Source organism: Polaribacter sp. SA4-12 (assembly GCF_002163675.1).
GTDB lineage: Bacteria > Bacteroidota > Bacteroidia > Flavobacteriales > Flavobacteriaceae > Polaribacter.
This window is the reverse complement of the sequence record NZ_CP019334.1, coordinates 3,469,283-3,526,953: the sequence shown is the minus strand read 5'-3', so window position 1 is coordinate 3,526,953 and position 57,671 is coordinate 3,469,283. Positions and strand designations below refer to the sequence as shown.

Annotated in this window: 53 protein-coding genes (1 of these 53 cut by a window edge); 31 read left to right on the top strand and 22 right to left on the bottom strand. The window is 29.8% G+C overall.

The genetic code is table 11. The annotated features are described in order from the left end of the window. Window positions 1–54 precede the first annotated feature (54 nt). The 8 genes from arsM (at window position 55) to BTO07_RS15315 (ending at window position 10,544) form a co-directional block, all read left to right on the top strand. Window positions 55–1,023, top strand: coding sequence for an arsenosugar biosynthesis arsenite methyltransferase ArsM (gene arsM / locus BTO07_RS15350; protein WP_087522058.1), 969 nt, complete (start codon window positions 55–57; stop codon window positions 1,021–1,023). A 102-nt stretch (window positions 1,024–1,125) separates the two neighbouring features. After that, window positions 1,126–1,611: a rhodanese-like domain-containing protein gene (locus BTO07_RS15345; RefSeq protein ID WP_087522057.1), complete on the top strand. Its 486-nt coding sequence runs from the start codon at window positions 1,126–1,128 to the stop codon at window positions 1,609–1,611. Between the two features lie 101 nt (window positions 1,612–1,712). After that, a complete protein-coding gene (locus BTO07_RS15340) occupies window positions 1,713–2,324 on the top strand; it encodes a TIGR04282 family arsenosugar biosynthesis glycosyltransferase (protein WP_087522056.1) in 612 nt (203 codons plus the stop codon). A 6-nt stretch (window positions 2,325–2,330) separates the two neighbouring features. Continuing rightward, the gene (locus tag BTO07_RS15335; RefSeq protein WP_087522055.1) at window positions 2,331–3,032 is read left to right on the top strand and encodes a T9SS type A sorting domain-containing protein; all 702 of its coding nucleotides are present in this window, start codon (window positions 2,331–2,333) and stop codon (window positions 3,030–3,032) included. A gap of 90 nt (window positions 3,033–3,122) precedes the next feature. Beyond that, window positions 3,123–3,938: a purine-nucleoside phosphorylase gene (locus tag BTO07_RS15330; RefSeq protein ID WP_087522678.1), complete on the top strand. Its 816-nt coding sequence runs from the start codon at window positions 3,123–3,125 to the stop codon at window positions 3,936–3,938. An 83-nt stretch (window positions 3,939–4,021) separates the two neighbouring features. After that, on the top strand, window positions 4,022–4,561 hold the full coding sequence (locus BTO07_RS15325; protein ID WP_157663360.1) for a hypothetical protein: 540 nt from the start codon (window positions 4,022–4,024) through the stop codon (window positions 4,559–4,561). Window positions 4,562–4,805: 244 nt separating this feature from the next. Next, a complete protein-coding gene (locus BTO07_RS15320; RefSeq protein ID WP_087522053.1) occupies window positions 4,806–6,896 on the top strand; it encodes a S46 family peptidase in 2,091 nt (696 codons plus the stop codon). Between the two features lie 195 nt (window positions 6,897–7,091). Next, the gene (locus BTO07_RS15315; RefSeq protein WP_087522052.1) at window positions 7,092–10,544 is read left to right on the top strand and encodes a pyruvate carboxylase; all 3,453 of its coding nucleotides are present in this window, start codon (window positions 7,092–7,094) and stop codon (window positions 10,542–10,544) included. 100 nt (window positions 10,545–10,644) lie between these two features. Here BTO07_RS15315 and BTO07_RS15310 read toward each other — a convergent pair whose 3' ends face one another. From BTO07_RS15310 to BTO07_RS15285, 6 genes are all read right to left on the bottom strand, one after another. Next, window positions 10,645–11,370, bottom strand: coding sequence for a metallophosphoesterase family protein (locus BTO07_RS15310; protein ID WP_087522051.1), 726 nt, complete (start codon window positions 11,368–11,370; stop codon window positions 10,645–10,647). Between the two features lie 68 nt (window positions 11,371–11,438). Continuing rightward, window positions 11,439–12,635 carry an outer membrane protein assembly factor gene (locus tag BTO07_RS15305; protein WP_335682122.1) on the bottom strand — a complete coding sequence of 399 codons (1,197 nt, stop codon included), beginning with the start codon at window positions 12,633–12,635 and terminating at the stop codon, window positions 11,439–11,441. Between the two features lie 80 nt (window positions 12,636–12,715). Beyond that, the gene (locus BTO07_RS15300; RefSeq protein ID WP_087522050.1) at window positions 12,716–14,128 is read right to left on the bottom strand and encodes a hypothetical protein; all 1,413 of its coding nucleotides are present in this window, start codon (window positions 14,126–14,128) and stop codon (window positions 12,716–12,718) included. A gap of 8 nt (window positions 14,129–14,136) precedes the next feature. Then, on the bottom strand, window positions 14,137–14,970 hold the full coding sequence (locus tag BTO07_RS15295; protein ID WP_087522676.1) for a universal stress protein: 834 nt from the start codon (window positions 14,968–14,970) through the stop codon (window positions 14,137–14,139). Window positions 14,971–15,050: 80 nt separating this feature from the next. Continuing rightward, entirely contained in the window at window positions 15,051–16,055 is a 1,005-nt protein-coding gene (locus tag BTO07_RS15290) for a glycoside hydrolase family 113 (RefSeq protein WP_198342474.1), read from the bottom strand. Window positions 16,056–16,079: 24 nt separating this feature from the next. Beyond that, window positions 16,080–16,997 (bottom strand): hypothetical protein, encoded by a 918-nt coding sequence (locus BTO07_RS15285; RefSeq protein ID WP_087522048.1) that lies wholly within the window; start codon window positions 16,995–16,997, stop codon window positions 16,080–16,082. Between the two features lie 160 nt (window positions 16,998–17,157). Here BTO07_RS15285 and BTO07_RS15280 point away from each other — a divergent pair, with 160 nt between their 5' ends. The 8 genes from BTO07_RS15280 to BTO07_RS15245 are packed head-to-tail and all read left to right on the top strand — an operon-like array spanning window position 17,158 to window position 26,135. After that, on the top strand, window positions 17,158–18,507 hold the full coding sequence (locus tag BTO07_RS15280) for an NAD(P)/FAD-dependent oxidoreductase (protein ID WP_087522047.1): 1,350 nt from the start codon (window positions 17,158–17,160) through the stop codon (window positions 18,505–18,507). 3 nt (window positions 18,508–18,510) lie between these two features. Beyond that, window positions 18,511–20,133 (top strand): 4Fe-4S binding protein, encoded by a 1,623-nt coding sequence (locus BTO07_RS15275; RefSeq protein ID WP_087522046.1) that lies wholly within the window; start codon window positions 18,511–18,513, stop codon window positions 20,131–20,133. 46 nt (window positions 20,134–20,179) lie between these two features. After that, on the top strand, window positions 20,180–20,665 hold the full coding sequence (locus BTO07_RS15270; RefSeq protein ID WP_087522045.1) for a toxin-antitoxin system YwqK family antitoxin: 486 nt from the start codon (window positions 20,180–20,182) through the stop codon (window positions 20,663–20,665). After that, window positions 20,662–21,357: a glycosyltransferase family 2 protein gene (locus BTO07_RS15265; protein ID WP_087522044.1), complete on the top strand. Its 696-nt coding sequence runs from the start codon at window positions 20,662–20,664 to the stop codon at window positions 21,355–21,357. Before BTO07_RS15270 ends, BTO07_RS15265 begins: the two co-directional genes overlap by 4 nt. A gap of 2 nt (window positions 21,358–21,359) precedes the next feature. Then, window positions 21,360–22,850, top strand: a complete 1,491-nt coding sequence (locus tag BTO07_RS15260) for a cellulose synthase family protein (protein ID WP_087522675.1) — start codon at window positions 21,360–21,362, stop codon at window positions 22,848–22,850. Then, a complete protein-coding gene (locus BTO07_RS15255) occupies window positions 22,850–24,208 on the top strand; it encodes a mannosyltransferase (protein WP_087522043.1) in 1,359 nt (452 codons plus the stop codon). The genes BTO07_RS15260 and BTO07_RS15255 overlap by 1 nt, the downstream gene beginning before the upstream one ends. 59 nt (window positions 24,209–24,267) lie before the next feature. Continuing rightward, a complete protein-coding gene (locus tag BTO07_RS15250; protein WP_087522042.1) occupies window positions 24,268–25,296 on the top strand; it encodes a LacI family DNA-binding transcriptional regulator in 1,029 nt (342 codons plus the stop codon). Between the two features lie 26 nt (window positions 25,297–25,322). Continuing rightward, complete coding sequence (locus BTO07_RS15245) at window positions 25,323–26,135, top strand: Cof-type HAD-IIB family hydrolase (protein WP_087522041.1); 813 nt, start codon at window positions 25,323–25,325, stop codon at window positions 26,133–26,135. A gap of 7 nt (window positions 26,136–26,142) precedes the next feature. Here the strand turns inward: BTO07_RS15245 and BTO07_RS15240 are convergent, their stop codons facing one another. From BTO07_RS15240 to BTO07_RS15230, 3 genes are all read right to left on the bottom strand, one after another. Then, on the bottom strand, window positions 26,143–27,000 hold the full coding sequence (locus BTO07_RS15240; RefSeq protein WP_087522040.1) for a glucosaminidase domain-containing protein: 858 nt from the start codon (window positions 26,998–27,000) through the stop codon (window positions 26,143–26,145). Next, a complete protein-coding gene (locus BTO07_RS15235) occupies window positions 26,997–27,956 on the bottom strand; it encodes a 1-aminocyclopropane-1-carboxylate deaminase/D-cysteine desulfhydrase (RefSeq protein ID WP_087522039.1) in 960 nt (319 codons plus the stop codon). The genes BTO07_RS15240 and BTO07_RS15235 overlap by 4 nt, the downstream gene beginning before the upstream one ends. A gap of 240 nt (window positions 27,957–28,196) precedes the next feature. Next, entirely contained in the window at window positions 28,197–30,113 is a 1,917-nt protein-coding gene (locus tag BTO07_RS15230) for an ABC-F family ATP-binding cassette domain-containing protein (protein WP_087522038.1), read from the bottom strand. 75 nt (window positions 30,114–30,188) lie between these two features. Here BTO07_RS15230 and BTO07_RS15225 point away from each other — a divergent pair, with 75 nt between their 5' ends. Further along, window positions 30,189–30,581 carry a DUF983 domain-containing protein gene (locus BTO07_RS15225; RefSeq protein ID WP_087522037.1) on the top strand — a complete coding sequence of 131 codons (393 nt, stop codon included), beginning with the start codon at window positions 30,189–30,191 and terminating at the stop codon, window positions 30,579–30,581. A gap of 113 nt (window positions 30,582–30,694) precedes the next feature. On the opposite strand, the gene BTO07_RS15220 is transcribed toward BTO07_RS15225, so the two are convergent. The 7 genes from BTO07_RS15220 to topA form a co-directional block, all read right to left on the bottom strand. Continuing rightward, window positions 30,695–31,756, bottom strand: a complete 1,062-nt coding sequence (locus BTO07_RS15220) for an NAD(P)/FAD-dependent oxidoreductase (protein WP_087522036.1) — start codon at window positions 31,754–31,756, stop codon at window positions 30,695–30,697. A gap of 195 nt (window positions 31,757–31,951) precedes the next feature. Next, window positions 31,952–32,806, bottom strand: coding sequence for a type IX secretion system ring protein PorN/GldN (gldN, locus tag BTO07_RS15215; RefSeq protein WP_087522035.1), 855 nt, complete (start codon window positions 32,804–32,806; stop codon window positions 31,952–31,954). Window positions 32,807–32,823: 17 nt separating this feature from the next. Beyond that, window positions 32,824–34,353 (bottom strand): type IX secretion system motor protein PorM/GldM, encoded by a 1,530-nt coding sequence (gene gldM / locus BTO07_RS15210; protein WP_087522034.1) that lies wholly within the window; start codon window positions 34,351–34,353, stop codon window positions 32,824–32,826. Window positions 34,354–34,399: 46 nt separating this feature from the next. Then, window positions 34,400–35,035: a type IX secretion system motor protein PorL/GldL gene (gldL, locus tag BTO07_RS15205; protein WP_087522033.1), complete on the bottom strand. Its 636-nt coding sequence runs from the start codon at window positions 35,033–35,035 to the stop codon at window positions 34,400–34,402. 26 nt (window positions 35,036–35,061) lie between these two features. Next, complete coding sequence (gldK, locus tag BTO07_RS15200; protein WP_087522032.1) at window positions 35,062–36,435, bottom strand: type IX secretion system lipoprotein PorK/GldK; 1,374 nt, start codon at window positions 36,433–36,435, stop codon at window positions 35,062–35,064. A gap of 106 nt (window positions 36,436–36,541) precedes the next feature. Further along, on the bottom strand, window positions 36,542–37,702 hold the full coding sequence (locus BTO07_RS15195) for a formimidoylglutamase (RefSeq protein WP_087522031.1): 1,161 nt from the start codon (window positions 37,700–37,702) through the stop codon (window positions 36,542–36,544). 36 nt (window positions 37,703–37,738) lie between these two features. Then, complete coding sequence (topA, locus tag BTO07_RS15190) at window positions 37,739–40,252, bottom strand: type I DNA topoisomerase (protein ID WP_087522030.1); 2,514 nt, start codon at window positions 40,250–40,252, stop codon at window positions 37,739–37,741. Window positions 40,253–40,454: 202 nt separating this feature from the next. Between topA and miaB the strand changes: the two genes are divergently transcribed. The 7 genes from miaB to groL all read left to right on the top strand — a co-directional run bounded on the left by miaB (window position 40,455) and on the right by groL (window position 47,213). Then, window positions 40,455–41,909, top strand: coding sequence for a tRNA (N6-isopentenyl adenosine(37)-C2)-methylthiotransferase MiaB (gene miaB, locus BTO07_RS15185; RefSeq protein ID WP_087522029.1), 1,455 nt, complete (start codon window positions 40,455–40,457; stop codon window positions 41,907–41,909). Between the two features lie 193 nt (window positions 41,910–42,102). After that, complete coding sequence (locus BTO07_RS15180) at window positions 42,103–43,326, top strand: sigma 54-interacting transcriptional regulator (RefSeq protein WP_087522028.1); 1,224 nt, start codon at window positions 42,103–42,105, stop codon at window positions 43,324–43,326. A 105-nt stretch (window positions 43,327–43,431) separates the two neighbouring features. Further along, a complete protein-coding gene (locus BTO07_RS15175; protein ID WP_087522027.1) occupies window positions 43,432–43,944 on the top strand; it encodes an LptE family protein in 513 nt (170 codons plus the stop codon). Further along, a complete protein-coding gene (locus BTO07_RS15170; RefSeq protein ID WP_087522026.1) occupies window positions 43,938–44,726 on the top strand; it encodes a hypothetical protein in 789 nt (262 codons plus the stop codon). The genes BTO07_RS15175 and BTO07_RS15170 overlap by 7 nt, the downstream gene beginning before the upstream one ends. Continuing rightward, complete coding sequence (gene secG, locus BTO07_RS15165) at window positions 44,723–45,055, top strand: preprotein translocase subunit SecG (protein ID WP_087522025.1); 333 nt, start codon at window positions 44,723–44,725, stop codon at window positions 45,053–45,055. The genes BTO07_RS15170 and secG overlap by 4 nt, the downstream gene beginning before the upstream one ends. 168 nt (window positions 45,056–45,223) lie before the next feature. Next, window positions 45,224–45,499, top strand: coding sequence for a co-chaperone GroES (locus BTO07_RS15160; RefSeq protein ID WP_087522024.1), 276 nt, complete (start codon window positions 45,224–45,226; stop codon window positions 45,497–45,499). Window positions 45,500–45,581: 82 nt separating this feature from the next. Then, entirely contained in the window at window positions 45,582–47,213 is a 1,632-nt protein-coding gene (gene groL, locus BTO07_RS15155; protein ID WP_087522023.1) for a chaperonin GroEL, read from the top strand. Between the two features lie 130 nt (window positions 47,214–47,343). Here the strand turns inward: groL and BTO07_RS15150 are convergent, their stop codons facing one another. The 6 genes from BTO07_RS15150 to xrtF all read right to left on the bottom strand — a co-directional run bounded on the left by BTO07_RS15150 (window position 47,344) and on the right by xrtF (window position 51,821). After that, window positions 47,344–47,598, bottom strand: coding sequence for a heavy metal-binding domain-containing protein (locus BTO07_RS15150; RefSeq protein ID WP_087522022.1), 255 nt, complete (start codon window positions 47,596–47,598; stop codon window positions 47,344–47,346). Between the two features lie 4 nt (window positions 47,599–47,602). Further along, window positions 47,603–48,010 carry a heavy-metal-associated domain-containing protein gene (locus BTO07_RS15145; RefSeq protein WP_087522021.1) on the bottom strand — a complete coding sequence of 136 codons (408 nt, stop codon included), beginning with the start codon at window positions 48,008–48,010 and terminating at the stop codon, window positions 47,603–47,605. 82 nt (window positions 48,011–48,092) lie between these two features. After that, window positions 48,093–50,336: a TonB-dependent receptor gene (locus BTO07_RS15140; protein WP_087522020.1), complete on the bottom strand. Its 2,244-nt coding sequence runs from the start codon at window positions 50,334–50,336 to the stop codon at window positions 48,093–48,095. 74 nt (window positions 50,337–50,410) lie between these two features. Next, window positions 50,411–50,812: an HYC_CC_PP family protein gene (locus tag BTO07_RS15135; protein WP_087522019.1), complete on the bottom strand. Its 402-nt coding sequence runs from the start codon at window positions 50,810–50,812 to the stop codon at window positions 50,411–50,413. 44 nt (window positions 50,813–50,856) lie between these two features. Next, window positions 50,857–51,288, bottom strand: coding sequence for an exosortase F system-associated membrane protein (locus BTO07_RS15130; RefSeq protein WP_087522018.1), 432 nt, complete (start codon window positions 51,286–51,288; stop codon window positions 50,857–50,859). Then, the gene (xrtF, locus tag BTO07_RS15125) at window positions 51,285–51,821 is read right to left on the bottom strand and encodes an exosortase family protein XrtF (RefSeq protein WP_087522674.1); all 537 of its coding nucleotides are present in this window, start codon (window positions 51,819–51,821) and stop codon (window positions 51,285–51,287) included. Before xrtF ends, BTO07_RS15130 begins: the two co-directional genes overlap by 4 nt. A gap of 46 nt (window positions 51,822–51,867) precedes the next feature. Here xrtF and BTO07_RS15120 point away from each other — a divergent pair, with 46 nt between their 5' ends. The 7 genes from BTO07_RS15120 to mrdA form a co-directional block, all read left to right on the top strand. Further along, entirely contained in the window at window positions 51,868–52,323 is a 456-nt protein-coding gene (locus tag BTO07_RS15120) for a GAF domain-containing protein (protein WP_087522017.1), read from the top strand. Between the two features lie 87 nt (window positions 52,324–52,410). Next, window positions 52,411–52,539 (top strand): hypothetical protein, encoded by a 129-nt coding sequence (locus BTO07_RS17655; RefSeq protein ID WP_257789753.1) that lies wholly within the window; start codon window positions 52,411–52,413, stop codon window positions 52,537–52,539. A gap of 237 nt (window positions 52,540–52,776) precedes the next feature. Beyond that, window positions 52,777–54,303 (top strand): bifunctional phosphoribosylaminoimidazolecarboxamide formyltransferase/IMP cyclohydrolase, encoded by a 1,527-nt coding sequence (purH, locus tag BTO07_RS15115; RefSeq protein WP_087522673.1) that lies wholly within the window; start codon window positions 52,777–52,779, stop codon window positions 54,301–54,303. 78 nt (window positions 54,304–54,381) lie between these two features. Continuing rightward, window positions 54,382–55,410, top strand: a complete 1,029-nt coding sequence (locus BTO07_RS15110) for a rod shape-determining protein (RefSeq protein ID WP_087522016.1) — start codon at window positions 54,382–54,384, stop codon at window positions 55,408–55,410. Between the two features lie 18 nt (window positions 55,411–55,428). Beyond that, entirely contained in the window at window positions 55,429–56,256 is an 828-nt protein-coding gene (mreC, locus tag BTO07_RS15105) for a rod shape-determining protein MreC (protein ID WP_087522015.1), read from the top strand. Then, entirely contained in the window at window positions 56,249–56,752 is a 504-nt protein-coding gene (gene mreD / locus BTO07_RS15100) for a rod shape-determining protein MreD (protein ID WP_087522014.1), read from the top strand. Before mreC ends, mreD begins: the two co-directional genes overlap by 8 nt. Continuing rightward, window positions 56,752–57,671, top strand: the beginning of a protein-coding gene (gene mrdA, locus BTO07_RS15095; RefSeq protein WP_087522013.1) for a penicillin-binding protein 2. It continues 967 nt past the right edge of the window; only the first 920 of its 1,887 coding nucleotides appear in the window; the start codon lies at window positions 56,752–56,754; its stop codon lies beyond the right edge, outside the window. The genes mreD and mrdA overlap by 1 nt, the downstream gene beginning before the upstream one ends.

Sequence of the window (57,671 nt, the reverse complement as noted above, 5' to 3'; positions counted from 1 at the left end):
AAAATACACCTACAAGGTTTCAAAAACCTTGCAGGAAAACAAAAATATAAGAATATGAGTTATTTAGAAACTACACATAATGTATATAAAGAAGCAGCTTTAACACCAGATGTTGGCTTGTGTTGTACTACAAATCCTATTTGGGAATTACCAGGTTTAAAGATTCCTAGAATTATGCAAGAAATGAATTACGGTTGTGGTTCTACAGTGCATGCTAGAGATTTAACCAACAATCCAAAAATGTTATACGTTGGTGTTGGTGGTGGAATGGAGTTACTTCAATTTGCTTATTTCAATAGAAATAAAGGCGGCGTTATTGGTTTAGATGTTGTGGATGAGATGTTAGAAGCTTCTCGTAAAAACTTTAAAGAAGCTGAAGAACAAAATGATTGGTTTAAAAGTGATTTTGTTGATTTACGAAAAGGTGATGCAATGGATTTACCTGTAGAAAGTAATTCTATTGATGTTGCTGCTCAAAACTGTTTATTCAATATTTTTAAATCTGATGATTTGAAAAAAGCGATTGAAGAAATGTATAGAGTCTTAAAACCTCATGGAAAATTGGTCATGAGTGATCCTACTTGTGAGCAACCAATGAATGATGAATTACGTAATGACGAACGTTTACGTGCTTTGTGTTTAAGTGGAAGTTTATCAATTGCAGATTATGTAAAAGCGTTAACTGATGCAGGTTTTGGAACGATTGAAATTAGAGCCAGAAAACCATACAGAATCTTAGATCCGAAGAATTACCCAACAGACGAATTAATTTATATCGAATCTATAGAAGTTGCTGCAATTAAAGATCCAATGCCAGCAGATGGACCTTGTATTTTTACAGGACGAGCTGCCATTTATTATGGTGATGAAGATTATTTTGATGACGGTTTAGGTCATACTTTATTAAAAAATCAACCATTAGCTATTTGTGATAAAACTACAGCTCAATTACAAGCTTTAGGAAGAGATGATATTTATTTTTCAGAATCTACTTTCCATTATGATGGTGGTGGATGTTGCTAGATTTGGTTGTCATTGCGAAGAAATGAAGCAATCTTTCTATTAAAAAATGGATTACTTCGTCATTCTTCCTCGTAATGACAGAACTTTAAAATAATCTTAATAATGAAAAAAATACTTTTACTTTTTATACTGATAAGTTCAGTTTCTTTCGGGCAAAAGAAACTAGATAAACTGCTGAATAAATTCAACAAGAACAATGTTCCTTACATTTCTGTAGATAGTTTAGCTTCAACAAAAGCTATTTTATTAGATGCAAGAGAAGAAAAGGAATTTAAAGTAAGTCATTTAGAAGATGCAATTCTTGTTGGTTTTGATCATTTTGAGATAGCACAAACTATAGCGAAACTTCCAACAGACAAAAACGCGAAGATTGTGGTGTATTGTTCTCTAGGGATTCGTTCTGAAATTGTTGCAGATAAATTGATTAAAGAAGGTTACACCAATGTTTTTAATTTATACGGAGGGATTTTTGAATGGAAAAACAAGGATCATCAAGTTATTGACACTTTAGGAAGTAACACAGAAAAAGTACATACTTTCAATAAAGATTGGAGTAAATGGCTGAAAAAAGGGAAGAAAATTTATTAAAAAATTAGTTTTCAGTAAGCAGTCACAGTATTCAGTACTTACTGTTATAGAAAACAACACTAAAAAAAGAAAAACTTTGAGCCTTTGCGAGATAAAAAATTATGCATAAAAACTTACTATTAATCTTCACTAGAAACCCAGAACTTGGAAAAGCAAAAACTCGTTTAGCCAAAACGGTTGGTGATGAAACTGCTTTAGAAATTTATAAATTTTTATTAGAAAAAACTAGAGACATATCATCAAAAGTGTCTTCTGATAAAGCTGTCTATTATTCAATAAAAGTTAGAGAAAATGATATCTGGGATTCATCTATTTATCAGAAATACCAACAAGTTGGAGAAGATTTAGGGTTTAGAATGCTAAACGCTTTCAAAGATAGTTTTGAAGCAGGTTATGAAAAAGTGATGATTATTGGTAGTGATTTATACGATTTAACATCAGAAAATATAGAAACTGCTTTTGATGAATTAAACAATAATGATTTGGTTATTGGACCTGCAGAAGATGGAGGTTATTATTTATTAGGAATGAATTCTCTACATTCAACTATCTTCAAAAATAAAAATTGGGGAAAAGAAACTGTTAGAAAAGATACTTTATCTGATTTAAAAGATAAAAAAGTGAAATTATTAGCGTTTAAGAACGACATAGATGTATATGAGGATATTTTAAATATCCCCGAAATTATGTCAACGTTTATAAACTCTAAATAATTTTATATGAAAACAACATTACTTACGTTACTTTTTGCTTTTTCTATTATTCAATTTAATGCCCAGTGTTCAGAAAACGGAACAAATTTCGGTAACAATACAACTACCGCTTCTTATAATATTACAGGAGATGTATCAATTACTTTAAACACCAATAACACAGTTACTTTAAATTTAGGAAGTAATTTTAGTACAGCTTCTGGACCAGATGTGAGAGCTTACTTTGTAAATTCCGAAGGAAAAACGAATGCAGAAATAAGAAATTCTTTAATTAGTAATTTAGATAATTTTCAATTCGGAATAATTAACCCTAATGGAGCACAAACCTTTACAACTGCAATTCCAGCAGGTAAAGACATCACAAAATTTGACACTATTTTCTTTTATTGTTTGCAGTTTAATGCTTTTTGGGATTTTGGTTCTATAACTCCATTCAATAGCGATAGTTGCTCCGTTTTATCTGTAGAAGATACTTTTTTATCTAAAATTAGTTTCTATCCAAATCCTACAAAAGATAAAATTCATTTTTCAAATCCAACTTCTGTTTCTGCTGAAATTCGTATTTTCACCATTCTAGGAAAACAAGTTTTTTATCAATCTAAAATAACAGAAAAAACCATTGATGTATCTTCTTTTAATAAAGGAATTTACATTATTAAGTTAGATACTGATGGAAAATCAAAAACACAGAAACTAGTCATTAATTAAAAATCGTCATTGCGAGGCACGAAGCAATCTCTCTATAAATAAAGAGATCACTTCATTCGTACCTCTTTCGTAATGACAAATGAAAGACAAATGAAACAGCAACAATTATCAGAAACTATAGATTTTTTAAAATCAAACGGAATTACAAATCCAGAAATAGGAATTGTTTTAGGAACAGGTTTAGGTAAATTAGTAGATGAAATTTCGATAGAAAAAGAAATTGCATATTCAGAAATACCTAATTTCCCTGTTGCAACGGTAGAGTTTCATTCTGGTAAATTAATTTACGGAGAATTATCTGGTAAAAAAGTATTGGTAATGGCGGGGCGTTTTCATTTATACGAAGGTTACAATGCTTGGGAAGTTACCTACGGAATTAGAACATTACATGGTTTAGGAATTAAAAACTTATTAATTTCTAATGCTGCAGGAGCAATTAATTTATCTTATAAAAAAGGTGATTTAATGTTGATTGAAGACCATATTAATTTACAAGGAAGTTCGCCTTTAGCTTTTAAAGGAGCTAACAATTTTGGTAATATTTTTGCTGATATGTTAGAACCGTATTCTAAAGAATTGAATGCCAAAATTAGTGCTATTGCTACTCAACAAAATATATTATTACACAAAGGAGTTTACACAAGTGTTCTTGGACCTCAACTAGAAACAAGAGCAGAATACAGAATGTTACAAATTTTTGAAACAGATGCTGTTGGTATGAGTACTGTACCAGAAGTAATTGTTGCCAAACAATTAAACTTACCTTGTGCTGCAATTTCTGTGTTAACAGATGAATGCGATCCTAAAAACTTACAACCTGTAGATATTGCAGAGATTATTGCAATTGCTGGTGAAGCAGAACCTAAAATGATTACTCTTTTTAAAGAAGTTATTAAAGTGATTTAGAAGTAATATCACTCTCAATTTGTTTTAGAATCACACATAAAAATTAGGTTTATTTCATTATTTTTATGGAAAATAAATTTACTATGAGAGTTAAACAAATTTTATTCCTCTTTCTTGTTTCATTAATTCTATTTAATTGTGAAAACAAAGAAAAACTAACACTTGAAGAGCAACTTAATTTAACTCCGGATATTTTAGTTGAAGGTGAAAGCGATATAGGTCTAAGTTCTTTTTCAAAGCGTTACGATTCAGATATCATCTCAAAATTATATTCAGAAGCATTAGAGAATGATAAAAAGTTGAATGCTCTTAATGAAAAAATTAAAAACTTCACTAATGATAGTATTATAGAAAAAACGAAAGCTTTTACTAAATATTCTAATACTAATGATCATTATTGGAGCTCAATAGACAAATACATATCATCTTTAAATGACTCAATTATAAAGAAAGAAACTACAGCCTTTTTTGATAAATTAAAATTGAATTTCGAAAACAGTATAGATAATCAAACAAAGTTATTAAGTCTTATTGATACAAAAAAAGAAAAATTAAGAGATCAATTAACTTTAATGAAACTATTTGTTACTGAACCAATGATGAGAAATTATCAAGTTAATTAAAAACCAGACATTAAAGAATTAGAAGATCTAATTTCTCAATACAAAGAATTGGTTAAAGAAAGCAAAGAGTATTCAAAGCTTAAAAAGTAAGCTTTGAACCTTAATAGAAATACTATATTCAGATTGTTGGAATTCAATTCAACAAGCTGTTTTATTATTGATAAAAACTTCATCAAACAAGTACACTATCCTTTAGGTGAAAAATAAAGCTTTCCGTATCTTTATGCACCTAATTTTTATTGAAATGAAATACATTAAAATAGTATTATTATTCTTTGTTGTTCAAATATCTGCACAACAAGGAGGAATGTGGATTCCTTCACTTTTAGAAGGAATGAACGAACAAGAAATGACTTCTTTAGGAAGTAAATTAACTGCAAAAGACATTTACGATGTAAACAACTCCAGTTTAAAAGATGCAATTGGGCATTTTAATGGAGGTTGTACAAGTGAAGTTATTTCACCAAAAGGTCTAATCTTAACCAATCATCACTGTGGTTTTGGGCAAATTCAATCTCATTCTTCTTTAGAAAACGATTATTTAAAAGATGGTTTTTGGGCAATGAATTTAGAGCAAGAATTACCAAATCCAGGTTTATATATAGAATTTATTGATAGAATTGAAGATGTGACCGCTACAGTTTTTGAAGGTGTTAATGATTCAATGACTGAAAAGGAAAAGCAATCTAGAATCACAAAAAACAGTAACAAGCTACAGAAAACAATCAAAAAAGAACCTTGGCAAAAAACCAAAGTAAAATCTTTTTATCAAGGAAATCAATACTTTTTATTTGTTATAGATCGTTTTGAAGATATCCGTTTAGTAGGTGCACCTCCAACAAGTATTGGTAAGTTTGGTAGTGATACAGATAACTGGGTTTTCCCAAGACATACAGGAGATTTTTCTATGTTCAGAATTTATGCTGATGCAAATAACAATCCTGCAAAATATAGTAAAGACAACAAACCTTTTACTCCAAAACACTTTTTACCTATTTCTATAGATGGTGTAGAAGAAGGAGATTTTACAATGGTTTTCGGTTTTCCAGGTACAACAAATGAATACTTACCTGCTGTTGCTATAAAACATATTACAGAAGAATACAACCCAACAAATATTGCGATTAGAGAAGCTGCATTAAAAGTTATTGATGCCAAAATGAAAACGAGTGATGCTGTTCGTATCAAGTATGCTTCTAAACAAGCAAGAATTGCAAATGCTTGGAAAAAATGGATTGGAGAAAATTTAGGAATCCAAAAAAGTAACGCTGTTGAAAAAAGACAAGCTTTTGAAGCTTCATTTACAAAAGCATTAGAAGAGAAAGATTTAACAGAAAAGTATGGAAATATTCTTCCAGAATTTGATCGTTTGTATAAAGATTTTGCTGCTATAAATATTAAAAGAAGAAACTTTATTGAAGTCTTTTTAGTTACAAATGAATTAATGTCTATGACATTTAGAGCATATCAATTTGAGCAAGCAGTAAAGAAAGATCCTAAATCTTTTGACAAAGCAAAAGCATCTATAGTGAGCACTTTAGAAGGTATTCATAAAAATTATGATGTTTCTGTAGATAAAGGTGTCTTTAAAAATGTAATGCCTTTTTTCAATAAAAATGCGGATGCAAGTATTTACGATAAAACGGCACTTACAAACTTAGATTCTGCTTTAGGTTTATTTGATGGAAATGCAAAAAAAGTGCTTAAAAAGTTAAATAAGGATGCTGCATATAAATATGCTAAACCTATGATTGAAGCTTTTTACAATACGATTAATAAAGAATATTCAGAAAAAAACGCTCCAATTACTGCATTACAAAAAACGTATATGACTGCATTAATGGAAGCTTTACCAAATGCGCGTTATTTTCCGGATGCGAATAGTACTTTGCGTGTAACTTACGGACAAGTTAGAGGTTATTCTCCAAGAGATGCTGTTTACTACAACCCTGTTAGTTATTTAGACGGAGTTATAGAAAAGTATGTTCCTGGTGATTATGAGTTTGATGTTCCAGAAAAATTACGTCAACTTCATAAAGATAAAAATTACGGACAATATGCTGATAAAAACGGTAAAGTTCCTGTTTGTTTCTTAGGAACAAATCATACAACTGGTGGAAATTCTGGAAGTCCTGCATTAGATGCTGAAGGAAATCTAATCGGTTTAAATTTTGATAGAGTTTGGGAAGGAACTATGAGTGATATGAATTATGATCCTGAAATATGTAGAAATATTATGGTAGATTTAAGATATGTATTATTTATTGTTGATAAATATGCTGGTGCAACTCACCTAATCGACGAGATGAAATTAGTACATCCGAAGAAAAAGTAAACACCTAAAATTATATTCCTAAAAGGGTTTAAGAAACATTATTATCAATGTTTTTTAAACCCTTTTTTTTATTTCATCAAAAAAATAATCAACCTTTAGAACAAAAAAAAATTAAAAAACATTTACTACATCGTTTTCGCTTTACTATCTTTAGAACGAAATAATTCAGTTTAACTCTAAAATAGGTTCTACAAAATGAAGATTGAAAAAGTATTGGTTGCCAACAGAAGTGAAATTGCTATCAGAATTTTTAGAGCTTGTACAGAAATAAACGTGAAAACGGTAGGTATTTACACATTTGAAGACAGGTATTCATTACACAGATATAAAGCGGATGAATCTTATCAAATAGGTGAAGATAATGATCCTTTAAAACCGTATTTAAATATTGATGAAATTATTAGAGTTGCTTTAGAAAGCAATGCAGATGCTATTCATCCTGGTTATGGTTTTTTATCAGAAAATGCAAATCTTGCTCAGAAATGTGAAGACAATGGTATTATTTTTATCGGGCCAAAAGTGTCTGTTTTAAAATCTTTGGGTGATAAAATTATGGCAAAAGAAGTTGCTGTCGCGAATAACGTTCCTGTTATTAGAAGCAACGAAAAACCTTTAGAAAATATTGAAATTGCCTTAAGTGAAGCAGAAATAATCGGCTATCCAATTATGTTAAAAGCGGCTTCTGGAGGTGGTGGAAGAGGAATGCGTGTTATTAGAAAAGCGGATGAATTAAAACGTGCTTTTAATGAAAGTAAACGTGAAGCTTTAAATGCTTTCGGAGACGACACTGTTTTTCTTGAAAAATTTGTAGAAAACCCAAAACATATAGAAATTCAAATAGTTGCCGATAATTATGGAAATACAGTTCACCTTTTCGAAAGAGATTGTTCCGTGCAACGCCGTTATCAAAAAGTAATAGAATTCGCACCTTCTTTTGATTTAAAACAAGAAACGAAAGATGCACTTTACAAATATGCAATCAACATTTGTAAAGCTGTAGATTATAATAATATTGGAACTGTAGAGTTTTTAGTTGACGATGATGGTTCTATCTATTTTATTGAAGTAAATCCCAGAATTCAAGTAGAACATACCGTTACAGAAGTAGTAACGAATATCGATTTAGTTAAAACACAATTATTTATTGCTGGTGGTTATAAATTATCTGATCAACAAATAAAAATAACAAATCAAGAAGCCATAAAAGTAAATGGTTTTGCATTGCAATGTAGGATTACAACAGAAGATCCTCAGAACGATTTTAAACCAGATTATGGAGAAATCACAACCTATAGAAGTGCTGCTGGTTTTGGTATTCGTTTAGACGCAGGAAGCGTTTATCAAGGTGCTATTATTTCACCATTCTTTGATTCTATGTTGGTTAAAGTGACTGCAAATAGTAGAACTTTAGACGGAGCTTGTAGAAAAGTCCGTCGTGCTTTAGCTGAATTCAGAATTAGAGGTGTAAAAACAAATATGCTCTTTTTAGATAATATTTTACAACACGAAACTTTTAGAAAAGGGGAAGTGACTGTGAATTTCATCAAACAAAATCCTGATTTATTCATTTTTAAAGCACCTCGTAACAGAGCCACAAAGTTGGTTACTTATTTAGGTGATGTTATTGTAAATGGAAATCCGGATGTTAAAAAAATTGACCCAACAAAAACATTTGTAAAACCGATTATTCCTAAGTTTGATATAAATGCAGCACATCCAAAAGGGACTAAAGATCTATTAACGGAATTAGGTCCTGATAAGTTTTCGCAATGGTTAAAAAATGAAAAGAAAGTTCATTTTACAGACACTACAATGCGAGATGCACATCAAAGTTTATTAGCAACAAGAATGCGAACTTTTGATATGATGAAAGTTGCAGAAGGATATGCAAAAAACAATCCAGACATTTTTAGTATGGAAGTTTGGGGAGGCGCAACTTTTGACGTTTGTATGCGATTCTTACAAGAAAATCCTTGGGAAAGACTACAGAAACTGCGTAAAGCAATGCCAAATGTATTGTTGCAAATGTTAATTAGAGGTTCCAACGGAGTTGGATACACAGCATATTCAGATAATTTAATTGAAAAATTTGTAGAGAAATCTTGGGAAAATGGTGTTGATATTTTCAGAATTTTCGATTCTTTAAACTGGATGAAATCCATTGCTCCTTGTATTGAATATGTAAGGACAAAAACAGATGGTTTAGCTGAAGGTTCTATTTGTTATACGGGTGATATTTTGAATCCAAAAAACACAAAATACAATCTAAAATATTATACAACTTTAGCAAAAGATATAGAAAATGCAGGCGCACATATTTTAGCAATTAAAGATATGGCTGGTTTATTAAAACCTTATGCTGCTTACGAATTAGTTTCTGCTTTAAAACAAGCAATAAATATTCCTATTCATTTACATACACACGACACCTCATCTATTCAATCTGCGACGTATTTAAAAGCAATTGAAGCTGGTGTTGATGTTGTTGATGTTGCATTGGGTGGTTTATCTGGATTAACATCACAACCTAATTTTAATTCGGTTGTAGAAATGATGAAATTCAACGATAGAGAAAGCAACTTAAATATTGATTCTTTAAACGAATATTCTAATTATTGGGAAACTGTTAGAGAGTATTATTATCCTTTTGAATCTGGTTTAAAATCTGGTTCTGGAGAAGTTTTTAAACACGAAATTCCTGGTGGACAATATTCTAATTTAAAACCACAAGCACAAGCTTTAGGTTTAGAAGATCGTTTTCATGAAATCACAAAAATGTATGGCGATGTAAACTTACTTTTTGGTGATATTGTAAAAGTAACTCCAAGTTCTAAAGTAGTTGGAGATATGGCTCAATATTTAGTGAGTAATCATTTAACGGTACAAGATGTTTTAGAACGTGGTGATACGATTTCTTTCCCACAATCTGTAGTTAGTTTCTTTAGAGGAGATTTAGGTCAGCCGGTTGGTGGTTTCCCTAAAGATTTACAAAAATTAATTTTAAAGGATGAAAAACCATATACAGACAGACCAAATGCACATTTAGAACCGATAGATTTTGATAAAGAGTATGCAGATTTTAGAAAAATATTCGAAAATGATTTAGGAAGAGCAATAGATTTCACAGATTTCTTATCCTATAAACTGTATCCAAAAGTATTTTTAGATGCGTATAACAAACATTTAAAATATGATAGTTTAATAAACTTGCCTACCAAAAATTTCTTCTACGGAATGGAAAGAGGTGAAGAAATTATTATTGAATTAGAAAAAGGAAAAACATTATTAATTACTTTAGAATCTGTTGGAAAACCGAATGAAGACGGAATGGTAACTGTTTATTTTAAAGTAAACGGACAAGGTAGATCTGTGCAAGTAAAAGACACTTCTATTAAGATTGATAAAGTTGAACATATTAAAGCTGATAAAAATAACTCAAAAGAAATCGGAGCACCTTTACAAGGAATGTTGTCTACTATTTTAGTTAAAAAAGGAGAAAAGGTTACTAAAAATCAGCCTTTGTTTATTATTGAAGCTATGAAAATGGAAACTACGATTACAGCAATAGAAGATACAACTATCAACAAAATAGTTGTAAAAGCTGGTGTAATGGTAAATTCTGATGATTTAATTTTAACTCTTGAATAATGAAATAGATACTCATTATTAAAAACAAAAAATCTCATTTAGAACGTTAACGATTCTAAATGAGATTTTTTTTATGTTTCTAAGTACTTATAAAAAAGACTTAATTCCTTCCTTTTTCATCAGGATACAAACTAGGTAAATTATCACTTTGAAAATAGGCTTTTGTATCAATATTCATTCCAGTAACTTTTCCTTTAAAAGCGGCTCCTGTATCAATATTCCAGACACTTTCAATATTTATTGGTGATGACTCATCATAATTAGTAGTTGGTGTATGACCTATGTAAATCTCTTTATAATGTTGTAATCTTTTAGGATAAAAAATAGAATCTTGTGGTATACTTCTATCCATTACCAAAAGCATTTCCCATAAAGATCTATCTAAATAAAATAATTCTGGAAACTTCTCTTTTTCAACTCCATGTAAAGAAGTAAAACCTGCGTGTAAGAACAATCTGTTATTATCATCTAAATGATATAAAGGTAAGTTTTCGAAAAAATTAAGATGCTGTTCTCTTTCTTCAGTAGAAAAAACTTCATAACTTTCCATCGTTTCTTTACCTCCATGCATGTACCAAGAAGGGTTTACATCGCCTCTTTTTAACCAATCTTCACACCAAACATCATGATTTCCTTTGATAAAAACACAATCAAATTTCTCTGACAAATTAATTAAAAATTGAACAACTTGTGCAGATTCACTCCAACCATCTACATAGTCTCCCATGAAAATAATTTTATCTCCTTCTTTAATTTCTAGTTTATTTAAAACTTGAATTAAAGCTTTTAAGCCTCCATGAATATCTCCAATTGCAAAAGTTCTCATCTTAATTTTATTTTAGGCAAAACTAAGTATTTCTTTCGAAATTATAAGAAACGAATATTAAATTTAGATTAAAAATATTGCCCAATTCCAAATACTAAACCTCCTTTAGAATTCCCTGGGTTGTTAGATAATCTAAATCCATAATCAATTCTAAAAGTAGCGTTGTATATTTTTTTACTTATAAAACGCAGACCAATACCAGAATAGACTCTCATATTATCACTCTTAAAAAAGTCATTGATTTCACCTCCAGGGTTTCTCCAAGAACCAAAATCAGTAAAAATATTGGTTTGAACTGCTAACCAATCTTTATCATAAATTGTATGTCTGTATTCTGTATTCCAAACAAAACTACCTGTTCCTCTATCAACTAAAATACCAACTCCACGTAAGTTTACATTATTATCTAGAGCAAAAGGAGCAAATGGTGTTTTTTCGTTGGATGATAAACCAAAACGCAATCTATTTGCCCAATTACCATTACCGCCTAATCTTTTGTAATAGAAAAAATCATTCCAAGTAATAAAAAAACTATCCTGAAAATTATTTTTTGTTGCTACATATTGTGTGTATAAAATGCTCTTAAAACCACTTACATATTGATAATAAAAATCTAAGTTATTAAATTCATACACAAACTTAAACAATGCCTTATCTAAGTTTATGGGAGTTTTAGGAATTGACGGATCTGTTTCTCCTGATAAATATTGATATTTTTCGTTAAAGAAATTTACACCAAAATTTAGTTGATGCTTAAAGTTGATTTGATATAACCCTAAAACTTCAAAAGAAACATTATTGTATAAAAAATTGGCTGTTTTATCTCCAAAATACAACGGCTCTTCACTTTTCCAATTTTGATGATTTACTGCTAAGCCCCATTTTTTTGAAAACAAGTTGGGCGCTTTAAAGTTAATCCCATAAGAATCAAAACCGTTATTCTGATAAAATCCACCAAACGTGATATTTCTTCCTAAAAAATTATAATCGTATAAACCTAGCTTGTATGAAAATTGGTCATTTGTAGTTGTCCAAATATTGACTTCAGGTATAACTGTATAGTTCTCTTCAACATTTATAAAAATGTTATAAAAGTTATCATGAGAATGAAACACTTGGTAATAGACATGACTAACTGCAGGTAATCTTTTTAAAAGAATAATATCCTTTTCGATAGATAAAGAATCTAAAGTTGTTCCTTTTTTGGTTTGTAATAATTTATGAATAAATGATTCTTTTATCTTTTTCACTCCTTGAATTTTCACATCAATAATTACTTTTTCTTGCGAAAAGATAAGAGATGAAAATGATAAAAAAAGAAAAAAGAAAATGTTTTTAAACCTCACTACTCAGCTATAAATGATTGTTGAATCATCAAATTTACCCAATTATCGTCACTTATCCCCATAACAGTTAATTTATATTCATCATCTAAAATTAATTCTGGTGGCGTTTCTGTATTAAAATTTGAACTTGTATTGGTGAAATCAGAATACTGAAACGTTTTATCTGTTGTAAAAGATCCTGATAAAAAATCGCTACCACTATCTGTAAATACCTGAAGATATTGAATAGAATCATCATAAGTTCCATCTATCCAAGTAAATTTTGGTTTTAATCTTTCTGTAGTATCTATTGTAACATTTTCATCAGTGAACCACTCTGTTGGTTTTTCATCTATTTTAATTTTTATTGGATTTGATTTATACAAAATATCACCAATAACATAGGTTACAATACTCCAACACTCTTCAGTATCTGTTCTAGAATACCTTCTAAACTTAGCGCCTAAAACAGCTCCATCGGTTAAACTTTTTCTTCGATACTTAGAAAAATCATTTTTTTCTAAAGAAGAAGTTCCTTCTGTTTCATAATACCTCATGTCTGAAGCGCCAACTAATGGATAATAATAAATGTATGTTAGACTTTTTGAATCTTTTTTACTTGCCGCAAAAGCAGTTGCAGTTTCTATTGTTTTTGTTGAGTTTTCAGCTAAATATTCTTCTAAATTTCTTGGTATAAATGTTTCTTGAATTACTGTGTTAACCCAATTATCTTCACTAACAGCCATCATAGTAAATAGATATTCTGTATCTTCTACTAAATCTGGTGGTGTTTCTGATGCATTAATGTCTAAAACAACATTTGTACCATCTAAATATTCAAAAAAGGTGTTTTCTGTATAAGTACCTGATAAAAATGTTTCTTCTTCTTTTTCAGAAATTACTTGAAAATAGATTTTATTATCTGTAACGCCAAAATCTGACCAAGTGAATTGTGGTGTTATTGTTTCTGGAAATTCAATAGCTACATCATCCGTCCAACTTGTTGGATTTGAATCAATTTTTAAACGAATTGGATTTGATTTATGCAATTCTCCATCTAACTTATAAGTAACCAAACACCAATTATCCTCAGTATTTGATCTTGAGAATCGTTGTAATTTCCCTCCAAAAACATCTGTAACAGTTAATATTTGTCTTCTATAGTTAGAGAAATCAGTTTGATCTACATTTAAACTATCAGCTTCATAATATCTAATATCTGTTGCTCCTTCTACTGGATAATAAAAAATATAAGATAAACTTGTACTTCCACTAACACTTGCCGCACAAGCTATAACTTCTCCTAAATCGCTAGAAGATGAAGAATCTATGTACTCTTGTAAATTTCTTGGAACTGTAATATCATTATCTTCTGTACAAGAAAAGATGAAAAAAGAAACAAAAACTGCAATCAAAAAATTTTTAAAAGTCATCTATATTATTAAATTTTTAAAGTAACAATTGGCAAGGTAGAATGATTTGTAAGATCTTCTGCAATACTACCTGCAAAAATATGAGATAATCCTTTTCTACCATGTGTAATTACAGAAATTAAATCAGCACCTACAGCATTAGAGAAATTAAGAATTCCTTTTTCTACAGATCTATCACAAACATAGTTTACATTAATTAATCTATGAGCATCTCCTTCTGCTTTCATTAAAAAATTATTTGCCATTGATTCCATTTCTGAAGTTGTTTTAAAATCTTCATTAGGCAAGTTTACGTATAAAATATGTTTTCGTGCATTTAAAAAATCTAACGCTTTTATCATTCTATTAAATGCATGAATACTTTCTTCAGAAAAATCTGTAGCAACCACAATGTCAGAAAAATCTGTATTCAATATTTCGTTTTTAATAACCAAAACGGGTAGGTTTGCATATCTAACCACCTTTTCTGTATTAGATCCTACAAAGAATTCTTTTAAACCACTTGCACCATGAGAACCCATAATAATTAAATCTGCTTCTACTTCTAAAGCTATTGCATTTACTTCACTAAAAACCTTGTAATGCTTAATTATAGGAACTACTTTTATTCCCTCTAAATAATCTTTTACCAAAAAATTATTAAACTTTTTTTCAGCTAATTTCAAGAAAAACATTGCCTTTTCTTGCTGATATGTTTCACTTTCAGATAAAGATATTTCTTGTATATCTAACATATGTAAAACATAAACAGTAGCATTATAATCTTTAGCTAACAAAGCCGCAGTTTTTAAAGCATATTCTGAGTGTTTAGAAAAATCTATGGGTACAATTATTTTTTTCATCATAGTGGTTTAAAGGTTATAAAAGCAAATTTAAGCCCTAATATCAAAAATATATAGGACATTTGTCATATTTATGCTCTCTATTTTTGTTGATATAATTTTCTTATAACTTCTTCTGCTTGTTTATTTTGAGGTGTAAATCTATTATTCTCTTGCCCTCCTACTCTTTCGTGTTCATGAAACCATTTCCAAATAAAACCACCTGCAAACCAATCTTCTTTCCAAAACTGATTATGTATCGCTTGTAAGCCATTTACTTGTGCATCTAAATTAATATTACCTGCAACTCTATCTGATTTCCAGGGTTCTTTCCCTGTAAAATCTACACTTCTATAACCAAACTCTGTAAATATAACTGGTTTATCAAATTGTTTTTGAATTCGTAAAATTTCTTTTTTATGAGGTTGCCAACCTAATTCGAAGTCTTTAATTGATGGTGATTTTTTATCACTCAAAGGAAAATAGGCATCAATACCTATGTAATCAATTTCTTTCCAAAAAGTTACGCGTTTAAATTCGTCCCAATTTGCAGCGTAGGTTAATTTTCCTTTATAAATTTTTCTAATTTTAGAAATTAATTCTTGCCAATATTGGGGTCTATTTAACACGAATTTCTCTAATTCTGTTCCAATACACAAAATATCAGCTTGTATATCTTGTGCTGCTTTTGCATAGGTTAAAATAAATTCTGAATAGGTGTTTTCTAAAACGCCCCATTTTTCTTCAGAATCCATTTCTATGAAACCTGTATATTCACCTTTCCAAACCCAAATTTGAGGTTTCACCATAATTTTCACTTCTTCATTTTGAAAACTTTTGGCGTATTGTGATAATCCATTTTTAGTTTCACCAAACCATTGCCTGTCTGTATTATGAGTTATTTTTGGCGATGACAAGTCTCTAATAAAACCAAAAGGCATCAACGCAACGTAGTTGCCTTGTGCCTTTATAACTGGAGAAATATGTTTTGTGCTTATACTATCTCTAGACGCTACAAAACTAATTCCGTTTATTTTTTTTGTTTGACTTTTACATGATACCTGAATGAATATCAGCAGTATAAAAAAGAGTTTATTTGTTTTCATAAATCCCTTAAAAATAGTTTTTTATTAAAACAATGCTCTTAAACCAATGTTAAAACTTTGTCCAAGCCCATTGTCTGTTCCTCTTACAAACTTACTGTATAAAGCTTCTATGTTTAATGTTTCTGTTAATTGATATTTACCTCCAAAACCTAAAGCAGTATAATCTTGGGTAAAATCTCCAAAACGTTGTGCGTGTTGTACAAAACCTAAAACAGTAGATTTATCTGATGGAAAATAGCTCATAAAAACTCCTGGAGCGAATAAAAATGTATTGTTCGCAAAACTTGTTTCTTCACCAAAATTATATTCTGTATTTAGTTCTGTAAATAACTGCCAATCTCCACTAGGAAAAGTGTGATCAAAGAAAAATCTGTTTTGAAATGTGTAAGCAGTTTGGTCTAAATAAACACCATCAAGAGATCCATTTCCATCGAAATCAAAAATTGCATCATCAGATTCTTTACTAATAATAGGAATGTGAAATGCAGATTGAATTGAAAAATTAGCTACACTTTTTATTGGTTGCCACTTAAAAGCTGGTGCAAAAGAAGTAAGACCATTTCTATTCACACCTTTTTCTCCACTAAAACCAAGAACAGAAGTTGCACTTTCATCACCTATTGAATTAGATCTATATTCTAAAAGTAAACCTATATTGAATCTATTACTATCAGATACACCTGTAAAAACCTCTAAAGATGAAGTAAAAAAATTAGACCTTCCTCCTCCATCAGTTACACTGGTTCCACTCGAATTTGCTGATTTTGTTTGCGTATACAAACCATTAAAAAACTTAATATCCCACTGTCCTTTATCTAATAATTTAGAAGGTGTATAAGTTTGTATATTACTTTTATCTGAATCAACATCTTCTTGACCATAAGATTGAAAACTGATAATCAATATAAAAGCAAAAAGTATTTTAGGTAGGTTCTGTTTCATTTTTTTCGTTTAAATTATTTTTAATTACAACATCAGTCTATACATTTATATACAACTTACAAAAAATTACAACAATCATTATTTAAAACAATTCTAAATTATAGTTTGAAATTAAGTTCTTAACTTTAACTTCGACATAATCTGCAATAATCAATCAACTATGGATCACATTGTAATAATTGGTAACGGAATTTCTGGTGTTACTGCTGCAAGACATATTAGAAAAAATTCTGATAAAAAAATAACAATTGTCTCTGCTGAAACTAAATACTTTTTCTCAAGAACAGCCCTAATGTATGTATATATGGGCCATATGAAATTTGAGCACACACAACCTTATGAAGATTGGTTTTGGGAGAAAAACAACATAGATTTAAAAGAAGGTTTTGTAGACAATATAAATACTAAAGAAAAAGTATTAAACTTTTCAAACGGAGAACATCTTGAATATGATAAGTTGATTATAGCGACTGGATCTAAACCGAATAAATTTGGTTGGCCAGGGCAAGATTTAGATGGTGTTATGGGCATGTATCATAAACAAGATTTAGAAAAATTAGAAAAATATGCGCCAAATAAAAAAGAATGTAGAAGAGCTGTAATTGTTGGTGGTGGTTTAATAGGAATCGAATTGGCAGAAATGTTGAGAAGCAGAAAAATACCTGTTACTTTTTTAGTTCGTGAAGATAGTTTTTGGAACGGAGTTTTACCCGCACAAGAATCTGCAATGATTAATGAACATATTAAAGAACATCATATAGATTTACGATTAAGCACAAATTTAAAAGAAATTAAATCTGATGAAAACGGTCGTGTAAAATCTATAATTATTGAAGAAACTGGCGAAGAAATTTACTGTGATGTAGTTGGTTTAACTGCAGGTGTTACACCAAATATCGATTTTCTAAAAGATTCTGGAATTGAATTAGGAAGAGGAGTTAAAGTGAACCTTTTTTTAGAAACCAATATTAAAGATATTTATGCAATTGGTGATTGTGCAGAACAACATGAAGCAATTTATCAACGTAGAAACATTGAAGCAGTTTGGTATACAGGTAGAATGATGGGAGAAACTCTTGCACAAACTATCTGCGATAATAAAACGGAATACAAACCTGGACATTGGTTTAATTCCGCAAAGTTTTTAGACATAGAATACCAAACCTATGGTTGGGTTTTTAGTGAAAGGGGTAAAAAAGAAAACGAAGCATATTTTCAATGGCAACATCCTAAAGACTTTAAATGCATTACCATCTCTTTTGATAAAAGCACGAACAAATTTTTAGGTATAAATACATTTGGAATTAGAATGCGTCATGAAATCTTTGATAAATGGCTCACCGAAAATAAATCGATAGAACACGTTTTAGAACATCTAGAAGATGCCAATTTTGATCCTGAATTCTACCATTTACATGAAGCTGAAATTATAGCAAAATTTAATCAAGAAAGACAAGGAATTGTAAAATTAAAGAAGAAAAGCTGGAAACGAATTTTTAGCAAAGCATAAGATATGAAATTAATAAAACAATCAGGGTTAATTATCTTTTTATTAGGATTAGCCATATTTATTGGTACAATTTTTACGGGTACTTTTAGTTTAACACAATCTGAATTAGATACTTTTATTCAAGAAAAAGGGTATAAAAATGATGTTATAAAAGCACAACTTACAAATGCAGTTGTTACAGATAAAGACTTAAATATTTTTGAATTTTCTAGTCGTGTTATAAATGCTTACGATATGTCTAACAAGCATTACGATAAGTTAATTGCAATGTACGATGCAGAAAAAAATTGGACGAAAAAAGGGGAACAATATCAATATAAAATCTTTGGAAAACCACATAGTTTAAGTTTTGAAATTGCTAAAAAAGCAGGTAAAGGTTTTGCTGCAGAAAACACAGGTTTAGCATGGATTTTAACTTTTGGTTTGGGAATAATTGGAGCACTTCTCTATATAGTACCTGATGTTGTTTTATTAGGAAAACCAGGAATAAAAAATGATGGAATTTTTCTAAATGCAGCTACAAACCGTGGTTGGATTGGTTGGTTTGCTTTTATCTTTTTAGTTACTTTTTATATTCTACTTTATTTTTATCCTGATTTAATAGTAAACTGGGTGTTTTTGGTAGATCCAATTAGTAAATCTATTAGTGGTAATCCTGCAAGTCAATGGTTTTTATATGGTTTCTTGTATTGTACAGTAATGTCTGTTATGGCAGTGAGAATGTATATAAAATACCGTCATAATAAATATCAAATTTTAAGAACTACTTCTGTTTTGTTTTTTCAAATTGTATTTGCTTTTTTAATTCCAGAGATTTTAGTTCGTTTCGAAAAACCTTGGTACGATTTTAAAAATGCGTTTCCTTTAGATTACGATTTTTTCTTTAAATGGAATTTAGATGAATTACTACAAAGCGGTGGTTTTGGTTTATTTATTCTAGTTTGGGGAGTTGTTTTAACAATAGTCGTTGTACCAGTAATGGTTTATTTTTTCGGAAAAAGATGGTATTGTTCTTGGGTTTGTGGTTGTGGTGGGTTAGCTGAAACGCTAGGAGATCCTTATAGACAAAATTCTAGTAAAACATTACTGTCTTGGAGAGTAGAACGTATTGTAATTCATTCTGTTTTAATTTTTGTTTTAGTAATGACAGGTTTTGCTTTGTACACTTTCTTTTCTGGTGCAGACCAAGTTATTGGTATTAAAACACAAACAATTCAAGATATTTATGGCTTCTTAATCGGTTCTATCTTTGCTGGTGTAATTGGTACAGGATTCTACCCAATTTTTGGTAACAGAGTTTGGTGTCGTTTTGGTTGTCCTTTAGCAGCATATTTAGGATTTATCCAACGTTTTAAATCAAGATTTAGAATTACTACAAATGGTGGCCAATGTATTTCTTGTGGAAATTGCTCAACATATTGTGAGCAAGGAATTGATGTAAGATCTTACGCTCAAAAAGGAGAAAACATTGTACGTTCTAGTTGTGTTGGTTGTGGTATTTGTTCTGCAGTTTGCCCAAGAGGAGTTTTAAAATTAGAAAACGGACCTGAAGAAGGAAGAATCAATCCTACAGAAATTTTATTAGGTAATGATATTGATTTAATGGATTTAGTAAACAAAAAATAAGTTGGCAGTTTTCGGTTGCAGTTTTCAGTTTAAAAATTTTACGCATTTGAGACTTTCGGTGAGTTTTACATTTTTACTACTTATTTGTTCTTCTGCAAAAATTTTCTCTCAAAAAAAATATGTTAAAGAATATTATAATAACGGACAAATAAAAGAGGAAGGTTGGGTTTTAAATGATCAAAAAATAGCTTTCTGGAAATTCTATTACAAAAGTGGAATTCTAAAAAAAGAAGGTCATTTTACAGCTAATTTAGAAACGAATTATTGGTATTTTTACAGCAAAAATGCATCCAAAGAAAAAGAAGGACATTTTAAAAAAGGAACAAAAAACAATTGGTGGTTATTTTATGATAATAATGGTTTTGTAAATCATAAATGTCAATTAAAAAACAATCAGAAAAATGGATATTGCTTACTATATAATAAGAAAAAGTTAATAAAAGCATCCAAATATAAAAACGGTAAAAAAATAAAAGAATGGACAGACTTTTCATCCTTTAGAGATGAAAATAGCCTCAATGATTTAAGATGACAGAACCTATTATAAAAGTAATTATCCCTGCTTATAATGAGCAAAATTCTATAGCAAATGTTGTCAATGATATTCCAAATATTGTTGATGAGGTTATTGTTATTAGTAACAATTCTACAGACAATACAGAAGTTAATGCAGAAAATGCAGGTGCAACTGTTTTAAAAGAACAACGTAAAGGTTATGGTTACGCTTGTTTAAAAGGAATGGATTATATCAGTAAACAAAAGATAAAACCAGAAATTGTTGTTTTTTTAGATGGAGATTACTCAGATTACCCTGAACAATTAACAGAAGTTATTGCTCCAATTATAAACGATAATATCGATTTTGTAATAGGTTCTCGTGATAAAGAATTGAGAGAAGCTGGTTCTATGACTCCACAACAAGTTTTCGGAAATTGGTTAGCAACCTTTTTAATGAAACTTTTTTTTGGAGCAAAATTCACAGATTTAGGTCCTTTTAGAGCAATTAAATATAATAAGTTGTTAGCTCTAGAAATGGAAGATAAAACTTATGGTTGGACTGTTGAAATGCAATTAAAAGCATTAAAGCAAAAATTAAGTTATGTAGAGGTACCTATGAAATATAGAAATAGAATTGGAGTTTCTAAAGTTTCTGGTACAGTAAAAGGAAGTATCTTTGCAGGTATTAAAATATTAGGTTGGATTTTTAAATACAGTTTTAAATAGTGATAATAACATCATACATCATCATTGTAATTTATTCGATTTCGTTAGTGCTTATTTTTTTATATGCTTTAGCGCAATTAAATTTACTTTTTAATTATATAAAAGCAAGTAAAACAAAAGATAACTCAGAGAAATTTGATTTCTCAAATTCAGAAGAAATTCCTTTTGTTACCATACAATTACCCGTTTATAATGAGTTGTATGTAATGGAGCGTTTGTTAAAAAATATCGCCAAAATAGAGTATCCTAGAGAAAAATTAGAAATTCAAGTTTTAGATGATTCTACGGATGAATCTGTAGAAGTTACCGCAAAACTTGTTAAAGAAATTCAAGAAGAAGGAATCGATATCCAACACATAAGAAGATCTAACAGACAAGGTTTTAAAGCTGGTGCATTAAAAGAAGGTTTAAAAACTGCAAAAGGAGAATTCATTGCAATTTTTGATGCCGATTTTTTACCACAATCAGAATGGTTATACCAAACTGTACCTTATTTTAAAAACCCGAAAATTGGAGTTGTCCAAACTCGCTGGGGACATATCAATAGAAATTATTCTACGCTTACAAAGATTCAAGCTTTTGCTTTAGACGCACATTTTACACTAGAACAAGTGGGTAGAAATAGCAAAGGGCATTTCATTAATTTTAATGGAACTGCAGGTCTTTGGAGAAAAGAATGTATATATGACGCTGGTAATTGGGAAGGAGATACACTTACTGAAGATTTAGATTTAAGTTACAGAGCTCAATTAAAAAACTGGGATTTCAAATACCTTGTAGATGTAGAAACTCCAGCGGAATTACCTGTTGTAATTAGTGCCGCAAGATCTCAACAATTTAGATGGAATAAAGGTGGTGCAGAGAATTTTCAGAAAATGATGAAACGTGTAATAATGAGTAAAACGGTTCCTTTTAGAACTAAAATTCATAGTTTATTACATCTACTAAACAGCTCTATGTTTACTTGTATTTTCTTGGTAGCTATATTAAGCGTGCCAATGTTATACATTAAGAACGAATACGCTCACCTTAAGAATTATTTTTACGTTATGAGTTTTTTTATCATTAGTTCTATCATCTTTTTTGTTTGCTATTGGTATATGTTTAAAAGTATTTATGGAAGCGGATTTGTGAAGTTTATAAAATATATTGGTTCATTTTTTACCTTCTTTTCAATTGCTATGGGTTTTTCTTTGCACAATACAATTGCTGTTTTAGAAGGTCATTTAGGTAAAAAGAGTGAATTTGTTAGAACACCAAAATTCAATATTAATAGTATAAAGGATGGCTGGAAAAACAATAAATACATCAAGAAAAAACCATCATTTCATGTTGTTTTAGAAGGTTTACTTGCTATTTACTTTGTTTTTGGAATGTACAGTGCATTTATTGTTGGAAATCAAGGAGGAGATTTTGGATTATTTCCATTCCACTTTATGCTTTTTGTAGGTTTTAGTTATGTTTTTTTTAAATCAATATTTTCTAAAGCATAATGCGTTTATTCACAAAATATAAAGACGTATTACTAATTTCAATTAGTACAATACTCTATTTTATTTTTGCATATTACTTAGAAAGAACCGAGTTTAACAAGTTGCTTGTTTTATGGTTTGCACTCTTTGGATCTTTTTATTTATTGATAAAAAGTAAAACTATTCATACATCAACACTAATTGGTTTAGTTATTCTTTTTAGGTTGATATTTCTCTTTGCAATTCCTAATTTATCTCAAGATTTTTACCGATTTATTTGGGATGGTCGCATGATTCTAAAAGGATTAAACCCTTATTTATCATTACCCGAAACATTTATTCAACAAGGATTACACCCAATTGCTGATTCTAATAATTTATACAGCGGAATGGGGGAAATGAATGGAAGTCATTACACGAACTATCCACCGATAAATCAGCTTTGTTTTTTAATTGCTGCTTTGTTTGCAAGCAAAAGTGTTTTTGGTTCTATAATTGTTTTAAGAGTCATCATTATTTTAGCCGATTTAGGAATTTTATATTTTGGTAAAAAATTATTAGAACGATTAAATTTACCCGTAAAAAATATCTTTTGGTACGCTTTAAATCCTTTCATTATTATAGAAATGACAGGCAATTTACATTTTGAACCTGTAATGCTCTTCTTCTTAATTTGGAGTTTCTACAAGTTGCATCAACAGAAATGGGCTTTTGCTGCAATTCTTTTAGCGTTTTCTGTCTCTGTAAAATTAATTCCATTATTGTTTTTACCTTTATTTTATCAATGGTTTATCAAAAAAGATAAAAACTGGTTTATTGGTATTAAAAACTTAAGCATCTTTTATGCAATTATTTTAGGAACAATAATCATTTTATTCCTTCCTTTTTATTCATCAGAGTTTATTGAAAACTACGCTAATTCTGTCGGTTTATGGTTCAGAAACTTTGAATTTAATGCAAGTTTTTATTATATCTTTAGAGAAATAGGATATTTATTTAGAGGTTATAATGAGATTGCAGTTATTGGAAAAACAACACCCATTTTAACGATTGTATTTCTTTTAATCATCACTTTTTTCAGAAAAAACAAATCAATGTCTCAATTAATAACTGCATTATTATTTGGTTTATGCTTTTATTACTTTACTGCTACAACTGTCCATCCTTGGTATTTAGCAACTCCATTAATTCTATCCGTTTTTACTAAATATCGTTTTCCAATTATTTGGACTATCGTCATCATTTTCAGCTATCAAGCATATGCAAATACTCCTTGGAAAGAGAACTTATGGTTTGTTACTTTTGAATATTTAGTTTTATACGGGTTTCTATTTTTTGAACTTAGAAAAAGCACTCAATATTATAAAATTGTAAAATAATCAGTTTTCTCTATTATTATTAAGGTATTTTTGTATTTTAGACATTAATACTGATTTATATGAAAAGACTTACCATAAAAGACATTGCAAAAGAATTTAATGTTTCTATTTCTACTGTATCTAAAGCACTGAATGACAGCTATGAAATTAGTGTAAGCACAAAAGAGAAGATTCAGAAATATGCTAAAGAGAAAAATTACAAACCTAATTTTAACGCTTTAAGTTTAAAAAACAGGCAGACAAAAACTATTGGAATTATTATTCCGAATATGTTAAACTATTTCTTTGCTCAAGTCTTTAACGGAATAGAAAAGGTAGCGAACGACAGAGGTTATAAAATAATTTCATGTATTTCTAATGAATCGTTTAAGAAAGAAGTAGAAACGATAGAAATGCTTTCTAACGGAAGTATAGATGGTTTTATTTTGTCTCTTGCAGAAGAAACTATTTCTCAAAATAATTTCAATCATTTTCAAGAAGTATTAGATAACGGTACTCCTATTGTTATGTTTGATAGAGTTGCTGATAAAATAAATTGTGATAAAGTAGTTACTGATAATTTTGACAGTGCCAGAAGTACTGTTTCATATTTAGTGAAATCTGGTCATAAAAATATTGCCTTTATCTCTACAATGAATAACTTAGAAATTGGAAGAAGAAGACAATTAGGCTATTTAAAAGGATTAGAAGATTTTAATATTAAAGTTGAAAAAAACCTAATCATAAATATAGATGACGACTATAAAAATTATGAACAAATCTTAGAGCCAATCTTTAAAAACAACACCATAGATAGCGTTATTGCTACAGATGAATCTTCTGCGATTGCTGCCATGAAAGTTGCTATTAAAAAAGGACATAAAATTCCTGAAAACTTTTCTGTAATTTCTTTTTCAAACGGAATTTTAGCAAGACACTCTAGTCCAAGAATGACAACAGTTAGTCAACATGGAGAGATTATGGGAGCAACAGCTGCTGAAATGCTAATTAATCGTTTAGAAGACAAATCTGAGATTAAGAAAAAACCTGAAACTATTGTTGTTAAAACAGATTTAGTTGAGAGAAATTCTACAAAAAAAATCTTATAAATTTCAATAACTACCTTTAAGAAACTATGAATCTATCAAAAGTAAAATTAGTAGTTTCTGATATGGATGGCACACTACTAAACTCTAAAGGAGAAGTTAGTGCGTTATTCTTTGAATTATTCGATCAATTAAAACAACAAAACATTCATTTTTGTGCAGCTAGTGGAAGACAATACAATAGTATTATCAATAAATTGGATGCAATAAAAGATGATATTTTTGTCATCGCTGAAAATGGAGGTATAGCAAAAAAGGAAGAAGAAGTATTGCTTTCTTCTCCATTATCAAAAGATAAGATAAGAACAATCATTCCTGTTTTAAGGACTATAAATGATGCTCATGTAGTTTTATGTGGAAAAGACGGAGCTTTTATAGAATCTAAAAATAAAGCTTTTATAACGCTGTTTCAAGAATATTATAATAGTTTTCAAATTGTAGAAGACTTAACAGATGTAATAGATTCTGAAGACTTTTTAAAAATTGCTATTTATCATTTTACTTCATCTGAAGAGTACATTTATCCAAAGTTAAAACCGTTTGAAGATGAAATTCTTATTAAAATTTCTGGTAAAAACTGGCTAGATATTTCTGATGAGAAAGCAAACAAAGGAAATGCTTTAAGAGAAGTTCAAAAACTACTTCAAATTACAAAAGAAGAAACGATGGTTTTTGGTGATTATCATAATGACATCGAAATGCTAAAAGAAGCTGATTTTAGTTTTGCTATGAAAAATGCACATAAAGACATTACTAAAATCGCAAATTATACTACAGATAATAATGATAATTTTGGAGTAGAAAAAATATTAAACCTTCTGATAAAAGGCAACGATAAGTAATCTATAATTACCTTGTTAATAAGTGTTGACCAATAGAAATTGTATTGTCTTTTAAAGCATTAATTTCTTTAATGACGTCTACAGTTGTATTAAATTTCTTAGCAATAGAATACAGCGTATCTCCTTTCTTTACTTCGTAATACTTACCAACAGTATATTTAGGTTTAGCTTCTTTTGTTACTTTCTTAACGGCTTCTTTCTTAATTGTTTTATTACTGACTTTAAAGTCTTTCTTTTTTACATTATCAAATTCATACAACTTATAATTTTCGATAATACCTATTAACTTATTTGGATATTTTTTATCAGTAGCATAACCTGCTTTTTTCAATCCTTTTGCCCACTTCTTATAATCTTTAGCTCCGTAATTAAATAAGAAAGCATATCGTTTTCTTTGTGTTAAAAAAGCTGAATGATCATCATAAGAAGTCTCTACATATTGATATTTTCTAAAACACTCACCTGCCTCATCATCATCATGATAAACACGTTCACCTTTCCATTGAGTGTGGCATTTTATTCCAAAATGGTTGTTAGATTTTAAAGCTAATTCGCTTCTTCCTCTACCCGATTCTAAAATTCCTTGTGCTAAAGTTATACTTGCAGGAATTTTATTTTGATGCATTTCCTTTACAGCAATTGGCGCATATTTTCTAATATAAGCTAACGTCTGTTTATTAAGTTTAGGGTTTTTCTTTATGAGTTTTTTTGTAAGTTCTTTTTCATTTACTGAAGGTAACTTTACTGGTTTCGATTCATTTAAAACTATACCAGCATCTTTTTTACTCTCATTCGTTTTTTTACTAGAACCACAACTTGCTAAAAGCAATAAAAAAACACAATATAGTACAATCCTTAACTTCATAAAACATCAATTAACAATTGTTCTTTCTTTTCTAATTGTTTGTTAATACCTTCGATACCTTGAAGACCTCCTGTATGAATTGCTAATATTTTAGCACCTTCATCAAAATAATCTTTTTTAATTAAATCTATAATTCCAAACAACATTTTTCCAGTATAGATAGGATCTAACTGAATACTCGTATCCTTTTTAAAGTTGTTAATGAAATCTATTAATTCATCATCATATTTTGCATAACCCCCAAAATGATACTTTTTTTGAAGACTCCAACTAGCATCTTTAACAACATACTTTCTAATCTCTTCCGATAAGAAATTCCCTTTTAAAGCAGGAAAACCAATAACTTTCTGACGTTTCTTTTTAGCTTTTATCAATCCAGCAATAGTTCCTCCTGTTCCCACAGCAGAACAAATATAATCAAACTGATGATCGTCTTTTGTCAAAATTTCTTCACAACCATCCACTGCTAAACAATTTGTTCCACCTTCAGGTACTAAATAAAAATCTCCCCATTTGTTCTTCATTTTTTCAATAAAACCAAACGAAGATTTTTGTCTATACTGTTCTCTAGAAACAAACTGAAATTTCATTCCGTTTTCATATGCTTCTCTTAACGTAGAGTTTTCTTCTAAAGTTTGAGTAAGATTTTTTGCTAATTCTTCTCCACGAATAATTCCAAAAGTCTTAAAACCTGCTAATTTACCAGCAACAGCAGTTGCTGCAATATGGTTAGAAAATGCACCCCCAAAAGTAAGTAGCGATTTCTTTTTAAGTTTTGTAGCTTCTTTTAAATTGTATTTTAGTTTTCTAAATTTATTACCAGAAACTAAAGGGTGGATTAAATCCTCTCTTTTTATAAAAAGTTCTATCTTTTTTTCTTCTAAAATTGGAAGAAAAACTTGTTGATTTTCAGAAATAAAATCAGTGTCGAAAAAAGAATTATTTGTGTTACTCAATCTAAAAAATTTGTTGGTACAAAAATAGAAGATAATAATTTGATAACATACAAAAGCGTGTTATAAAAATAAAAAATCTATTTTATTTTTTCACTTTGTATATTATAATCAAATTTATCTTTTGCTTTCCTGTAAAACAGGAATCTAAAATTGGCTTATTTTATATTTAATTTAAAATCTAAATACTCTTTATAGAAATGGCTGTATAACTTATCAAAAGAAAAACAGCCACTTAAAAAGTTATGAAAAATTAGAAACTTCTGCTTCTACCTTTTCCCATTGTTCCATTAAAGAATCTAATTTTGCTTTCTTTGCTTTGTATTTTTCAAAGAAGTTTGGTCTTGCAGAAACTTCATCATAATTTTGTGCTAATTCTAAGTCTATTTTTGCAATTTCACCTTCTAAATCAGCAATTTCAGTTTCTATATTAGAAAGCTTGTTCTTCAATTTCTTCAATTGCTTTTCTTGCTCTCTAGATAATTGATGTGATTCTTTTTTAGAAGAATCTTTATCAACCTTTACAACTGTTCTTTTTTCTGCCTCTCTAAGGTTCTCAATTTTATGTTGCTCTAAGAAATAATCAATATCACCTAAATATTCTTTTATCACTTTATCTTTAAAACCATAAACACTAGAGGTTAATCCTTGTAAGAAATCTCTATCGTGAGAAACCACAATTAAAGTTCCATTAAAACTTCTTAAAGCTTCTTTTAATACTGTTTTAGAAGCAATATCTAAGTGATTGGTTGGCTCATCCATTATCAACACATTAAATGGTTGTAATAATAATTTACATAAAGCTAACCTATTTCTTTCTCCTCCAGAAAGTACTTTTGCTTTTTTATCTACTGCATCTCCACCAAATAAGAAAGAACCTAACATATCTCTTACGCGCATTCTGTTTCCATCAGTTGCAGCATCTTCCATGATTTCTAATACTGTTTTTTCTGGTGGTAATTCTTCAGATTGATTTTGAGCAAAATAACCGATTTCTACATTATGCCCTAGTTTTAAATGACCTTTAAACGGAATTTCACCAACCATCATTTTTGCCAAAGTAGATTTTCCTTGTCCATTCTGACCAACAAAAGCAATTTTACTATTTTTTTCAATTAATAAATCTACATCTTCTAAAACGTGCTTATCTCCATAACTCTTGCACAACTTCTCTGCTTCCACAATAATTTTTCCAGGTTCTTTAGAAATAGCAAAACGAACATTCATTGCTTGGTTATCATCTTGGTCAACCTCAATTAATTCAACTTTATCAAGTTGTTTCATTAAAGATTGCGCCATAGAAGCTTTACTAGCTTTCGCTTTAAACTTATTTATTAAATGCTGTTTCTGTTTTATTTCTTTCTCTTGATTTTTCTGCGCTTGTAATTGTTTTTCCTTAATTTCTGCTCTTAATACTAAGAATTGAGAATATGGTTTTTTATAATCATAAATCTGACCTAAAGAAATCTCGATAGTTCTATTCGTTACATTATCTAAAAACATTTTATCATGCGATACTAATACAATTGCACCAGAATAAGACTTTAAAAAATTCTCTAACCAAATAATAGATTCAATATCTAAGTGATTTGTTGGCTCATCTAATAAAAGAATATCATTATTCTGTAAAAGTAGTTTTGCCAATTCAATACGCATTCTCCAACCTCCAGAAAAAGTACTAGTTAATTTATCAAAATCTTCTCTCTGAAAACCTAAACCTTGTAATATTTTCTCTGTATCTCCTTGATAATTGTAACCACCAAGCAATTCATAACGCTCAGTTAAGTCTGTTAAATCATGAATTAACTGACTGTAACCTTCACTTTCGTAATCGGTTCTAGTTGCTAATTGCTCATTAATTTCATCGAGTTTTAATTCAATTTCTTTAATTTCTTCAAAAGCTTGATACGCTTCTTCCAAAATTGTTCTTCCTTCAACAAAATCAATATCTTGTCTTAAAAAACCAATCTGAACATCTTTATCGAAAGCCATTGTACCACTGCTTTCTATATCTTTAGAAAGCACTTTTAAAAGCGTAGATTTTCCTGCCCCATTTTTACCAATAAGACCAATTCTATCACCTTTATTAAGTTTAAAAGTAATTCCTGAAAATAATTCAGTTCCCATAAAGGAAACCGTTAAGTTGTGTACGTTTAGCATGTAATATAATAAATTGTTACTTAAAAAAAGTTTTAAACTCTATATTTGCAAAAGTATACAAATTTATAGTCTATTATGTTTAAAAAAGGAACCAAGTTATATAGCATTGTAAATGCGAAGTGTCCAAGATGTCATGAAGGTGATTTTTTTGAGCATAAAATCACATACAACCCAAGTAAAATAACGAAGTTACACGATAATTGCCCAAAGTGTAATTTAAAATACATGATGGAACCTTCTTTCTTTTATGGAGCTATGTACGTAAATTACGGAATAACAGTTGCACTTTCTGTTGCAACTTTTGTAATTACAATGGGAATCCTAAATTTTTCTCTATTACAATGTTTCACTGCAATTATTGCTGTGCTACTCGTTTTAGCACCAATTAACATGCGTTTATCAAGAATTATTTGGATAAATATGTTTGTTTCTTACGATGAAAATATTTCTAAAAAAGAAATAAAATAAATATTTAGGGCGTTTTAACAGGCTTTCGCTACTCGCTTTTTTGTAAAAACAAAAAGAGCTCAAACAAACCGCTCAATCCTTAACGCGTATTGCATCCTTAAAAAGATATTCTTTTAAGACAGCCACTTGTTTAAATGCTTAAAACGATCAATATTTATTTCATCATCTAAGCTTTCCCCAACTTCTAAGTGATTAAAGAGGTTTTTAGCAACAGTTGGTGCAATCATTACACCACGAGTTCCTAAACCGTTTAAAACTATTAATTTCGATTCTTCCGGATGAATACCAACCAAAGGTCTTCTACCGGAAACTGTTGGTCTGATTCCTGCAGATTGAGAAACAATTGTATATGGAATAGTAATTACCTTTTTCAGTTTTTCTACCAACTCTTCTTTTCCTGCTTCCGATGGTTCAGATGTTTTGTCTGTCCAATTAAAAGTAGCTCCTACTTTGTATAAGTTATCACCCAAAGGCAATACAAAAAGAGTAGATTTTAAAAGAAAGTCGATATTTAATTCAGGAGCATGAATTGTCAATAATTCTCCTTTTGCCTCATTTATTGGTAAATAATTAAAATATGGATTCTGTGTAACTCCAAAACCTTCACAAAAAACAATTTTTGAAGCTGTAATATCTTTGTAAGTTATAAACTCTTTTTCAATGTTTAAATCATCATGTTTAAACTGTTCAAAACGAATTAAGTTATCAGATTCTAAATATGTTCTGTAAGCAGTTATTAGTTTTGCTGTATCAATTCTACCTGTTTTGTTCACATTACCAAAACTAAAATCAGCCAAAACTCCGTTATAATTTTGTTTATCTAATTTAGGATCTAAATAATCTACCAATCTTGGTTTATCTAAAACAGAAAACCAATTATTTTGGTCTTCAATAGATTTAAAAGATTTTTTAATAACAAACTTTTGATCAACAGTTATGTTTAATTTCTCTTCTAAACCTTTATAAAAAGGAAGTGCCAATTCTAATTGTTCTGTACCATTCCAAACAGATGTAAATCTTTTTAAAATAACAGGGTTATAAACACCACCAGCAACTAAAGAAGATGTTTGAGAATCATCTTCAAATACTAAGAATGTTTTTTTTGCTGCAATTAACTCTTCAACAAAAGCTAAACCTGCTAAACCTAAACCAACAATTATGTAATCTACTTTCATGGCATAAAAGTACGTGAATTTGCTCTTAAATTTTAATTATTCTAATTGTTTCTAAAATGTTTAGCCCTGATTGTAGCATTTGTTTGAGCTCTTTTTGAGGTACGAAAAAAAGCGAGTGCGAAAAGCAGGAAATAGCTACAAACAAAAAAACGCTTGCTTGCGCAAACGTTTTATATAATTTTAATGATTGTAGAACTAGTAATTCCACATATCCATTTCTCTGTTTCTAATGTCTTCTTTAATTTTATTAGCTTCTAATAATTGGAATAAAGAGTTACCTCTAACATAATCTGAAATAGCCCTGTTACCATAAATATTTTCTTCTCTAACAATTGTACTGCTAAACCTTCTAGCATTTAACATGTGATCAAAAGAAATTGGCTGTGAAGCGTTTTTTGGATTAAAAACTTTAGCATCATGTAAAACATCTCTTATTGAAGGAAAGAAAACCCAAAATAACTCATACAATTCTTCATCTTCAATATCTTGAACTCCTAAAGTTTGTACATCTTTACCCATTGGTGCTAATGCTAACAATCTGTATTTTAACTCACCTTGACGTTTATCAAAATACCACATTCCTTTAATCATATACCCTTCTACATCTTGTGTTTGAAGTCTAATTGTATCACTATAACCATTCTCTTCTCTAATACTAGACATTCTAGTGTCGATCTCGTTTTGAGTGATTTTAGATGTAAAGAAAGAATCTGAATATGCTTCTTTTATTTTACCCTGTTTAATTCCTTTAATCAATGTATCAAATAAAGATCTTCTGTCTGAAGAGATATTTGTAGTATCAATTGGAAAATAATAAGGTAAATTTATTTTTTGATTTAAATCAATAAATTCCCAAACCACTTTAGACCATAATACATCTCTATCATCTACGTATCCGTAAGGAATAGGCGCATCATTATCTGCAGCTACTTGTTGCTGATTTTTCACTCCTATTTGCTCAACCTTTTTAGCATTCAATAAGTTTGCTTGCGCATTTATTGAACCACTTATCATCAAAGCGAAAAATAATATTAAACAATTTTTAAACATATTTTATTTTTTTACTTCTAATTTGTTAACTCTATATTAACTGGTAATACTTTTTTAAGGTTATACCCGTTAGCTGTAGCTTTAATACCATAAATATTAATGATATCTCCCCTTTTCGCTTTAGACAGCTTTTGCTTTGCTGCAGCGTTTAATTTAGATCCATTCACAATAATAGTTAATTGACCTGGTACTTTAATTTTAAAACTCTGAACTTTAATTTTTAAATCGAATTCAAAATCTGGTAAACCTGCTGCAATTGGTGCATTAGACAAACCTGACTTAGGCATTCTTACAGTTCCATATTGTCCTCTTACAGATCCCATAGCAGCTGGTATATCTTTAATTCTGAAAGTAGCTTTAGAATTAACCGTTTTCCCACTACTTAACTTGGCACTAACATTAATCGTTGCTATTTTCCCTGCTCCTGGTCTAATACTATATTTTCCTTTACCTCCAGTTAAAGTTCCTCCACTTGCAGAAACTCTTAAATTGTTATCACTAACACCTGGTAAAGAAACTGAAATAGGATTTTGCAAACCTCTATAAACAACATTCATTTTATCTGCAGAAACTACAGCATTACTTGGTTCTGGAATAACAGAATAAGAACTTTCAAAAGGCACACCTACAACTTCACCATCTTGAGTAAAAGAAATTGTTCCTTTAATATCATGATTACCAACATTTCCTGCAGGCATATCTATAATTACTTGGCCGGATTGAATATTTTTGTAATCTCTACCGTTTAAAGTAACATTATCGGGAACCATAGTAGCATCATAACGACCTAAAACAATTTTACCTGTCACTTTTTCTCCTGCGAAATAAGCATTTTTTTCTAACGCAACTATTCCTTTGTAGTTAGTTAATGATAATGCCTCTTCTAATTTACCTCCTAATAAATCTGCAACAATATCACTTTCTGTATTCTTAATATCTGCTTGCATTTGAGTTAAACCAGTTAAAGAAGCTACTAAAGGAAAACCTTCAAATCTCGCATTTAAAAAAGGAACAGCTATTTTTGTTTCTTTATTAACTACATCTTCTGTAGAAAACCTTTTAGTTAAAACAGGAATAAACTTACTATCTGTCCCTAAAACAGAAGAAACATCAGTTCTATACCCATTAATATTATCTAAAAATTCTTGACCTTCTTTTGTGAATTTATCTCCTTTGAAGAAATACTCATCTAAAAAAGCTGTTTGATCCATAGATTCATAATCTTGCATATCATCTAAATCAGAAGTCATTTTACCTTTCAACTCCTCTAAATAAGAGTAAAAATTTGTTGAATAACTTTTAATCTTATCAGCTTGAACTTTTAATGGACCAAATTTAGCTGCTTGCTCAGAAGCCTTAGTAGCTAAATTAGCGTAAGCTTCATTATTTTTTGTTGTAGTTGAAATATTATTTTCAGTCAACTTTTCATTCATAAAACCAAAAGCAGATAAAACTTCTTTACTCATATTCATTGCTAACATTGCAATAAAAACAAGGTACATTAAGTTTATCATTTTCTGTCTTGCGGACATTTTTCCTCCTGCCATTATAATTAGTTTTTTAAGTAAATATTCATATTAGTTTAACTAATTATTATTTAGACATTGCAGAAAGCATACCTCCATAAACTCCGTTTAAAGAAGATAAGTTTTTTGCTAAAGACTCCATTTGTTCTTTTAATTTCTCTGTATTCTCAACAACAGCTCCATTTAATTCTGATTGCTTTGTTGTGTTTTCTACTTGTACTTTATACAAGTTATTTAAAGTTTCCATTTGCACTGCTGCCATAGAAACTTGCTCATTATATTTATTTGTAGATGAAATAGATTCTGATGCAGCAGATAATCCTTCTGCAGCTCCTTGAAAGTTTTTCATGCTTGTTCCTAAACTCTCCATTAAACCAGCATCAATATTAGCCTCTTGTAATAAAATATCTAATTTTTGAGATAATAAACCTTGTGCTCCAACTTCATCTTTTTCAACAGAGAAACCATCTTCGCCTAATTCAGGATATACTTTAGACCAATCAAAATCATCTTCTGGGGTATCAAATGCTGAAATTGCAAAAACCAATGCTTCAGTTACAAGACCAATAGATAACATTAATGTTCCTGTAAGAAAACCAATATGAAAGTGTGTAATTTTAAATAATGCTCCAATAATAACAACTGCTGCCCCCATTCCGTAAACGAAGTTCATTGTCTTTTTATAAGTTCTTGACTGTGCCATAGTAATATATATCTTTTTTAAATTATTTATTTATTTGCTGTACCAATGTAATTCTGAACGGTTCTAAAACCAATGTAACTTCTTGCTGTATCTGCATATTCATAATCTCTAGAACCTACTTCTAAAAAGTATGCAACATCTTTCCAAGAACCTCCACGTATTATTTTTCTTTTGTTTTTTCTATCCTCAACATTCGGATTCATTGTAGAAGCCATCTGATAAGAAGATAAATTATAAGCAGAATTTGTCCATTCAGAAACGTTCCCTGCCATATTATATAAACCGTAATCATTAGCGTTAAAAGATTTAGCTTCCATAGTATAAAGCGCTCCATCTACTGCATAATTACCTCTTACAGGCTTAAAGTTTGCTAAGAAACAACCTCTATCACTAGTTGTACCACCAGTTCCCCAAGGATATGTTGCAAATTCTAAACCTCCTCTGGCAGCATATTCCCATTCTGCTTCAGTTGGTAATCTAAAGTCTGGTACGGCTGTTGCATTTTTTCTACGTTTTAAATAATCGTTTTTCTTTTTAGTTCTCCAATTACAAAAAGCATTTGCTTGTCCCCAAGTAACACCAACTACTGGATAATCTCCATAAGATTGGTGATTAAAATAATCTTGGTGCATTGGATCATTATAAGAATAGTTAAAATCTTTTACCCAAACAGTTGTATCTGGGTAAATATTTAAAACCTCTGTTTTAACAAAATCTTTTCGATTACCACCTTTTCTAGCAGCATTATCTCTATCAAACCAAGAATATCTATATTTTAAGAATTTTGTATTAAATGTTCTAACTCCATCTACAGCTTCTTCTCTAGGAATGTATAAAGAATCCATAACTTCTACATAATCTACATCAGGAAATTCTTCTTTATTCCAAATAATATCGGCATCCCAATTTAATGGTTTTATAGAATCCATACCATCACCTAGGCTATAATAATTGTCGTACATATATTTTTGATACGCATTTGCATCTGTTGTGTCTGCTACAGCAAAGGCATAATCATGAATTCCACCAGATAATGGTGTTCCATCTGCGTTAGGCTCTCCAATCATTCCTGCAAATTCTTGTTGATACCCTAATCGAGTTCTTACAATAGAATCTTTTACCCAAACTACAAACTCTTTATATTCATTGTTTGTAACCTCTGTTTCGTCCATATAATATGGTCTAACGGTAACAGTTTTTGTTGGAGCATTCATCGTACCAATAATATCTTGATCTTGCTTACCCATTGTAAATGACCCCCCAGGTATTAAAGCCGTACCAAATGGTTTTTCTGAAAACCACTTTTTCTTAGACTTTACTCCTACTAACTCACCTCTATCATTAGAGCCACAACTGTAAAAAACTACTATTAAAAGTGCAAATATTGCTGCTTTCTTCATATTTTAAAATGTCTTTACTATAAAGTCCGTAAACCTATTATTTTTTTTGTTAAAAAACAATACACAAATTGCATTTTAACACTATGTTATTTTAACCTTTTTTTAATTACACTAATTTTCGCATCGCTTTATACCATTTCTCAGGAATAATTTGCTTTGTTGCATCGGTGTAGTCACTATAAGTACATGGTATTAACGCATGTCTTTTGTATTTATTATCCGATAATATTTTTATCTCTATCCACCATCTTCCAGATTTATTACTTTTATAAAATGTTAAAGGATCATCATCTTCTAATAAAACTGTAAATTTTTGATAATTTTCCTTTCCTGAAAACGGATAATCTTTTACTCTAAAATTAACTCCCTCAATAAAGTACCAAATCATTTGAGCAATTAAATGTGCCGTTTGGTGATTGTTATCTAACTTAGAATTATATTCATAAATTCCAAAAGAAGATACTTTATCACTTAAACCTGCATACCTTGAAATTGCACAAATTTCTTCTCCATAAAATCCATTTGGAGAAGCATTATTGTTGGCAGGAGCTTCACTTTGTCTTACAGAACCTAAATCTATAGAAACAATATCTGCATTTCTAAATACCGGCTCAATATTTTCTAATTCTTTCGCTTTCCCTAATCTGCAAGCGTCAAAAAACAAACTATCTAATAATTCAATTTCTTCTTGTGAATTAAAATAAGTCTGATAACCAACGTTACTATAATTAAACAAGTTGTTTGGTTCTTGCATAATTATTTTACTTAAATAAGATTGAGATGATAATTCATCATCTAAATTACCTAAATCGAAACGACTATCTACAGCTGCAATATTTACAGTTTGTTCTAAAGAATCGTAAGCTCTGTAATTTACATAAGTAATGTCTTGACCTCCACCAATAATAACTGGGATAATGTTTTTCTTAAGTAGATCTGTTATAATTTCAGAAACTGCAAAATAAGTATCAGAAACAGAATTCCCTTTTAACACATTTCCTAAATCAGCAATTGGAGCATTCCAGTTGCCTGGAAACAATTCATATAATTTTGTGCGGATAAAATGCAAATCCTCTCCACAACCAAAATTATTTTCAGAATTCCGATCTTCTTGAACTCCTAAAATTGCAATTTGAACGTTTTCTAAATCAGGAAAACCTTCTTCTTCAGTGTGAATTCTAATTATTTGACCAAAGCACAAATTAGACTGCACCGCTAAATGCGCTACAACCGATTCTTTTACAGGGGTTAAGAAGTCTTGGTTCATCAATTTTTTTTAAGAGGAATGCAATATAGCAAATACCTACTTCTTTTTCGTTGTTTTTTTAGCAGTAGTTTTCTTCTTTACGGCTTTTTTCTTTGCAACCTTTTTCTTTGGAGTTTTTGCTTCAATCATTTTAACAGCCTCTTCTTTGGTCATTTTCTCAATTTCAGTTGTTTTTGGCAACTCAATTTTGATTTTCCCTTTTAAAACATTAAACCGTCCCCATCTTGCTTTTTCAACACGGATACCAACATCTTCCCAATTGTGAAGAACTTTATCTATCTCTTTCTGTTTTTTAACTTCAATTAATTCAATAATATCATCATCAGTAAGATTATCAAAATCGTATTTTTTATTTACGTTGATAAAAATATTATTCCATTTTAAAAATGGTCCAAAACGTCCAACACCTTTCTGTACAGGTAAATCTTCGTAATGATAAATTGGTGCGTCTGCTTTTTGTTTAGCAACAATTAATTCTATTGCTCTAGGCAAATCAACCTCCATTGGGTTTTCTCCTTTTTCCAAAGAAACAAACATAGTTCCGAAACGAATATAAGGCCCAAAACGTCCGTTAGAAACGATTACTTCCTCATCTTCATATCCTCCTAATGTTTTTGGAAGCAAGAACAATTCTAATGCCTCTTCCATTGTAATTGTTCCTAAATGCTGATCTTTATTTAAACTAGCAAATACTTTTTCTTCATCTTCTGGCGCTCCAATTTGTGCAATTGGTCCAAATTTACCAAGACGAACTAAAACTGTTTTCCCAGTTTCTGGATGTTTTCCTAAAATACGTTCTCCACTTTCTCTATCTGCATTTTCTTTAACATCTTCTACAGTATCATGAAACTTTGTATAGAAACCTTTTATCATTTCTATCCAATCTTCATCACCATGAGAAATATCATCAAAAGAAGATTCTACTTTAGCTGTAAACCCAAAATCTAAAACATTAGAAAAGTTTGCAACTAAAAAGTCGTTCACAATATTTCCAATATCTGTAGGAATTAATTTATTTTTATTAGAACCTGTTTTTTCTGTCAACATTTGGCTTTTTACAGCTCCTGCAGATAAAATCATTTGTTCATAATCTCTCTCCAGACCTTCATCTTCTCCTTTTTCTACATAACCTCTTCTTTGTACTGTAGAAATTGTTGGCGCGTATGTAGACGGCCTACCAATACCTAATTCTTCTAATTGTTTTACCAAAGAAGCTTCTGTAAAACGGTAAGGCGGACTTGTAAATCTCTGAGTAGCATTTATAAAAGTATAATCTAAATGTTCACCAACTTTTAACGTTGGTAACATTCCTGCTTGCTCTTCATCTTCATTATCATTTCCTTCTAAATACACTTTTAAGAACCCTTCAAACTTTATCATTTCACCATTTGCAGTGAAGATTTTTGAATTTTTAGAATTTTCTATCTTAAAATTAGTTCTCTCTAACTGAGCATCACTCATTTGAGAAGCCAATGTTCTTTTCCAAATTAAATCATACAATCTAGTTTGATCATATTCAGTATCAACAGAATGCATTTTCATATTTGTAGGTCTAATCGCTTCATGGGCTTCTTGAGCTCCTTTAGATTTCGACTTAAAAACACGTTGTTTACTATATTCTTTTCCGTAGTAATTTGTAATTTCTTCTTCAGCTGCATCTCTTGCATCAACAGATAAGTTTACACTATCCGTTCTCATATAAGTAATTAAACCGGCTTCATACAAACGTTGTGCAACTTGCATTGTTTTAGCAACCGGAAAACCTAATTTACGAGAAGCTTCTTGTTGTAATGTTGAAGTTGTAAATGGCGCTGCTGGAGATTTTTTTGCTGGTTTCTTTGTTAATTCAGCAATAGAAAAATCTGCATCAGAACATGAATTTAAGAAATCTTCAGCAGATTTTTTAGAATCAAAATTCTTAGGAATTGAAGCTTTAAACTTTTTTCCTTCTACATTACAAAATTCAGCAACAACCTTATAATGTGTCTCAGAATTAAATTCGTAAATACTTCTTTCTTTTTCTACAATTAATCTAACAGCAACAGATTGCACTCTTCCTGCAGATAAACCTCCTTTAACTTTTCTCCATAAAACTGGAGATAGTTCATATCCAACAAGTCTGTCTAAAACTCTACGTGCTTGTTGTGCGTTTACCATATTATAGTCTATATCTCTAGGATTTTCGACTGCATTTAATATGGCTTTCTTAGTAATTTCATGAAAAACAATACGTTTTGTATTCTCTTCTTTTAAACCTAATTGTTCTTTCAAATGCCAAGCAATTGCTTCACCCTCTCTATCCTCATCACTCGCTAACCAAACAATGTCTGCTTTTTTCGCTAAAGCTTTTAGCTTCTTTACAACTGGTTTTTTATCGTCTGAAATAATATATTTTGGACTAAAATCTCCTTCTACATCAATACCCAATTCTTTGGATGGTAAGTCTGCAATATGACCATAACTAGATTCTACTTGAAAATCTTTTCCAAGAAATTTCTCGATGGTTTTTGCTTTTGCTGGTGACTCTACAATTACTAAATTCTTTGCCATTTATCTTTCTTTTATCAATAAAAACGCTTCAAAAACGTATTATTCTCATTTGCAAAAGTAGACAGTTTTTTGTAAAAAAAAATTATTTCTTCATTTTTCAATAAATAAATAATAGAATTGGTAGATTATTTTTTCTGCCAATTTGTCACAAAAATTCAAATTTGGTTGTATCTTTGCTCACCCTTTAATGATAAATTGATAGATGGAACACGTAGAAAAAATCATAGACGACAAAATACAAGGAAAGGCTCTTGTAACTGAAAATAAAAAACAAAACACTAAAAAATTATTCATTGAAAGCTATGGCTGTCAAATGAATATGAACGATAGTGAGATTGTTGCTGCTATATTAGATAAACAAGGTTATAACACAACTCAAGTGCTTGAAGAAGCAGATTTGGTATTAGTTAACACTTGCTCAATTAGAGAAAAAGCAGAAACAACTATTCGTAAAAGATTACAAAAATACAACGCTGTAAAACAAGTAAATAAAAATATGAAAGTTGGCGTTTTAGGTTGTATGGCCGAACGTTTAAAAGAAAAATTCTTAGAAGAAGAAAAAATCGTAGACTTAGTTGTTGGTCCAGATGCTTATAAAGACTTACCAAATTTATTGCAAGAAGTTAATGAAGGTAGAGATGCAGTAAATGTAATTTTATCAAAAGAAGAAACATATGGAGATATTGCTCCTGTAAGATTAAATTCTAACGGAGTTACAGCATTTGTTTCTATTACAAGAGGTTGTGACAATATGTGTACTTTTTGTGTGGTTCCTTTTACTCGTGGACGCGAAAGAAGTCGTGATCCAAAGAGTGTTTTAGAGGAAATTCAATCTATGGTTGACCAAAATTATAAAGAAATTACACTTTTAGGCCAAAATGTAGATAGCTTTTTATGGTATGGAGGTGGTCTTAAAAAAGATTTTAATAAAGCAACAGAAATGGCACAAGCAACTGCTGTAAATTTTGCTCAGTTGTTAGATATGTGTGCTACTCAATTTCCTAAAACACGTTTTCGTTTTGCAACGTCTAACCCTCAAGATATTAGTTTAGATGTAATTTACACAATGGCAAAACACAAGAATATCTGTAAATATCTTCATTTACCTGTTCAAAGTGGAAGTAACAATATGCTAAAAGCGATGAACAGACAACATACGCGTGAAGAATACATTACATTAATTGACAATATTTTTAAGATTGTTCCAGAAATGTCTTTATCACAAGATATGATTGTTGGTTTTTGTGGAGAAACAGAAGAAGATCATCAAGACACTTTAGATTTGATGAAATATGTAAAGTATGACTTCGGTTTTATGTTTACATATTCTGAAAGACCAGGAACTTTAGCTGCTAAAAAAATGGAAGATGATGTTCCTCATGCAGTAAAAAAACGCAGATTACAAGAAATTATCGACCTACAACAAGAACACGCTTTATATAGAACACAACAACATTTAGGTAAAACAGAAGAATTTTTAATTGAAGGTACTTCTAAGAAAAACCCAAATGAATGGAAAGGTAGAAATACACAAAATACCGTTGCGGTTTTTGCAAAAGGCGATTATAAATTAGGTGATTTTGTAATGGTAAAAGTAGAAGATTGTACATCGGCAACCTTAAAAGGAACTGCTGTTGGGTATTCTGATAATAATTAGAAGCTATTTCCTGCTTTACGTTGTATCTTTTTGTAAAAACAAAAAGGATGCCACTTCAATCAGGGCTAAGCATAATTAAGAATTATAGAGCTTTAGAAATTAAATTTCTTTTCTATAAATAATTGACAAAAAACTCAAGAAACAAGACATCTTGTTTCTTGAATCAAAATAATCCTGTTTCAAAAAAGAAAATATGGAAAACTTACAAGCATTAAAACAACGTTTTGGAATTATCGGTAACGATATTCACTTAAACCGTGCTTTAGAAAAAGCAGTAAGAGTTGCTCCTACTGATATTTCTGTTTTAGTTACTGGAGAAAGTGGAGTTGGTAAAGAAAATATTCCTAAAATAATACATTCATTATCACACAGAAAACATGCAAAATACATTGCAGTAAACTGTGGTGCAATTCCTGAAGGAACAATTGATAGTGAGTTATTTGGACATGAAAAAGGTTCATTTACAGGCGCAACACAAGACAGAAAAGGATATTTTGAAGTTGCTGATGGAGGAACTATCTTTTTAGATGAAGTTGGTGAATTGCCATTAACAACTCAAGTACGTTTATTACGTGTTTTAGAAAATGGTGAATTCATAAAAGTAGGTTCTTCTAAAGTAATAAAAAGCAATGTTAGAATTGTAGCTGCAACAAATGTAAATATGCAATCTGCTATTCAAAAAGAACGTTTTAGAGAAGATTTATATTACCGATTAAGTACTGTAGAAATTCATTTACCAGCATTAAGAGAGCGTGAAGAAGATATTCATTTATTATTTAGAAAATTTGCTGCAGATTTTGCTCAAAAATACAGAATGCCTTCTATTCGCTTAGATGAAAAAGCTGTGAAAATATTATTGAACTATCGTTTTCCAGGAAACATCCGTCAGTTAAAAAACTTAGCTGAACAAATCTCTGTTATTGAAGAAGAAAGAATTGTTTCTGCTGTTAAATTACAACAATACTTACCAAATAACAATGGTAATTTACCTGCTGTAATTGGTGGCAAGAAAGACAATGATTTTTCTACGGAACGTGACATTATGTATAAAATATTATTTGATATGCGTAATGACATCAACGATTTAAAAAAGTTGACGTTAGATTTAATGAAGAGTGGAAATGTAGAAGAAGTACAAGCAGAAAATCACCAATTGATTGAAAAAATCTACGGAGAAAAAGAGGAAATAGACAATAATGTAGAAGTATTGAATATTCCTCAAAATGCATCCGCAGAAAAAGATTATGATTTTATTGAGACTATCGAAGAAGACGAATCTTTATCTTTACAAGACAAAGAAATTGAAATGATTAAAAAATCTTTAGAAAAAAACAGTAACAAACGTAAACTTGCTGCTAAAGAACTAGGTATTTCAGAAAGAACATTATACCGAAAAATTAAACAATACGATTTGTAAAACTGAGTAATTGTTGAATCGTTTATTTGTACAATTGTAAACAAACTATCAGTTCGAGTGATTTCGATTTTTCCTCGAAATTGTATCGATAAAATTTTAAAAATTATGAAAAAACTATTATTTATAACATTCCTTTCTATCAGTTCTATATTAATGATTTCTTGCAAATCATGGCCATATTCTATGACAGGAGGAAGTACAGGAGATGCAAAAACACTTCAAATAGATTTCTTCAAAAATCAGGCCCCTTTAGTTGAACCAGGTCTAAGCCAGCTATTCACAATAGAAATGCTTGATTTATTTACAAGACAAACTAATTTAACAACCGTAACTTCTAACGGAGATTTATACTTTAGCGGAGAAATAACAGGTTATAGGATTACCCCAATGAGTGCAACTGCGGATCAAAAGGCTGCGCAAAACAGACTTACAATTACTGTAAATGTTCGTTTTGTAAATAAATTAATTGAGAAAGATGATTTTGAAAAACAATTTTCTTTTTATTCAGATTACGGAGCTACTGAACAACTTACTGGTAGTGTTCTAGAAACAGCTTTAGATGAAATTATAGAAAGAATAACACAAGATATCTTTAACGCTTCAGTTGCAAAATGGTAGTTTCAAAATTTACAGAAATTTTAAGCAAAAAAGAAAATATTCAGCAATTAGAAACTGCTGAGTTAAAATCTATTGTTGAAGAATTTCCATATTTTCAAGCCGCTAGAGCTTTATATTTAAAAGGATTAAAAAATCAAGATAGTTTTAAATACAATAACGAATTAAAAATAACTGCCTCTTACACAACAGACAGAACTGTTTTATTCAATTATATAACAACAAACCATTTCAATGATCAGAAACAAGATATCCATCAACAGATATCTGAAAAAATTTCTGAAGAAAAAATCAGTAAAGAGGCTTCTTCAATAATTAAAACATCAATAGAAAAACCTATTAAAATAATAGAGGAAGTAATTGAAGAAGAAATTATTGAAGTAACAGAAAAGTTAGAAATTGGTAAGCCTATTTCATTTTCATCCGCAGAAAATCATTCTTTTGGTGAATGGCTGCAACTTTCAACCAGAAAACCAATTGTAAGAGAAACTGAAAAACAAGTTGAAAAAACCACTAAAAAGGTTGATTTAATTAATAAATTCATTCAGAATAATCCTAAAATAAAGCCTTTAGCAAAAGATAAGACAATTGCTGTTCCTGTTGCAAAAAACAAGCAAGATTCGTCATTAATGACACAAACTTTGGCCAAAGTATACTTAGAGCAAAAAAAGTATGAAAATGCAATACAAGCTTATCGAATTTTAAGTTTGAAATATCCAGAAAAAAGTGGTTTCTTTGCAGACCAAATTAAAAGAATACAAATTTTACAAAAAAATAAATCATGAGTTACACAGCGTTTTTAATTCTAATTTTGATTGTAGCCATTGCATTAATCTTAATAGTGATGGTACAAAATCCTAAAGGTGGAGGATTATCTTCTTCTTTTGGAGGTGGTGGTGGAGCATCATTAGGTGGTGTGCAAAACACAAACAACTTTTTAGACAGAACAACTTGGACTTTAGCAATTGCTATGTTTGTATTAATTTTATTAGCAAATTTTGCAATTCCAAGAGGTGGAGACAACAACTTTAAATTAGACAATACTTTAGATGGTATTGAAACTACTGCTCCTGTTGAAACAACAACTCCTTCAACTAACGATAGTTTAAAATAATTATCTGTTAGAAATAACTTAAAATGCCAATGTGAATGACACGTTGGCATTTTTTTTGTTTAATTTTTAATAATAAAATCAATCAAAGAAAAATTGTCAGTTTTATTGTAATGGCACAATTTCTGACTATTTACTAACTGTAAAAAAATAATTCAAAATTTATATAAAATGGGATTAAACATAAAACCTTTAGCAGACAGAGTTCTTGTAGAACCTGCACCAGCAGAAACAAAAACAGCATCTGGATTAATTATACCAGATAATGCAAAAGAAAAACCACAAAAAGGAACTGTTGTTGCAGTTGGAAACGGTAAAGTTGACGAACCTTTAACTGTAAAAGTTGGTGACACTGTTTTGTATAGCAAATATGGTGGTACAGATTTAAAGCTAGAAGGAAAAGATTATTTAATGATGCGTGAATCTGATATTCTTGCAATTATATAAAGTATTCAGTTTACAGTTGCAGTTAGCAGTTGTAACGATTACACTTTTAAACAATTAAACGAATACACAAAATTAAAAAACAATGGCAAAAGATATAAAATTTGATATTGAAGCAAGAGACGGATTAAAACGTGGAGTTGATGCTTTAGCAAATGCAGTAAAAGTAACATTAGGACCAAAAGGAAGAAACGTGATTATTTCTAAATCTTTTGGAGCCCCAACTGTAACTAAAGATGGTGTTTCTGTTGCAAAAGAAATAGAATTAGAAAACCCTTTAGAAAACATGGGTGCTCAAATGGTAAAAGAAGTTGCTTCTAAAACCAATGATTTAGCTGGTGATGGTACTACAACAGCTACTGTTCTTGCGCAAGCAATTGTAAAAGAAGGATTAAAAAATGTTGCTGCTGGTGCAAATCCAATGGATTTAAAACGAGGAATAGACAAAGCAGTTGCTGCTATTGTTATTGATTTAGAAAAGCAAGCTGAAAAGGTTGGTAACTCATCAGAAAAGATAAAACAAGTTGCTGCTATTTCTGCAAACAACGATAACACAATTGGTGAATTAATCGCTACTGCTTTTACCAAAGTTGGTAAAGAAGGTGTTATCACTGTTGAGGAAGCTAAAGGAATGGAAACGTATGTTGATGTTGTAGAAGGTATGCAATTTGACAGAGGTTATTTATCTCCTTATTTTGTTACAGATGCAGACAAAATGATTGCTGATTTAGAAAATCCATATATTTTATTATTTGATAAAAAGATTTCTAACCTAAATGAAATTCTTCCAATTTTAGAACCTGTTTCTCAATCTGGAAGACCTTTATTAATTATTGCTGAAGATGTTGATGGACAAGCATTAGCTACTTTAGTTGTAAATAAATTAAGAGGTGGATTAAAAATTGCTGCTGTAAAAGCTCCAGGTTTTGGAGACAGAAGAAAAGCAATGTTAGAAGATATCGCTATTTTAACTGGAGGAACTGTAATTTCTGAAGAAAGAGGATTTTCATTAGAAAATGCAACTTTAGACCTTTTAGGAACTGCTGAAACAATTACTGTTGATAAAGACAATACTACAATTGTAAATGGTTCTGGTAATGCAGATGCTATTAAAACAAGAGTAAACCAAATTAAAGCACAAATAGAAACTACAACTTCTGATTACGACAAAGAAAAACTACAAGAACGTTTAGCTAAGTTAGCTGGTGGTGTTGCCGTTTTATATGTTGGTGCTGCTTCTGAAGTAGAAATGAAAGAGAAGAAAGATAGAGTTGATGATGCATTACACGCAACTCGTGCTGCTGTTGAAGAAGGTATTGTTGCTGGTGGTGGTGTTGCTTTAGTGAGAGCTAAAATAGTATTAGAGAAAATTACTACTGATAATTTAGACGAAACTACTGGTGTACAAATTATTAATAAAGCTATTGAAGCTCCATTAAGAATTATTGTTGAGAATGCTGGTGGTGAAGGTTCTGTAGTTTTAAATAAAGTTTTAGAAGGTAAAAAAGACTTTGGTTATGATGCAAAATCAGACAAATATGTAGACATGTTAGAAGCAGGAATTATTGATCCTAAAAAAGTTACTAGAGTTGCATTAGAAAATGCTGCTTCTGTTGCTGGAATGATTCTTACAACTGAATGTGCACTAATCGATATTAAAGAAGATGCTGCTGCAGGAATGCCTCCAATGGGTGGTGGTATGCCAGGAATGATGTAACCCACAGCGTGGGTTTGCAAGTATCTCATTCTTGCCAAAATTATATTTATAAAAATCCGATAGAAATTTCTATCGGATTTTTTTATATTATTAATTCTGTAACGTTATTTCAGGACGTCAAAAATCAATATTAATGGTTATGACCCTCATGATTTTCAGCGACTTTTTCCCTTAACTTCATTTCACAAACAGGACATTTACCTTCTTTATCGTACGTTTTTTCTTTTTCACACTTCATAGGGCATTGATATTTAACTTTCTCAACGTTTTGCTTTTTATCAGAAGTAATCTGTTCTTTCTTTTCTTCTTTTTTATCAGATTTACAAGATGTAAAAACGAAACTTACTGTAAAAATCACTGCTAATACTAAAATTATTTTCTTCATTATATTATTGTTTTTTCTGTTTTTTCAATCCTCCTTCATGATTTAAGATAATTTCCTCATCTCTATACTTACAACAAGGATGTACAGAGTTATAATCTTCTTCTGTTGCTGTTATTTTTTTTGCATCTAAACCAACTACATCATGACCAACTTTTAAAATATTTTTCTGTATCGTTAAAACATCCGTTTTACGCTCATCTAAAATTACGTTTAATTGATGAGATTGCACATTCCAAAGTGCAAACTTTACTCCTTTAGTTTTTAAAGCCGCTGTTTCTATTCGCTTTTTACACATTCCACAAATACCATCAACCTCAAAAGCAACCTTTGCGTTCTTTTTCTTTTTAATTTCTTGTGATTGAGTTGAGAATCCAACCAGAAACAAACTCAATATAAATACTATTTTTTTCATTTTTATTATTTTTTAGATTTCTGCCTTCACAGAAATGACAGATTATTTAATTATTATCTTTTACAAAATCCCACTGTGTGGGTTACTTTATTTTAAACCGTAAACCTGCATACATTGCTCTTCCAAAGATTGGCGAATACACAATTGTACTATCAAAATTTGAACCAAAAGGTTCATCACTTGCTAAAATAGGATTTTTCTGTTGAACATTTGTTAAATTCTCTGCTCCTATATATACTTCTAACTTCTCAGAAAACACTTTTGTAATTTGTAAATTCAACATTTGATAAGCTTCAGAATATTCTGATAATTGGTACTGAATAGGGTTTGATGCAGTATTTGGCAAACGCTGTTTACCTATACTATTAAAGGTTGTATCGAATTTCCATTGAGAACCGTTTTCCTTAGTAACTGTTTCATAAGAAAGGTTTGCAAAAAATCGCTCTTTAGGTTGAATCGGTTTTTGCAAGTTTCCACTTTTATAATCTGTAGAAATATCAAAATATTTATACGCAGTTCTTAAATTAAAATTTCTAGCTAGATTATAACTTAATTCAACTTGAAAACTGTTTGCAATACTTTTCCCATCTAAATCGTAAAAAGAGATTTCTTGTGGATTTTCCCAATCAACAATAACTTGGTTCTTGAAATCTGTTTGATAAAAATCAAAAGTAACATCACCTTTCTTATCAAAAAGATTGAATTTCTGCATATAAGAAACACCATAATTCCAAGCAATTTCAGCATTTAATCCATAAATATTACCACCAACATTATCAATTTTTATTTGTCTTGAACTCGCAAATAGTTGTTGATTTTCAGCAAAAATATTTGCACTTCTTTTCCCTCTTCCAAATGAAGCCCTAACAACACTATTCTCCCAAGGCACATATCTTAAGTGAAGACGAGGAGTCATAAAAGTTCCTAATAAATTATGTGTATCAACTCTAAGTCCGGCTGTAAAGCTAAAATCATCTAAATTATCGAAGCCGTATTCAAAGAAGGCTCCTAAAGAGTTTTCCTTTCTATCAAAATTATCTGTATTTACTAATTCATCAAATTTATCATATGTAAAACTAATTCCTGTTTTAAATTTGTTTCTAGTATCACCAATAATTGAATTGAATATTAAGTTAGAATACACACTTTCATGCACAATATCATACACATTTAACCCAAAATAAGAATCTTGTTGATGATTGCTGTATGCCATTTGAAAACCGATACTTTGAAAAGGCAATTCTGGAAAAACATATCCTAATTTTGCTGAAGTTTCAAAACGTTTTGTATCAATTTCACTTCCCCAAGCATTCGTTGTTCCTTTATCTAATTCAGGAATAAAATCTAGCTCTCCTGTTTGTTTTTCATCATTTAAAAAACGAACATTAATAAAACTAACCCAACCTTTTTCAGCATCAGTATATTGCCAACGATTCATTACATTAATTTGATTCGCTAATGGATTATCAAGAAAATTATCATTGTTTTTATCAAACTTTTCTCCTCTATAATTTCCATGAATATATAAACCTGTTTGCCATTTATCTGAAACTCTTTGATTAAAATGCGTATTTAACTCTAATCTTCCATTTAATGAAGAATATGCATTTAAGAAGAATTTATTATCAGAAAATGGTTTTACCAATTCAGCATTTATTTGACCAGAAATACTTTCGTAACCATTTACAACACTTCCTGCTCCTTTTGTAATCTGTATACTTTCTACCCAAGTCCCTGGTGTAAATGTTAGTCCGAAAACTTGTGAAGCGCCTCTTACAGAGGGAATATTCTCTTGAGAAATTAACAAGTATGGACTTGTTAAACCTAACATTTGTATTTGTTTGGTTCCTGTTAAAGCATCAGAAAAGCTAACATCTATCGATGGGTTTGTTTCAAAGCTTTCCGCCAAATTACAACAAGCAGCTTTTAATAATTCATCAGAATTAACAGTAAACATATTAGCTGTTGTTAAGTATGATTTATAGGTAGCTTTCTTTTTTGTTCTTACAACAACTTCATTCAATTCGCCTTCTTCTGTCAAAAAATGATGAAGTGGCTTTAAACTTGTTATTGAAATTGTATCTGTTTTATAGCCTAAATAACTAACGACTAGTTTTTTATATTCGGGTTTATAAGGAATTGTAAACCATCCTTTTTTGTTTGTAATTGCGCTAACATTTGTTTGTAACCAATGTACACTTACGCCTTCTACACCTAAATTATCTTTAGGATTATTTTTATCCATAATCATTCCCTTGAAAGTTGTTTGAGAGAATATTACAAACGGAATTAGTAGTAAAATACTACTTAATATATATTTTTTCATTGTTTTTGATTTTAATAATTATACATCTAAGCTTCTTTTAAAGAGAAACTTTTTTGGAGGTAATAATTATAAAATCAAATTAAAAAAGACTGGTAAAGAACCTGATAATCTAAAGGAATGTCAGGTGGAGAAGCATCTTTGTAAGTTGTTTTCTTTGATTCATTTTCTATAAATAAATCATTATAAGAAATATAAAAAGAAACTAGAAATTGTTGTTTCGAAAAATTAAATTCATCAGCAGAAGTTTGTTGTAATTCATCTTGACCTTCAATATGATGAACTTCATCTTTACAACAATTCTTCTTTTTAGAAGATACTTTCCCCATGTCCATTCCACAATCATCTGCATGTCCTATAAAGGAAACATCCATTAAAAAATCTCCACAAAAGTGTTTCTCTACTGTAAAAGAAAAAGTAGAAAAAAACACCAAAAGTACTAGTGAGAATGATGATATTTTAGAAAAAATTTGTTTCATTACAATTGCAAATTTACAACAAGTAAATCTAAAATATTGTTAAATTACCTATTACTCAATTTTTGATAATAAAAAGCAGGCAATAATAACAATAAAAATAAGGGATGAATGATAAATCGTCTTACATAAAAAGGCAATAAATAACCGCTTTCAAAATCATCTCTAAGTAGTAGCACAAAAACTACAATAAGAATCATAAATGCTAACATTAAAAAAAATCCAGAAAACTTTAAGTAATCTTTTCTTTCAAATAAAACCCAAATCAACCCTAATGATATTAACGAATTTAAAGTATATCTAAACAACATATCTATTGTCAAACGCCAGACATCAATATTATATATATATTTATATAAATAATCATTTTTAAAATACTCTAGTAATGGGTCGTAGAATAATTGAGACTCAAATGCTCTAACAACAAAAAGTAGCGAAAAAAGTATTAAAGCTAGTACTATTTTTATGTATTTATTCATCTTTTGTAATTAGAAAACTTATTAACCCATAAAACCCAAAGTAAAAAAACAGTACCATAAATGATTGCAGGAAAAACTAAATCATGTAAAATTCCAATCTGATTTGGAAATTTATTAATCATAACACTAAGAAATGCAATTCTTAAAACATTAACAACATAAATTAAAATACTACCAAAAACAGAAAACAGAAAAGTAGCCTTTATAGAGCCCGAAAAGGCAACAATAAAAGCCACGAATAAAATAATTAAACTTATAGAGTTACAGCCTTCAATAACCCTGGCAACATACTGACCTTCTATTATTAATTTAACAGACATTTCTTGATCATGCTGAACAGCTTCTACATTATAACCAAAAACATTAAGCACCTTTTCTGTTTGATTAGCAACAAGACTTGTTATTGATGAAGTTTGATAAACATCGTCTTTTTGTTGAGATTTTTGTAAATAACCATTATAAATTGCAACTAATACAAAATAGGTTATAAAAAACTTAACCAGAAAAATGATGATGTTTTTATGTTTTTTCACAATGATTTTTAATTTATTTTTGCAATTTATATAACGAATATACAAAATGAATATAGATATTTTACAACAGCAAATAGATAATATTATTTCATCAAATATAGCAAAAGATGAAAAACTTCAAACTATCTGTGATTATTTAGAGAAAGAAATCTCTTACTACGATTGGGTTGGTTTTTATTTTAAAAATGGAGATAAAGACGAATTAAAATTAGCTCAATACACCGGTGAAGAAACTGACCATGTTATAATACCTTTTGGTAAAGGTATTTGTGGACAAGTTGCTGTAAGTAATGAAAATTTTATAGTACAAGATGTATCTGAACAAGATAATTATATTTCTTGTGGATGGAAAGTGAAATCTGAAATTGTAATTCCTATTTTTGTAAACAACGAAAACATTGGTCAAATAGATATAGACTCCCATACAGCAAACACTTTTACAGAAAAAGATGAACAGCTTTTAGAATACATCTGTAAAAAGGTAGCAAACATTTTAGACTAAAAATAGTATTTCTACTTATTTTTAACTAAGTTTGTTACCTATTAAACACATTTATAATCATTCTATTAATCATTAATCCCCTAAATAATGAGAAAACAAGAAGACACTACATCCGTTGTATCAAACAACACCAATAACAATCTCTACAGAAGTAAACCTTCTTTTATAGACAAACTCATTATTTCGTTTAGAGATTTTATTGAAAACGCAGAATAACTTTTTATACCCCTAATTATGAAAAAACAATCTAACAGCATTTTGCTGAAAATGCTTCCATTTTTGCAAAAAAAGGAAGACAAAAGAACACCTAGAGATTACTCTACTTTAGTAGAACATTTTAAAACCAGAGTACAGATAGAATAGTTGTTAACTATTTGCTCGTATTGTTACTATCTTTTATTGTCTTACAAGATTGCTTTTATTAAATTTGCACGCTTAACAAGACAACACAAAATGAGCACTTCAAAAACAATTAAATCCGCATTAATTTCGGTATTTCACAAAGATGGTCTAGAACCAGTTGTGAAAAAATTAAATGAATTAAATGTAACTATCTATTCTACTGGAGGAACAGAGAAATTCATTAAAGACTTAGGAATAAATGTTATTCCTGTAGACGAGGTTACTTCTTATCCTTCTATTTTAGGAGGTAGGGTTAAAACGCTACACCCAAAAGTTTTTGGAGGAATTTTAAACAGACAAGACAACGAAAGCGATGTTGCTGAATTAGCGGAATTTAATATTCCTCAAATAGATTTAGTAATTGTAGATTTATATCCTTTCGAAAAAACAGTTGCTTCTGGAGCACCTGAACAAGATATTGTAGAGAAAATTGATATTGGAGGAATTTCTCTAATAAGAGCTGCTGCAAAGAATTTTAAAGACACATTTATTGTTTCTTCAATGGACCAATATGATAGTTTCTTAAATATTCTTTCAGAAAATAACGGTAAAACATCTATAGCTACAAGAAAGAAATTTGCTGCTAAGGCATTTAACATTTCTTCTCATTATGATACTGCTATTTTCAATTATTTTAATGAAGATGAAATAGTTTACAAAGCAAGCGAACAAAAATCTAACGTTTTACGTTATGGAGAAAACCCTCATCAAAAAGGATATTTCTTTGGAGATTTAGAAGCAATGTTTGATAAACTTCACGGTAAGGAATTAAGTTACAACAATTTACTTGATGTTGATGCTGCTGTTAATTTAATTCAAGAATTTAAAGGAGAAGCACCAACTTTTGCTATTTTAAAACATAACAATACTTGTGGTTTTGCTCAAAGAGACACAATTAGTCAAGCCTATACAGATGCTTTAGCTGGAGATCCAGTTTCTGCTTTTGGTGGCGTTTTAATTGCAAATACAGAAATAGACAAAGAAACTGCAGAAAAAATTCATACTTTATTTTGTGAAGTTGTAATCGCTCCTTCTTTATCTGATGATGCTTTAGCTATTTTAAAAGGAAAGAAAAATAGAATTATTTTAATTCAAAAAGATGCTGAGTTACCAACAACAACTATAAGAACTTGTTTAAATGGTTCTTTAGTTCAGGATAAAGATAGTATTACAGATAAATTAAGTGATTTAAAGTACGTTACTAACAATAAACCAACTCAAAGCGAGTTAGATGATTTACTGTTTGCTTCTAAATTATGTAAAAACACAAAATCTAATACTATAATTCTTGTAAAAAATAAGCAATTATTAGCAGGTGGAACAGGACAAACAAGTAGAGTTGATGCTTTAAACCAAGCAATAGAAAAAGCACAATCTTTTAAATTCGATTTAAATGGATGTGTAATGGCAAGTGATGCTTTTTTCCCTTTTCCTGATTGTGTCGAAATTGCAGATAATGCAGGTATAAAAAGTGTTATTCAACCTGGAGGATCTATTAAAGATCAATTAAGTATCGATTACTGTAATGACCATAATATATCTATGGTAATGACAGGAACGAGACATTTTAAACATTAATATTTAATATGTAATTTACATTCAGAAATTTAGTAAGTTTGTAATAATACATCAAGAATAAAACAACAAATATATTTTATGGGTTTTTTCGATTTTATGACGGAAGATATTGCGATTGATTTAGGGACCGCAAACACATTAATAATTCACAACGGAAAAGTGGTTATTGATAGTCCTTCTATAGTTGCAAGAAACAGAATTACTGGAGAAATTATTGCAATTGGTAAAGAAGCCAATTTAATGCAAGGAAAAACCCATGAAAATATTAAAACAATTCGTCCTTTAAAAGATGGAGTTATAGCTGATTTTGAAGCATCAGAACAAATGATTAAAGAATTTGTAAAGCAAATTCCTTCAATCAAAAAGAAATTATTTCCACCTGCATTAAGAATGGTTATTTGTATTCCTTCTGGAATTACAGAGGTAGAAAAACGAGCTGTTCGTGATTCTGCAAAACACATGAATGCTAAAGAAATATATTTAATTTATGAACCTATGGCTGCTGCAATTGGTGTTGGTATCGACATTATGGAGCCAAAAGGAAATATGATTATTGATATTGGTGGTGGTACAACAGAAATTGCTGTTATTGCTTTAGGTGGTATTGTTTGTGATCAATCTGTAAAAGTTGCAGGAGACTTATTTACAAACGACATTATGTACTATATGCGTACGCAACACAATTTACATGTTGGAGAAACGACTGCTGAAAAAATAAAAATTACAATTGGTGCTGCTACTGAAGATTTAGAAACACCACCAGATGAAATGCTTGTTCAAGGACGAGATTTATTAAGTGGTAAGCCAAAACAAGTGCAAGTTTCTTATAGAGAAATTGCAAAAGCATTAGATAAATCTATTTTAAGAATTGAAGATGCGGTTATGGAAACACTTTCTAAAACTCCACCTGAATTAGCTGCTGATATTTACAATACTGGTATTTATTTAGCAGGAGGTGGTTCTATGTTAAGAGGTTTAGACAAGCGTTTATCAAGAAAAACAGACTTACCTGTTTATATTGCAGAAGATCCTTTAAGAGCTGTAGTTCGTGGAACAGGAATTGCTTTAAAAGAATTAAAAAAATACAAAAATGTTTTAATGAAATAGTAGTTTTAAGTTCTAACAATGCAGCAGATTATCTATTTTTTTCAGAAGTTTAAATATTTTCTGTTTTTCCTTTTGTTAGAGCTCATTGCGCTGACATTCATTTTCAATAACCTTAACTTTCATAAAAGCAAATTTGTAAACTCTGCAAATAGTATTACTGGAGGTTTATATACAACGCTTTCTAATTCTACGGAATATTTAAATTTAAGTTCTGAAAACAAGATTTTATCAGAAGAAAACACGCGTCTAAAAAACCAATTAGAGAAAAACATTTCTACAAGTTTAATAATTGACTCAACTGTTGTGGATTCTATTAAATATAAACAGAAATATACATATACAAACGCAAAAATCATCAACAATAATTACTCTAAACAATTTAATTTCTTAACTATTAATAAAGGTAAAAACCAGAAATTAGATAAAGAAATGGCTGTTATAAATAGTAAAGGTATTATTGGTATTACAGAAAACACATCAAACAACTACACAAGAGTTCAATCTATTTTAAGTAAGAATAGTAGTATTAATGCGCGTATTAAAGGAAATACTTTTTACGGAACATTAAAATGGGACGGAATTGATTACAACACTGTTCAATTACACGATATTCCAAGACAAGCTCCTATAAAAATTGGAGACACTATTGAAACCGGAGGAAAATCAACTATTTTTCCTGAAGGAATTCTGATTGGAACTATATTAAAAATAAACATAGGAAATACAGCAGACAATAAAGTTGATGTACTTCTTTTTAATGACATGAGTAATCTTGGATACGTTTATGTCGTTAAAAATTTAGATAAAGAAGAAATACAGACATTAGAAAACTCAAGCAATGAATAAAAGCATAAATCAAATTTTATTTTTTGTTTTCTTGCTTTTACTGCAAGTTTTGGTTCTTAATAATATTAACTTTTTTGGTTATATTAACCCATATCTTTATATCGCATTTGTCTTTTTATATCCTTTAAAAGAAAATAGATTTTCTTTTCTATTTTTCAGTTTTATACTTGGTCTTCTCGTTGATTTCTTCTCAGATTCAGGAGGAATTCACGCATTCTCAACGTTATTCATTGCTTATATTAGACTATTTTTCATAAAAATTTACTTTAGAAAACTACCTGTAGATTATCCTTTTTTCAACTTAAAATCAGAATCTTTTGGTAAAGTTTTTAACTATATCGTAACTTTAACAATAATTCATCATCTTATTTATTTTTCTTTTGCTAATTTTAGTTTTCTAAATTTATCAATGGTTTTTTTAAATACTTTATATGCTAGTATTTTTACATTGATTTTATTTTTTACAGGAAATTATATTTTTACTAAAAGCGAATAATGCAAAGAAGTTTTTTACTCTATTTTTTAATTACCATTGTTGGTTTTATCTTTATTGGAAGACTATTTCAGCTTCAAATAATTAGAGGCTCTAATTATGACCCAATACACAATTCTGCGGTAAAAATTGAATATGATTACCCAGAAAGAGGATATGTTTATGACAGAAACGGAAAACTTTTGGTTGCAAACCAGCTTTCTTATGATGTTATGGTACAACCAAATCAAGTAAAGCCTTTAGATACTATAGAATTTTGTAATCTATTAAAAATTGATAAAGAAAGTTTCTTAAAAAGATTTCAAAAAGCAGAAAGATATGCTTCTTACCTGCCCTCTGTATTTTTAAAACAATTAGCCAAAGAAGATTTTGCTTTTCTTCAAGAAAAACTTCACAAATACACTGGATTTTTTATTCAAAAGAGAATTATAAGAGAGTACCCAATAAATGCAGCTGCAAATGTTCTTGGTTATATTGGTGAGGTAAATGAAAGTTTAGCTAAAAAGAACAATTATTATCAAGCAGGAGAATTAATTGGTAAAGATGGTATTGAAAGAGAGTATGAAAATTACTTGAGAGGAAGTAAAGGAAAAAAACATTTACAGAGAAACAATCTTAATAAAGTAACAGGATCTTTTTCCAATGGAAAATATGATACATTACCTAAAAACGGGAAAGATCTTACCTTAACTTTAGATATAGATTTACAGCTCTTTGCTCAGAAATTAATGGCTGGTAAAAGAGGTGGAATTGTAGCAATAGAACCTTCATCAGGAGAAATACTCGCCCTTGTAACTGCTCCTTCTTACGACCCTAACATGTTAGTTGGAAGAAAACGATCTAAAAACTCTACCCTACTATTTAATGACACCATAAGTAAACCTTCTTATGACAGAGGTTTATTAGCAGCTTACGCACCAGG

Excerpts from the sequence above, each read along its gene's own strand:
- BTO07_RS15110 (WP_087522016.1), top strand. The coding sequence starts at position 54,382 with ATGGGTTTTTTCGATTTTATGACGGAAGATATTGCGATTGATTTAGGG.
- BTO07_RS15280 (WP_087522047.1), top strand. The coding sequence starts at position 17,158 with ATGGATCACATTGTAATAATTGGTAACGGAATTTCTGGTGTTACTGCT.
- BTO07_RS15140 (WP_087522020.1), bottom strand. The coding sequence starts at position 50,336 with ATGAAAAAATATATATTAAGTAGTATTTTACTACTAATTCCGTTTGTA.
- BTO07_RS15145 (WP_087522021.1), bottom strand. The coding sequence starts at position 48,010 with ATGAAAAAAATAGTATTTATATTGAGTTTGTTTCTGGTTGGATTCTCA.
- gldN (WP_087522035.1), bottom strand. The coding sequence starts at position 32,806 with ATGTTTAAAAATTGTTTAATATTATTTTTCGCTTTGATGATAAGTGGT.
- BTO07_RS15250 (WP_087522042.1), top strand. The coding sequence starts at position 24,268 with ATGAAAAGACTTACCATAAAAGACATTGCAAAAGAATTTAATGTTTCT.
- BTO07_RS15130 (WP_087522018.1), bottom strand. The coding sequence starts at position 51,288 with ATGAATAAATACATAAAAATAGTACTAGCTTTAATACTTTTTTCGCTA.
- BTO07_RS15340 (WP_087522056.1), top strand. The coding sequence starts at position 1,713 with ATGCATAAAAACTTACTATTAATCTTCACTAGAAACCCAGAACTTGGA.
- BTO07_RS15345 (WP_087522057.1), top strand. The coding sequence starts at position 1,126 with ATGAAAAAAATACTTTTACTTTTTATACTGATAAGTTCAGTTTCTTTC.
- BTO07_RS15320 (WP_087522053.1), top strand. The coding sequence starts at position 4,806 with ATGAAATACATTAAAATAGTATTATTATTCTTTGTTGTTCAAATATCT.
- BTO07_RS15180 (WP_087522028.1), top strand. The coding sequence starts at position 42,103 with ATGGAAAACTTACAAGCATTAAAACAACGTTTTGGAATTATCGGTAAC.
- BTO07_RS15160 (WP_087522024.1), top strand. The coding sequence starts at position 45,224 with ATGGGATTAAACATAAAACCTTTAGCAGACAGAGTTCTTGTAGAACCT.
- BTO07_RS15240 (WP_087522040.1), bottom strand. The coding sequence starts at position 27,000 with ATGAAGTTAAGGATTGTACTATATTGTGTTTTTTTATTGCTTTTAGCA.
- BTO07_RS17655 (WP_257789753.1), top strand. The coding sequence starts at position 52,411 with ATGAGAAAACAAGAAGACACTACATCCGTTGTATCAAACAACACCAAT.
- BTO07_RS15325 (WP_157663360.1), top strand. The coding sequence starts at position 4,022 with ATGAGAGTTAAACAAATTTTATTCCTCTTTCTTGTTTCATTAATTCTA.
- BTO07_RS15300 (WP_087522050.1), bottom strand. The coding sequence starts at position 14,128 with ATGACTTTTAAAAATTTTTTGATTGCAGTTTTTGTTTCTTTTTTCATC.
- gldK (WP_087522032.1), bottom strand. The coding sequence starts at position 36,435 with ATGAAGAAAGCAGCAATATTTGCACTTTTAATAGTAGTTTTTTACAGT.
- BTO07_RS15120 (WP_087522017.1), top strand. The coding sequence starts at position 51,868 with ATGAATATAGATATTTTACAACAGCAAATAGATAATATTATTTCATCA.
- BTO07_RS15315 (WP_087522052.1), top strand. The coding sequence starts at position 7,092 with ATGAAGATTGAAAAAGTATTGGTTGCCAACAGAAGTGAAATTGCTATC.
- BTO07_RS15275 (WP_087522046.1), top strand. The coding sequence starts at position 18,511 with ATGAAATTAATAAAACAATCAGGGTTAATTATCTTTTTATTAGGATTA.
- BTO07_RS15230 (WP_087522038.1), bottom strand. The coding sequence starts at position 30,113 with ATGCTAAACGTACACAACTTAACGGTTTCCTTTATGGGAACTGAATTA.
- mreC (WP_087522015.1), top strand. The coding sequence starts at position 55,429 with ATGCAGCAGATTATCTATTTTTTTCAGAAGTTTAAATATTTTCTGTTT.
- arsM (WP_087522058.1), top strand. The coding sequence starts at position 55 with ATGAGTTATTTAGAAACTACACATAATGTATATAAAGAAGCAGCTTTA.
- gldL (WP_087522033.1), bottom strand. The coding sequence starts at position 35,035 with ATGGCACAGTCAAGAACTTATAAAAAGACAATGAACTTCGTTTACGGA.
- BTO07_RS15330 (WP_087522678.1), top strand. The coding sequence starts at position 3,123 with ATGAAACAGCAACAATTATCAGAAACTATAGATTTTTTAAAATCAAAC.
- BTO07_RS15175 (WP_087522027.1), top strand. The coding sequence starts at position 43,432 with ATGAAAAAACTATTATTTATAACATTCCTTTCTATCAGTTCTATATTA.
- groL (WP_087522023.1), top strand. The coding sequence starts at position 45,582 with ATGGCAAAAGATATAAAATTTGATATTGAAGCAAGAGACGGATTAAAA.
- topA (WP_087522030.1), bottom strand. The coding sequence starts at position 40,252 with ATGGCAAAGAATTTAGTAATTGTAGAGTCACCAGCAAAAGCAAAAACC.
- BTO07_RS15290 (WP_198342474.1), bottom strand. The coding sequence starts at position 16,055 with ATGAAAACAAATAAACTCTTTTTTATACTGCTGATATTCATTCAGGTA.
- BTO07_RS15335 (WP_087522055.1), top strand. The coding sequence starts at position 2,331 with ATGAAAACAACATTACTTACGTTACTTTTTGCTTTTTCTATTATTCAA.
- gldM (WP_087522034.1), bottom strand. The coding sequence starts at position 34,353 with ATGGCAGGAGGAAAAATGTCCGCAAGACAGAAAATGATAAACTTAATG.
- BTO07_RS15170 (WP_087522026.1), top strand. The coding sequence starts at position 43,938 with ATGGTAGTTTCAAAATTTACAGAAATTTTAAGCAAAAAAGAAAATATT.
- BTO07_RS15225 (WP_087522037.1), top strand. The coding sequence starts at position 30,189 with ATGTTTAAAAAAGGAACCAAGTTATATAGCATTGTAAATGCGAAGTGT.
- purH (WP_087522673.1), top strand. The coding sequence starts at position 52,777 with ATGAGCACTTCAAAAACAATTAAATCCGCATTAATTTCGGTATTTCAC.
- BTO07_RS15220 (WP_087522036.1), bottom strand. The coding sequence starts at position 31,756 with ATGAAAGTAGATTACATAATTGTTGGTTTAGGTTTAGCAGGTTTAGCT.
- miaB (WP_087522029.1), top strand. The coding sequence starts at position 40,455 with ATGGAACACGTAGAAAAAATCATAGACGACAAAATACAAGGAAAGGCT.
- BTO07_RS15135 (WP_087522019.1), bottom strand. The coding sequence starts at position 50,812 with ATGAAACAAATTTTTTCTAAAATATCATCATTCTCACTAGTACTTTTG.
- mreD (WP_087522014.1), top strand. The coding sequence starts at position 56,249 with ATGAATAAAAGCATAAATCAAATTTTATTTTTTGTTTTCTTGCTTTTA.
- BTO07_RS15150 (WP_087522022.1), bottom strand. The coding sequence starts at position 47,598 with ATGAAGAAAATAATTTTAGTATTAGCAGTGATTTTTACAGTAAGTTTC.
- BTO07_RS15245 (WP_087522041.1), top strand. The coding sequence starts at position 25,323 with ATGAATCTATCAAAAGTAAAATTAGTAGTTTCTGATATGGATGGCACA.
- BTO07_RS15295 (WP_087522676.1), bottom strand. The coding sequence starts at position 14,970 with ATGAAAAAAATAATTGTACCCATAGATTTTTCTAAACACTCAGAATAT.
- secG (WP_087522025.1), top strand. The coding sequence starts at position 44,723 with ATGAGTTACACAGCGTTTTTAATTCTAATTTTGATTGTAGCCATTGCA.
- BTO07_RS15195 (WP_087522031.1), bottom strand. The coding sequence starts at position 37,702 with ATGAACCAAGACTTCTTAACCCCTGTAAAAGAATCGGTTGTAGCGCAT.
- BTO07_RS15285 (WP_087522048.1), bottom strand. The coding sequence starts at position 16,997 with ATGAAACAGAACCTACCTAAAATACTTTTTGCTTTTATATTGATTATC.
- BTO07_RS15310 (WP_087522051.1), bottom strand. The coding sequence starts at position 11,370 with ATGAGAACTTTTGCAATTGGAGATATTCATGGAGGCTTAAAAGCTTTA.
- BTO07_RS15255 (WP_087522043.1), top strand. The coding sequence starts at position 22,850 with ATGCGTTTATTCACAAAATATAAAGACGTATTACTAATTTCAATTAGT.
- BTO07_RS15265 (WP_087522044.1), top strand. The coding sequence starts at position 20,662 with ATGACAGAACCTATTATAAAAGTAATTATCCCTGCTTATAATGAGCAA.